Source organism: Winogradskyella tangerina (genome assembly GCF_003260205.1).
GTDB lineage: Bacteria > Bacteroidota > Bacteroidia > Flavobacteriales > Flavobacteriaceae > Winogradskyella > Winogradskyella tangerina.
On the sequence record NZ_QERF01000009.1, the window covers coordinates 1 to 57,671 of the forward strand.

Annotated in this window: 53 protein-coding genes (1 of these 53 running past the window's edge); 30 read left to right on the top strand and 23 right to left on the bottom strand. The window is 36.9% G+C overall.

Annotation, left to right across the window (positions count from 1 at the left end; all coding sequences use genetic code 11):
- The coding region (locus tag DDY94_RS12905) for a T9SS type B sorting domain-containing protein (protein ID WP_157957271.1) at nucleotides 1–260 on the top strand (260 nt) is incomplete at its 5' end.
- Here the strand turns inward: DDY94_RS12905 and DDY94_RS12910 are convergent.
- From DDY94_RS12910 to DDY94_RS12950, 9 genes are all read right to left on the bottom strand, one after another.
- Nucleotides 257–568 carry an antibiotic biosynthesis monooxygenase family protein gene (locus DDY94_RS12910; RefSeq protein ID WP_111684639.1) on the bottom strand — a complete coding sequence of 104 codons (312 nt, stop codon included), beginning with the start codon at nucleotides 566–568 and terminating at the stop codon, nucleotides 257–259. The two genes, DDY94_RS12905 and DDY94_RS12910, sit on opposite strands and share 4 nt — an antisense overlap.
- Nucleotides 568–1,425: an SH3 domain-containing protein gene (locus DDY94_RS12915; protein ID WP_111684641.1), complete on the bottom strand. Its 858-nt coding sequence runs from the start codon at nucleotides 1,423–1,425 to the stop codon at nucleotides 568–570. The genes DDY94_RS12910 and DDY94_RS12915 overlap by 1 nt, the downstream gene beginning before the upstream one ends.
- Nucleotides 1,426–1,505: 80 nt before the next feature.
- Nucleotides 1,506–7,094: an alpha-2-macroglobulin family protein gene (locus DDY94_RS12920; protein ID WP_111684643.1), complete on the bottom strand. Its 5,589-nt coding sequence runs from the start codon at nucleotides 7,092–7,094 to the stop codon at nucleotides 1,506–1,508.
- Nucleotides 7,095–7,288: 194 nt separating this feature from the next.
- Nucleotides 7,289–7,990 (bottom strand): DUF6090 family protein, encoded by a 702-nt coding sequence (locus DDY94_RS12925; protein ID WP_111684645.1) that lies wholly within the window; start codon nucleotides 7,988–7,990, stop codon nucleotides 7,289–7,291.
- The gene (locus DDY94_RS12930; RefSeq protein WP_111684648.1) at nucleotides 7,990–11,136 is read right to left on the bottom strand and encodes a VPS10 domain-containing protein; all 3,147 of its coding nucleotides are present in this window, start codon (nucleotides 11,134–11,136) and stop codon (nucleotides 7,990–7,992) included. The genes DDY94_RS12925 and DDY94_RS12930 overlap by 1 nt, the downstream gene beginning before the upstream one ends.
- Nucleotides 11,137–11,183: 47 nt before the next feature.
- Complete coding sequence (locus DDY94_RS12935) at nucleotides 11,184–11,873, bottom strand: DUF6090 family protein (RefSeq protein ID WP_157957326.1); 690 nt, start codon at nucleotides 11,871–11,873, stop codon at nucleotides 11,184–11,186.
- A 43-nt stretch (nucleotides 11,874–11,916) separates the two neighbouring features.
- Entirely contained in the window at nucleotides 11,917–12,651 is a 735-nt protein-coding gene (locus DDY94_RS12940) for a DUF6090 family protein (protein ID WP_157957327.1), read from the bottom strand.
- A gap of 168 nt (nucleotides 12,652–12,819) precedes the next feature.
- The gene (locus tag DDY94_RS12945) at nucleotides 12,820–13,629 is read right to left on the bottom strand and encodes a cyclase family protein (RefSeq protein ID WP_111684655.1); all 810 of its coding nucleotides are present in this window, start codon (nucleotides 13,627–13,629) and stop codon (nucleotides 12,820–12,822) included.
- A 137-nt stretch (nucleotides 13,630–13,766) separates the two neighbouring features.
- Entirely contained in the window at nucleotides 13,767–14,846 is a 1,080-nt protein-coding gene (locus DDY94_RS12950) for an isoaspartyl peptidase/L-asparaginase family protein (RefSeq protein ID WP_111684657.1), read from the bottom strand.
- A 121-nt stretch (nucleotides 14,847–14,967) separates the two neighbouring features.
- Here DDY94_RS12950 and amaB point away from each other — a divergent pair, with 121 nt between their 5' ends.
- From amaB to DDY94_RS12980, 5 genes are all read left to right on the top strand, one after another.
- On the top strand, nucleotides 14,968–16,521 hold the full coding sequence (gene amaB, locus DDY94_RS12955; RefSeq protein WP_111684659.1) for an L-piperidine-6-carboxylate dehydrogenase: 1,554 nt from the start codon (nucleotides 14,968–14,970) through the stop codon (nucleotides 16,519–16,521).
- A gap of 9 nt (nucleotides 16,522–16,530) precedes the next feature.
- Complete coding sequence (locus tag DDY94_RS12960; RefSeq protein ID WP_111684662.1) at nucleotides 16,531–17,049, top strand: hypothetical protein; 519 nt, start codon at nucleotides 16,531–16,533, stop codon at nucleotides 17,047–17,049.
- Between the two features lie 370 nt (nucleotides 17,050–17,419).
- Nucleotides 17,420–18,793, top strand: a complete 1,374-nt coding sequence (locus DDY94_RS12970) for a DUF1800 domain-containing protein (protein WP_111684667.1) — start codon at nucleotides 17,420–17,422, stop codon at nucleotides 18,791–18,793.
- A 2-nt stretch (nucleotides 18,794–18,795) separates the two neighbouring features.
- Nucleotides 18,796–19,983 (top strand): DUF1501 domain-containing protein, encoded by a 1,188-nt coding sequence (locus DDY94_RS12975; protein WP_111684669.1) that lies wholly within the window; start codon nucleotides 18,796–18,798, stop codon nucleotides 19,981–19,983.
- Nucleotides 19,984–20,031: 48 nt separating this feature from the next.
- Entirely contained in the window at nucleotides 20,032–20,403 is a 372-nt protein-coding gene (locus tag DDY94_RS12980) for a peptidase associated/transthyretin-like domain-containing protein (protein WP_111684671.1), read from the top strand.
- 215 nt (nucleotides 20,404–20,618) lie between these two features.
- Here the strand turns inward: DDY94_RS12980 and DDY94_RS12985 are convergent, their stop codons facing one another.
- Genes DDY94_RS12985 through DDY94_RS12995 form a run of 3 tightly spaced genes read right to left on the bottom strand, consistent with a single transcriptional unit; the run spans nucleotide 20,619 to nucleotide 23,403 of the window.
- On the bottom strand, nucleotides 20,619–21,752 hold the full coding sequence (locus DDY94_RS12985) for an ATP-binding protein (protein ID WP_111684673.1): 1,134 nt from the start codon (nucleotides 21,750–21,752) through the stop codon (nucleotides 20,619–20,621).
- Between the two features lie 22 nt (nucleotides 21,753–21,774).
- Nucleotides 21,775–22,530, bottom strand: a complete 756-nt coding sequence (locus DDY94_RS12990) for an SDR family NAD(P)-dependent oxidoreductase (RefSeq protein ID WP_111684675.1) — start codon at nucleotides 22,528–22,530, stop codon at nucleotides 21,775–21,777.
- 9 nt (nucleotides 22,531–22,539) lie between these two features.
- Nucleotides 22,540–23,403 (bottom strand): aldo/keto reductase, encoded by an 864-nt coding sequence (locus DDY94_RS12995; protein ID WP_111684677.1) that lies wholly within the window; start codon nucleotides 23,401–23,403, stop codon nucleotides 22,540–22,542.
- A gap of 104 nt (nucleotides 23,404–23,507) precedes the next feature.
- Here DDY94_RS12995 and DDY94_RS13000 point away from each other — a divergent pair, with 104 nt between their 5' ends.
- From DDY94_RS13000 to DDY94_RS13060, 13 genes are all read left to right on the top strand, one after another.
- Nucleotides 23,508–24,074: a DUF4382 domain-containing protein gene (locus DDY94_RS13000; RefSeq protein ID WP_111684679.1), complete on the top strand. Its 567-nt coding sequence runs from the start codon at nucleotides 23,508–23,510 to the stop codon at nucleotides 24,072–24,074.
- A 156-nt stretch (nucleotides 24,075–24,230) separates the two neighbouring features.
- Complete coding sequence (locus DDY94_RS13005; RefSeq protein ID WP_111684681.1) at nucleotides 24,231–25,232, top strand: AAA family ATPase; 1,002 nt, start codon at nucleotides 24,231–24,233, stop codon at nucleotides 25,230–25,232.
- Nucleotides 25,233–25,324: 92 nt separating this feature from the next.
- Nucleotides 25,325–26,191, top strand: coding sequence for a DUF58 domain-containing protein (locus DDY94_RS13010; RefSeq protein ID WP_111684683.1), 867 nt, complete (start codon nucleotides 25,325–25,327; stop codon nucleotides 26,189–26,191).
- Nucleotides 26,192–26,384: 193 nt separating this feature from the next.
- Complete coding sequence (locus DDY94_RS13015; protein ID WP_394347028.1) at nucleotides 26,385–28,031, top strand: hypothetical protein; 1,647 nt, start codon at nucleotides 26,385–26,387, stop codon at nucleotides 28,029–28,031.
- Nucleotides 28,031–29,035 carry a vWA domain-containing protein gene (locus DDY94_RS13020; protein ID WP_111684687.1) on the top strand — a complete coding sequence of 335 codons (1,005 nt, stop codon included), beginning with the start codon at nucleotides 28,031–28,033 and terminating at the stop codon, nucleotides 29,033–29,035. The genes DDY94_RS13015 and DDY94_RS13020 overlap by 1 nt, the downstream gene beginning before the upstream one ends.
- Nucleotides 29,028–30,065 carry a VWA domain-containing protein gene (locus DDY94_RS13025; protein WP_111684689.1) on the top strand — a complete coding sequence of 346 codons (1,038 nt, stop codon included), beginning with the start codon at nucleotides 29,028–29,030 and terminating at the stop codon, nucleotides 30,063–30,065. The genes DDY94_RS13020 and DDY94_RS13025 overlap by 8 nt, the downstream gene beginning before the upstream one ends.
- Before the next feature lie 60 nt (nucleotides 30,066–30,125).
- Nucleotides 30,126–30,956 carry a tetratricopeptide repeat protein gene (locus DDY94_RS13030; protein WP_111684691.1) on the top strand — a complete coding sequence of 277 codons (831 nt, stop codon included), beginning with the start codon at nucleotides 30,126–30,128 and terminating at the stop codon, nucleotides 30,954–30,956.
- 62 nt (nucleotides 30,957–31,018) lie between these two features.
- Complete coding sequence (locus tag DDY94_RS13035) at nucleotides 31,019–31,822, top strand: BatD family protein (protein ID WP_111684693.1); 804 nt, start codon at nucleotides 31,019–31,021, stop codon at nucleotides 31,820–31,822.
- A 1-nt stretch (nucleotide 31,823) separates the two neighbouring features.
- On the top strand, nucleotides 31,824–33,599 hold the full coding sequence (locus DDY94_RS13040) for a BatD family protein (protein WP_111684695.1): 1,776 nt from the start codon (nucleotides 31,824–31,826) through the stop codon (nucleotides 33,597–33,599).
- Nucleotide 33,600: 1 nt separating this feature from the next.
- Nucleotides 33,601–34,359: a tetratricopeptide repeat protein gene (locus DDY94_RS13045; protein ID WP_111684697.1), complete on the top strand. Its 759-nt coding sequence runs from the start codon at nucleotides 33,601–33,603 to the stop codon at nucleotides 34,357–34,359.
- 55 nt (nucleotides 34,360–34,414) lie between these two features.
- Nucleotides 34,415–34,708, top strand: coding sequence for a hypothetical protein (locus DDY94_RS13050; RefSeq protein WP_232817871.1), 294 nt, complete (start codon nucleotides 34,415–34,417; stop codon nucleotides 34,706–34,708).
- Nucleotides 34,709–34,792: 84 nt separating this feature from the next.
- Complete coding sequence (locus tag DDY94_RS13055; protein WP_111684701.1) at nucleotides 34,793–36,379, top strand: SulP family inorganic anion transporter; 1,587 nt, start codon at nucleotides 34,793–34,795, stop codon at nucleotides 36,377–36,379.
- Between the two features lie 34 nt (nucleotides 36,380–36,413).
- Nucleotides 36,414–37,043 carry a carbonic anhydrase family protein gene (locus DDY94_RS13060; RefSeq protein ID WP_111684703.1) on the top strand — a complete coding sequence of 210 codons (630 nt, stop codon included), beginning with the start codon at nucleotides 36,414–36,416 and terminating at the stop codon, nucleotides 37,041–37,043.
- Between the two features lie 43 nt (nucleotides 37,044–37,086).
- Here the strand turns inward: DDY94_RS13060 and DDY94_RS13065 are convergent, their stop codons facing one another.
- Entirely contained in the window at nucleotides 37,087–37,605 is a 519-nt protein-coding gene (locus DDY94_RS13065) for a CvpA family protein (RefSeq protein ID WP_111684705.1), read from the bottom strand.
- A gap of 123 nt (nucleotides 37,606–37,728) precedes the next feature.
- Between DDY94_RS13065 and DDY94_RS13070 the strand changes: the two genes are divergently transcribed.
- Genes DDY94_RS13070 through DDY94_RS13080 form a run of 3 tightly spaced genes read left to right on the top strand, consistent with a single transcriptional unit; the run spans nucleotide 37,729 to nucleotide 39,591 of the window.
- Entirely contained in the window at nucleotides 37,729–38,085 is a 357-nt protein-coding gene (locus tag DDY94_RS13070; protein WP_111684707.1) for a hypothetical protein, read from the top strand.
- Between the two features lie 34 nt (nucleotides 38,086–38,119).
- Complete coding sequence (gene pheS / locus DDY94_RS13075) at nucleotides 38,120–39,139, top strand: phenylalanine--tRNA ligase subunit alpha (RefSeq protein WP_111684709.1); 1,020 nt, start codon at nucleotides 38,120–38,122, stop codon at nucleotides 39,137–39,139.
- A gap of 56 nt (nucleotides 39,140–39,195) precedes the next feature.
- On the top strand, nucleotides 39,196–39,591 hold the full coding sequence (locus DDY94_RS13080; RefSeq protein ID WP_111684711.1) for a hypothetical protein: 396 nt from the start codon (nucleotides 39,196–39,198) through the stop codon (nucleotides 39,589–39,591).
- Between the two features lie 25 nt (nucleotides 39,592–39,616).
- Here the strand turns inward: DDY94_RS13080 and DDY94_RS13085 are convergent, their stop codons facing one another.
- On the bottom strand, nucleotides 39,617–40,618 hold the full coding sequence (locus DDY94_RS13085; protein ID WP_111684713.1) for an NAD(P)H-dependent glycerol-3-phosphate dehydrogenase: 1,002 nt from the start codon (nucleotides 40,616–40,618) through the stop codon (nucleotides 39,617–39,619).
- A gap of 134 nt (nucleotides 40,619–40,752) precedes the next feature.
- On the opposite strand from DDY94_RS13085, the gene DDY94_RS13090 reads away from it, so the two are divergent.
- Nucleotides 40,753–41,700, top strand: a complete 948-nt coding sequence (locus DDY94_RS13090; RefSeq protein ID WP_111684715.1) for a nicotinic acid mononucleotide adenyltransferase — start codon at nucleotides 40,753–40,755, stop codon at nucleotides 41,698–41,700.
- Nucleotides 41,701–41,768: 68 nt separating this feature from the next.
- On the opposite strand, the gene DDY94_RS13095 is transcribed toward DDY94_RS13090, so the two are convergent.
- From DDY94_RS13095 to DDY94_RS13120, 6 genes are all read right to left on the bottom strand, one after another.
- A complete protein-coding gene (locus DDY94_RS13095; protein WP_111684717.1) occupies nucleotides 41,769–43,067 on the bottom strand; it encodes a TlpA family protein disulfide reductase in 1,299 nt (432 codons plus the stop codon).
- Nucleotides 43,068–43,110: 43 nt separating this feature from the next.
- Entirely contained in the window at nucleotides 43,111–43,974 is an 864-nt protein-coding gene (locus DDY94_RS13100) for a DMT family transporter (protein ID WP_111684719.1), read from the bottom strand.
- Complete coding sequence (gene mfd, locus DDY94_RS13105) at nucleotides 43,967–47,302, bottom strand: transcription-repair coupling factor (protein WP_111684721.1); 3,336 nt, start codon at nucleotides 47,300–47,302, stop codon at nucleotides 43,967–43,969. Before mfd ends, DDY94_RS13100 begins: the two co-directional genes overlap by 8 nt.
- Nucleotides 47,303–47,371: 69 nt before the next feature.
- Nucleotides 47,372–48,010: a transglutaminase-like domain-containing protein gene (locus DDY94_RS13110; RefSeq protein WP_111684723.1), complete on the bottom strand. Its 639-nt coding sequence runs from the start codon at nucleotides 48,008–48,010 to the stop codon at nucleotides 47,372–47,374.
- Between the two features lie 64 nt (nucleotides 48,011–48,074).
- Complete coding sequence (locus tag DDY94_RS13115; RefSeq protein WP_111684725.1) at nucleotides 48,075–48,611, bottom strand: peroxiredoxin-like family protein; 537 nt, start codon at nucleotides 48,609–48,611, stop codon at nucleotides 48,075–48,077.
- A gap of 3 nt (nucleotides 48,612–48,614) precedes the next feature.
- Complete coding sequence (locus DDY94_RS13120; protein WP_111684726.1) at nucleotides 48,615–49,208, bottom strand: NAD(P)H-dependent oxidoreductase; 594 nt, start codon at nucleotides 49,206–49,208, stop codon at nucleotides 48,615–48,617.
- Nucleotides 49,209–49,306: 98 nt separating this feature from the next.
- Here DDY94_RS13120 and DDY94_RS13125 point away from each other — a divergent pair, with 98 nt between their 5' ends.
- Nucleotides 49,307–49,666 (top strand): winged helix-turn-helix transcriptional regulator, encoded by a 360-nt coding sequence (locus tag DDY94_RS13125; protein WP_111684728.1) that lies wholly within the window; start codon nucleotides 49,307–49,309, stop codon nucleotides 49,664–49,666.
- Between the two features lie 4 nt (nucleotides 49,667–49,670).
- Here the strand turns inward: DDY94_RS13125 and DDY94_RS13130 are convergent, their stop codons facing one another.
- Nucleotides 49,671–50,438: an MBL fold metallo-hydrolase gene (locus DDY94_RS13130; RefSeq protein ID WP_111684730.1), complete on the bottom strand. Its 768-nt coding sequence runs from the start codon at nucleotides 50,436–50,438 to the stop codon at nucleotides 49,671–49,673.
- A 150-nt stretch (nucleotides 50,439–50,588) separates the two neighbouring features.
- Between DDY94_RS13130 and DDY94_RS13135 the strand changes: the two genes are divergently transcribed.
- Together DDY94_RS13135 and DDY94_RS13140 are read left to right on the top strand one after the other, a co-directional pair.
- A complete protein-coding gene (locus tag DDY94_RS13135; protein WP_111684732.1) occupies nucleotides 50,589–51,029 on the top strand; it encodes a lipocalin family protein in 441 nt (146 codons plus the stop codon).
- Between the two features lie 55 nt (nucleotides 51,030–51,084).
- On the top strand, nucleotides 51,085–51,516 hold the full coding sequence (locus tag DDY94_RS13140; RefSeq protein ID WP_111684734.1) for a tellurite resistance TerB family protein: 432 nt from the start codon (nucleotides 51,085–51,087) through the stop codon (nucleotides 51,514–51,516).
- 47 nt (nucleotides 51,517–51,563) lie between these two features.
- Here DDY94_RS13140 and fbp read toward each other — a convergent pair whose 3' ends face one another.
- Nucleotides 51,564–52,571: a class 1 fructose-bisphosphatase gene (fbp, locus tag DDY94_RS13145; RefSeq protein ID WP_111684736.1), complete on the bottom strand. Its 1,008-nt coding sequence runs from the start codon at nucleotides 52,569–52,571 to the stop codon at nucleotides 51,564–51,566.
- 130 nt (nucleotides 52,572–52,701) lie between these two features.
- On the opposite strand from fbp, the gene DDY94_RS13150 reads away from it, so the two are divergent.
- The 4 genes from DDY94_RS13150 to DDY94_RS13165 are packed head-to-tail and all read left to right on the top strand — an operon-like array spanning nucleotide 52,702 to nucleotide 57,269.
- The gene (locus DDY94_RS13150; protein WP_111684738.1) at nucleotides 52,702–53,178 is read left to right on the top strand and encodes a GNAT family N-acetyltransferase; all 477 of its coding nucleotides are present in this window, start codon (nucleotides 52,702–52,704) and stop codon (nucleotides 53,176–53,178) included.
- A complete protein-coding gene (locus DDY94_RS13155; protein ID WP_111684740.1) occupies nucleotides 53,178–54,428 on the top strand; it encodes an aspartate kinase in 1,251 nt (416 codons plus the stop codon). Before DDY94_RS13150 ends, DDY94_RS13155 begins: the two co-directional genes overlap by 1 nt.
- Before the next feature lie 20 nt (nucleotides 54,429–54,448).
- Entirely contained in the window at nucleotides 54,449–56,278 is a 1,830-nt protein-coding gene (locus DDY94_RS13160) for a GNAT family N-acyltransferase (protein WP_111684742.1), read from the top strand.
- A complete protein-coding gene (locus DDY94_RS13165) occupies nucleotides 56,268–57,269 on the top strand; it encodes a carboxypeptidase-like regulatory domain-containing protein (RefSeq protein ID WP_111684744.1) in 1,002 nt (333 codons plus the stop codon). Before DDY94_RS13160 ends, DDY94_RS13165 begins: the two co-directional genes overlap by 11 nt.
- Nucleotides 57,270–57,304: 35 nt before the next feature.
- Here the strand turns inward: DDY94_RS13165 and DDY94_RS13170 are convergent, their stop codons facing one another.
- A protein-coding gene (locus DDY94_RS13170) for a YtxH domain-containing protein (RefSeq protein ID WP_111684746.1) crosses the window boundary here: on the bottom strand, nucleotides 57,305–57,671 show its 3' portion. 113 nt of this gene lie beyond the right edge of the window; only the last 367 of its 480 coding nucleotides appear in the window; its start codon lies beyond the right edge, outside the window; the stop codon is at nucleotides 57,305–57,307.

A 57,671-nucleotide genomic window follows, 5' to 3' on the forward strand; every position in this document is an offset into this window, starting at 1 on the left:
ACCCGAGGTACTTTACACCTAATGGTGATGGCAACCACGACACATGGAATATAGCAGGCATTGGAAACAGCGCCAAAATTTATATATTTGACCGCTATGGTAAGTTGCTCAAGCAGTTGAGTCCTGGTGGCCCGGGATGGAACGGTACCTATAATGGCAATAGAATGCCAACGGGCGGTTACTGGTTTGTTGTAGAGTACGACGAACCTACCACAGGTCAACGTAAAGAACTAAGAGCCCATTTTACGCTTAAGCGCTAGTCTAGTTTAAATTCATATTCTTTTTCAACCTTACAAATACGAACGTTATACCAATTGTACCATTGTTCGCGTCCTTTTTGTTGTACTAAGAGATGTTCAGAATTGGCTTTCCAGTTTTTAATATCCTCTAAACTTTCCCAATAACTCACTGTAATACCTACATCATTCTTTGCACTATCAATACCTAAGTAGCCATGCTGAAGTTTGGCCAATTCTTCCATTTTTATAGCCATTTCAGAATAACCATCTGTATTTTTAGTATGAGTTGATGTAAATATTACAGCAAAGTATGGTTTGAAGTTTTTCATTATTTAGATGCTTCTTGAATTTTAAATTCAATTATTTTTTCAGTGATATTATCTTCAAAATCTGTAAGGATAAATTTAATAAAAACGCTGTTTGTTGATACGCTTACCGGAAAATCTTTAATGTTATCAATAGTCTTCACATAAGCTAACCAGTCTTCACCACATTTGTCTACAACATCATCTTTAAGATCTTTAGTAGCAGTTTCAATAAAAGTCATCCAATTCTTTTCTGAATAAGTCAATGTTTTAAATGTGTTCGACTTTACTTGCTTTAAGGGTTTCCATTCAGTGTCGAATTGTGTCCATTCGTTAGTACTGCAATTTGAATCTGAACTCATAAATGAAAAACTGTTTTCATATCGTTGAAACATACTTACTTGTTTGTAGTCATTCTCATTAAGCACAATTTCTTTACCTTCAGGCGTATCGCTAAAATCTACATTTACAATAGCCTTGTCTTCATACTTAAGATCATGAGATCTTTTATAATCACTTGTGGCAACATTTTTAATTTCAACTTTCAACTGATCTAGATCAACACGAATTGTTCTGGCAATCTTATTTGGAGATAAATAACCATCAAAAACATAACCGATATGTGTTCTGGTTTCAACCTTAACCCATTCGCCGCTGACTTTTTTGCCTCCGTCAAGAATAACAAGTTTCTTGTCAGTTTTTTCAAGAATACCAATGGCTTCACCATAGGCTAGTTTACTTAACATTTTTGCACTGATGTCGGGTTGCTCTCTAAGCGATAAGCCACTTTCTGCAGCGACATAAACTTCATTTTCTTGGGCAGTTGCTACTGCCAGATTGCATGTAAATACAAACGCTAAAATCATTTTTAAATAATTCATAATAATTGTTTTTTGAGTTAAACATTTTAGCGGTTTGTTTTCTCATATTTAGTTTATGTAGTCATCAATTTAGATGAAAATTATTTTTCTACGGTGACCCATTCGCCTTTATTTCGAACTAAATAATCATCGTTATCGTACATAGCTTCGGCCTGTGCGCCAGGTAAATAATACGTTCCTAAGTAAGATGCATTAAGCATTACTGAAAAGGTCTTTGTGCCATATTTTCCTTTTCTGTTCATGTCGAAATAAAAATTAACACGGTCGTCTCTTATATCAGTGAACCTTGCCTTACTTACCGTTGTATCTCCAAAATCTGTGAAACGGGTATTGACAATTTCCCATCCTGAAGGAAAGATCTGTGTTAAGGCCACATCTTTTACATAATCGCTTGTTAAGTTTGAAATGCTCACTGTCGCTACAAAATCTTGCCCTTGTTGAAGTTTCGATACATCGATCGTGTTTCCTTGAAGGTCTTTGTAAACGGTTGAAATTGACAACCCGCGCTGAACGGCCAATTCTTCACCAAGTTTTAATTTACCTGAATTAAGAATTCTGATATAAACTAGATTTCCTCTTTCGTTAGAAACCTTTAATTGATTAGCACCATCTACAATTGGAATATTTCGTTGAGCCATTCCGTTTTTGGTTTCTACAGTTTCTGACTTACCATTAATGGTATATGTAAGTTTTAAATCTTTACCGCCATTTTGAGTAATTAATTTACCCATGGCAAGTAGACTATAAGCTGTAGTTTGGGTACTCATCCATCGACTGCTAGATAAGGATTTTGCGATAGATTTTGCTAATTCTACCTTTTTTGGATGCTCTGTGAGTATCATAGTCTCTAAGGCCATGGCTCTATTTCGATGTAAAGACCCGTAAGTATAATTATCGGCTTTTGGTGGCTGAAAGTCAATGTTTGCCGATCTTGAAATAGCTTCACTAGCTTCTTTCTGACCTGCCAATGCATAGGCTGCTGCAAGTCGCCATTTAGCATCATTTGAAATCTCATCGAATTCGCGGAGTCTGTTCATACTTGCTAAATCTGGGCTACCTGCTAAGGCAAGTGTGTACAATCTGTAAGCCTGTGCTAAATCACCGTGATAGGTTCTATAGCTTGGTCTCCAGTTACGGGCTGCTTGTCGTTGATAATCAATCCAATTACTTTTAAATGTTAATGGTAAAACGAATCCTTTTTTCTCGGCTTCGATCATAAAATGACCTGCATAGCTCGTTCCCCAATCGCTCGCTGTACTTTCGCCCATCCAGTAACCAAGACCACCATCAGGGTTTTGAAAATTCCCCAATCTTCGAATTCCATTTTCAATATTGCGCTGTACTTGTTTTTTCTTTTGATCTGTGAGGTCAAAGATATCTGCCAAGTATAACTGTGGAAAAACACTAGAAGTAGTTTGTTCAACGCAGCCATGTGGGTATCGAATGAGGTACGACATACGTCTGGTGAAATCCATTGGAGGTAAGGTTGAAAATTCAACAGTTCCTGAATTTGTACCTGGGACACCAAAGGTTGAAAAGTCTATGGTGCTTGAGCTGTTTGCTTGCAGTTCATTATCGATTATTTTCGAAGTTACGGGATTAGGATTTTCGACATCTATTTCAACCTTGTAGGTTGATTTTTCACCATGCCCACTTGCAACAACTTCAATTGTATTAATGCCTTTTGCTTTGGTGACATCTAATTCGAAATAAACCATTTTTTCGTCAGGTTTATTGAATTGAAGGGTTTGAGTTTGATTTCCTTTTACAGTAATTCCGTCGCTTAGTTTAAGAGAAAGATTTACATTCTTAATCTTATTTTCCATGGCGAAAACTGTAACAGGTAAGGTTACCTTTTCTCCTGGACTTAGTTTTCTAGGTAGAGATGCCAACACCATCAAAGGTTTTTTAACCTGAACAGATTTTTCAACACTACCATACGCTTCTGTGGAATTGTTACCCGCTACAACCATAGTCCGAACGGCACCTATATAATTAGGCATTCTGAGTTGGTGTGTTTTGGTCTGTCCTTCCCTGAGCAAGAAGGGGCCGAGGTAAGTGACAACAGGCTTAAATCGATTGGCTTTTTTGTTCTTGCCTTTAGCTGCCGCACCGTCACCACCAATAGCATAAACCTGATCTATACTCCCAGAGTAAGCACCGATGACGTCATCAAAAATATCCCAGGTTCTTACACCGAGAGCTTCGCGAGCATAAAACTTGTTCCAAGCATTTGGTGTTTTGAATCGGGTAAGATCTAGTAGGCCTTCCTCAACAACCGCAATAGTGTAGGTCATTGATTTGTTGTTTTTTTCTGAAACTTTGATCTCATAGGATTGTTCTGGTCGAATAACATCGGGCATATTGATCTGAGGCTCTAATTTGGTTTCAGGGTTTTCGACCATCATTGGGATAACCCCATACAAGCGAATCGGTAGATCGTTAGAGGTGATGGCATGTGGTTGTAACAATGAAATATTGATAAAAACATTAGGCGCCATTTCTGAGGTAACAGGAATATCTACTGTGGTTTCACCAGGTTTTGTTTTAATCCATTGATGTGAAATCACCTCTGTACCATTTTCAATACTTACCAAGGCTCTACCTTCTGAACCTGATGGGAATGTTAGTTTAGCAACTTCACCAACATTGTAGTTGTCTTTGTCTGTTGAAAAGACCAACATTTTGGCGGCATCTTTATTTTTATTTGTGGAATTTGACCACCAATTCTTATAGAAATAGGCAACACGACCTGTAGCATGACCACTAACAGGGTCGACAATTCTTATTAAGTAACGTCCACGATCATCATCTGGGATGTTTATTTTAAAACTCGCCTTTCCTTGTGCATTAGAATTAACCGAATATTGTTGCACGGGTCTATGATAACTGCTTGAAACATAAGTTGATAAATTATCGTAGGACGAATTCCACCACCAGCGCCATTCGATTTTATAGACTTTAACTTCCAGGTTATTTCGCTGTATTGGTTTCCCGTTTGCATCAACTGTTGCAATATCAAAAGTGTGATTTTCACCTGTGTAAAAGGAACCATAACGGCGCGCATTAGGTGATCTTAAACCCACAAAACTTTCATAAGGAGCATAAGGCATGGTGAAGGCATCGAGAGAAAAATCACCACCATTTTCGAAAGCGCGAACTAAGAACTGCGCATTCAGCATTCCAGGGGCATTTTTGCCAATATTCAATTCTGAATTTACTATCGCATTTCCATCGGCATCTAAATTACCTTCAAAAACATTTATTTCTTCAGTACTGAAATTCTTCGTTGGGTCACTAAATATGTAGTTTTTAAACCCTTCAAACGTTGTGGTTTTATTAGAGAATTTGGCCTTGATCTCTGCCTTTAGGTTTTTTGCCGGCGCTCCATGCAACCAAGCAACATTCAAATCACCTTTTAATGGTTTGTTATTGGTAAGCACGTTATCTTCAAAATCAATTTTGATCTTTAAGCGATTCGGCTTTACAGTTTCAATCTTTAAGACTTTTGAAAAATTAGCACCTCCTACCGAAACTTTTGCATTATAATTTCCAGTTTTATAATCTGAAGATGTCGGTACTTTGAAGTCGAAGAAATTATTGATATTATCTATTGATACTTTACGGTAAACCAGTTTTCCTACAGGATCGGTGATTTCTAGCTTAACCGGGTGACGCTTTGGTAGTTTATTGGCTTTATCGTTAAGCACGAAAGTTAAAAAGAGACTATCGCCAGGTCGCCAAACTCCTCGTTCTCCATAGAGATAACCTTTAAGACCTCGCTGTAATCTATTACCTGACACATCAAATTTACTCAGTGAAAGCGCGTTACCATCAAACAGTCTAACGTAAGTCACGCTTTTATTTTTTGAAATAATAGCGAAAGCTGCTCGTTTCTTAGTGTCAATATCTAGTATGCCTTCTGAATTCGTAGACCCATTTGCCAACTCTTGTTGTTGGTAATTATAGAGTGTAACTTTCGTACCACTTTCAGGTTTTGTGGTTAGAATATTAGTTACTGCAAATAAATATCTGTTATCGTTGCCCTGCTTGGCAATAACGCCCAAATTTGAACCAATAAGATTAGCTGCAACTGTTCTTCCGGTATAATTATAGTAAGAATCAGTGCATGGATTATCTCTATCTCTCCATCGGTAGTTCGTTTTTTTGTAGCTGTAACTTATGTTATCCCAATAGCGTTCCTCTCTTATTTCTTGTTCTTCTTCGCTGATATCATCGGGCGCATAAAAATCATCTTCATAGTAATCGTCGTAGTAATCATCGTAATAATTGTCGTTATCGATCTCGGTAGTTTCTGCGTTTGAAGAACAATCGTAAAGTGAATATTGTTTTTTGTATGTTAGCTCTACACGGTAAATGGCACCAGGGTCTGTTGTTAAATATTTAGACAGATCGATGCTGTAAGCCTTCCATTTTCCGGTGTTCTGACTTTCGTAATCAATTAGCGTTATGGTTTCTTTGGCTATTCTGCGCCCTACATTTTTAATATCGTATTCGTTACCACTTTTTAAAGAATTAGATTGTAAAAACTGAAGGATATTGTCTTCAAACAGTTTAATGATTCTTACATCGACTTTGCTGAGGTTTACTGCTTCAAAATTGAATTTAAGGTCTTGAGAGTTTGGTAAAATAGATCCATTGCTGATGAGTCTCACCTGAGGTTTTAACTCTTCAAAAGTTAAGGTTTGTGTGAAGGCCTCTTTAAGTTTAAAACCATCAGTATTTTTTATTCCGGTGAAAACATCTACCCGAATATCGCCAACCAGTTTAGAATCTGGATAAACCTTAAGAACATTTCCATCGACAATATATTTAGGGTCTTTTACATTCTGAATTGTGACTAAGCCTGCAAAATTCTGTTGCTTTTTCAGTGGGTCTGAAAAATTGATCGATAAATATTGTTCTGGATTTTGAATAACATTAGTTTCAATAATAGTAAAGTTATTTTTACCCGGAATAGTGATGTAGTTTTCCCCTTTATTTTCGGCTTTGATTGCTTTACCATTCCAAGATACATTGATCTTGCTATCTTCTATTTCGCGCTTAATACTATCAATTCTAAATTCAAAATATTTCGAAGGTTCAGTAACATCTAGCCATACAATATTTAAGTTTTTGTTATTCTGTGATGCTTCTACCAATTGCTTGGCATCTTCGAGTTTAATGACATCCGCGGAACGCAGCACACCGAGCACATACTGCCACTCTTTACTGTAGGATTGCAAATCATTTGTATAAATATTAAAGCTTGGTTTTATGGTCTTAAACTGAAAGGTGTAATATTCAAAATCACTAGGGATGTCTTTGTAAATATCATTGAGATTTACGGTAACTGTATATTCCGTATTAGATTCCATAGGTTCATCTGGGGTGAAAAGCAAGGTATGCTTGTTTAGCGCTTGAAGTTTACCTTCAATATAAGGATGTGTTTTCACCAACTGTGCATCAATGGTTTGCTCAGCTTCCCAACCCTCAACATCTTGAGCTAAGTTTATTCTAATCGGATCGGCTACAGAAACACGCCCCGATGTTGTGTAGCTTATATAATCGCGATACTTAAAAATATTATCAGTTTCAACGGGCTTTTTTTTGCATGAAATTGCAAATGCGATGATGATGAGGAAGGCGAGGTACTTTCTGAATTGCATAGTGTTGATGGATTTAGATGAACTTCAATTTAAAATTAACGGTAGGGACTTTCTTGTTAAATAATTACGCCAGTTTATAAATGCTTAGACTTTGGCGTGTTGTTAAATTGTTCTTAAAGTTACAAAATACCTCTTGTCATGGGCGGTAGACATGTAATATCTGCCCATAAATTTTTAACTGTCGGTAATGAAAATTATTGATTGAGGCGTTGAGAAATTAGAGAATCGACTTTACGTGTTTGTTTAATAGTTCTGAGATATTGGTAGGTAATTTCACTTTCAACACTCTGAATAATGATAATATTATTGCGAAATTTTAGAGAGCTCAGCGTGTCGTAGGAAACAATTTCTAAGGAGTTAAAATCAACATCATTTTTTAAGGCGTCGAAGAAGTTTTCAATTTTAATATCTATACCTTTTTCTGAAATACTCTGAAGATCATTTTGAAATGCCTGAAGTGTTGCTAACTCTTTATTGAGTTCAGAGAATTCAGAATTATAGACATTCACATAATTAATAAGGTTACTCTGTGTGAAGGTATAAGAGGTGGATCTGAAAATCTCAGAAATATAATATTGTAAAGAATCATTCTGTTCTTCTAGATTTGCATTGGCCAGAAACAGATTAAATTCAGTAAGTATTTCAGGAATTTCTGTTCTATACTCGGTGTCTCCTTCAATAGATTCAAGATTAATGATGTTTTCTTCCTGCAGTTTTTTTATAAGTACGCTTTCGTTTTTTTGCGACTTTTTACCTTCATTCCAATTGTTGATTCCTAGTGCAATTAGAATTCCTACAACTACCAGTAGAATTTCACCAAAAGCATACTTAAAATATTTTGAGGTGTTGTTTTCACTCATAAGTTTAAATCGTATTTGTCGAAAGAACTTAATCATTAATCTTTTTTGTCGAGAATAAGCGCCGGAATATTTAAAGACTTATACAAATCATTATAAGCTTTCATTTCAGAATTGATAATTGCATCACGCTCATTTTTATACACTTGCCAATCATCCATAAGGTCTTTAAATCGGTCTTTTGCACCCTGAGTAACTTTTGGGTCTGCCTGATCAATGTAGCTCATTAATTGAATCAATTGTGCGTTGAGTTTGTTATTGAAATTAATAACATCTTGAAACGTTTTTTGCTTTTCCTGAATAAGATTTTCCTCCCAGCTATTAATGCGTTTCAAAAGGGCTTCTCCTTTTTCTACAAGCGATTTAGCATCTTCATGATCTTCTAGAAGTTTGGCAAAATGCTTGAGTTGCTCCTTCGCTGATCGCATTTGGTTAACAGACTCGTGCATGTCTCTAATGGTACTTTCTATGGTCTTTAGCATTTGTTGTTGTTCAGCAAAGTCTTGCGAACTCGCATTGATTGCTGGATTGGGTAAAATCGTTGCGATTGTTTCAACCGTTTCCCCGTCTAAAGTTAGTCGTAAAGTGTATTTGCCCGGAGCTACGCTCGACCCAGAAAGGCCACCAAAAACGAATACTTTATTTATGGCTGGTAGGGCGTCTCTGTTGAAATTCCAAGTAAATCTATTATACCCTTTTTTTGAAGGTAGGACTTGCGGAGGCGCAGGTCCACCTGGCCATGAACTGAATCCTTTTGGCTTTTTATTTGAATACGTTCGAATGACTTCAGAGCCGTCTAAAATGGTAAGTTCTAAATCTAAAGTATCGGCATCTTTATCTAAATAATAATCGAATGTGACACCAGATCTAGGATTCTCACCCTGCCCAACAGCCCTCGAAACACCACCGAATATGCGATAGCTTGGTTTAGGTTGAAATATTTCTACTGTTTTTGAATTGCCATTCATATTCTGAAGAACTCCTAAGTCATCCAAAATCCAGAATCCGCGACCAGAAGTAGCAGCAACCAAATCATTATCTTGAATAGTGAGGTCGTTAATGGCTACTGCTGGTAAATTCAGTTTTAATCGTTGCCAATGTGTGCCATCATCATTAGAAACGTAAAGTCCAGTTTCAGTACCAGCATATAACAGACCTTTTCGTTTTTTATCTGCTCTAGCCACGCGTACAAAACTATTTGGGTCGTCGAGACCATTTACAATTTTAGTCCAGGTTTTTCCATAATCGGTTGTTTTGAAAACATAGGAATTAAGATCTAAAGATTTGTAGCGCATAACTACAACATAGGCTGTGGCAGGATCGTGTTCTGAAATATCGATACTATTTACAATACCATCTTTGATACCTTCAGGTGTAATAGTGTCCCAATTAGCACCACCATTTCTAGTAATATGCAATAATCCGTCGTCTGTACCGGCATATAAAACGCCTTCTTGATGCTGTGATTCTACCAAAGAAGTAATGGTATTATAGTTCTCTCCACCGGCAGCTTCATTAGTAAATGGCGCACCACCAGGGCCATGTTTTTCTGTTTCATTTTTTGTTAGATCAGGGCTAACCTCAGTCCAAGTGATACCGCCGTCAGTAGTTTTAAAAACCACATTACCCGCATGGTAGATGGTAGATCTGTTATTCGGTGAAGAAATGATAGGTGCATTCCAGTTGTAACGATATTTTGAATCTTTTGGAGCGATACTTAGACCTAACTCTGGATATTCCTTAATGGATTTCTGTTCGCGCGATGATTTAGTCCATTTGCTAATATTTCCTTGATAGGTGCCACCATAAACAGTTTCAGGATTATCTGGATCAAAAGCGATGAAAGCACTTTCGCCACCTGCAACAGAGTACCAGTCTTTCCAGTCGATTCCGCCATCATTTGTGCGGCTGGCAATAGCAATAGCTGAATTATCTTGTTGGCCACCATAGACGTGATAAGGTACTAAATTGTCTGTTATCACACGATAAAACTGAGCAGTCGATTGATTTTGTTGCGTACTCCAGCTTTTACCACTATTGAATGAAATATTAGCACCACCATCATTAGAATTGATAAGATTAGAATTATCGTGTGGGTTAATCCAAAGATGGTGATTGTCTCCGTGAGGTACAGGAATGTTAGTAAAGCTTTTACCACCATCAATTGACTTCATCACTGGTGCATTCAAACAATAAACGATATTTTCATTTTGAGGATCGGCGAATATTTCCATATAGTACCAAGATCTAGCGATATTAACACGGTTTCCGTTCACTTGTTTCCAACTTTTTCCAGCGTCATCAGACCGATAAATACCACCTTTCTTTCCTTCGGCTTCAATTACCGCAAACACACGTTCAGAATTAGCTCTAGACACTGAAATACCCGACTTTCCGAAGGTATCTGGCAGGCCATCTTCGAGTTTATTCCAAGTGTCACCGCCGTCTGTGGATTTATAGATACCAGAGTCCTCGCCGCCAGATTCTATAAGCCATGGAAAACGTCTGTGTTGCCACATGGACGCATATAAAATTCGGGGATTATTCATATCCATAGATAAAGACGATGCCCCTGTAATGTTGTTTACAAACAGAACTTTTTCCCAAGTTTTACCACCATCTTGAGTTCTGTAAATACCGCGGTCTTTGGTTGGGGCATACTGAGCACCTTGGGCGCTGACATACATAATATCTGGATTTGTAGGGTGAATAATTACATCTGATATATGATAGGTTTTATCAAGTCCGATATGTTCCCAAGTTTTACCGGCATCTAAAGATTTGTATACACCATCACCCATAGAGGTCATTACGCCCCGCGCAGCATGCTCACCCATGCCTACAACTACGATATTTGTATCACTTTCTGAAACGGCAATTGCACCTACCGAGCCCATTTTGAAGAACTTATCTGAAATGTTGTTCCAGGTTATTCCGGCGTCGGTAGTTTTGTAAACACCACCACCAGTAGACCCCATGTAATAGGTTTGCGGTTGGCCTATTACTCCTGTAGACGCTACACTTCGACCACCTCTAAACGGACCAATATTTCGCCATTTTAATCCATGAAACATAGAATCTACAAGCTTTATTTCTGGTTCTGTAGTTTTCTTTTTGCGCTTTTGAGCATATTGGTTCAGTGGGACTAATAGTAAGCAAATAATTAGGAGTTTGAACGTTTTCATAGTGTTAGGTTTGGTGTATTAGTTTGAACAATAAAAATACTAAGAGTTTATTGAAGTTGCTGGTCTATCAATTTAATTAATTCTCTGATCTCATGTTGAGTTTCTATTAAAATTTCGGATTGAGATTGTGTAGTCATTAGCATACTGAATAAGTAGGCATACACTTTTGGGTCTTCGTGTAAAGTGACCTCAGATATATCCTTAAGGTTGGAGTTATGATTAATTAGTTCTTTTACTGATTGATTGTTAAAGCCTGCAACTGCTACATAGTCGCCGAGCTGTCTTGCACGTTGTTTTACACTTTCTTGAGTGGTGGTATTAAATTCTTTTTTGTAGTATTTAGATAATTCTGTTCTTAGATTTCTATCCGAAATAAGATCTATATTTTCTGCGCCCACCATATTATCGAAGGCAATTCTATTTGGTTCAAAAACGTCGTAAAAGGTTAGGGTATACATATATTTTAGAATACTTGGCATGTAAATTTCGGGATCGGTGTTATGCTCTAAAGTGTAAAACATAGAATCGGTTAATATTGATTTTGTTTCGTTGAATTCAACCACGTCATCAATGGATTCTATATCGTCGGTAAGATTTACTTTTATGTCCTTGAGGTAACTCAATTCTTTGTTGGAACGCACGCGTCTGTCATTCCAACTATTAACCTGAAAGGCCAAAAGGATTCCGATCATGACAAGGAGGATTTCTCCAATGGCGTATTTAAAATATTTTCCCATTTGATTTTGTTCAATTAGGGATTTGCGTATATGTCTGAAGATTTTAATCATACTTTTTCAGTTCAAATTCAATAAGATTAATAATAGAATCGTTAAACTTCTCCACATAATTAAGCGTTCTCTTGGCAGAATTAGAAACCCATAAACGGTCTACAGTTATATTTTGAAATTCTCTATTTCGTAATAATCCTAGAGAATCTACTTCAAAATGTTCCTGAGGATATTTATCAGATTCTTGAACAATTAAAGGCACATACTGTTGATGTATTTTTCGCTGCTGAATAACTAAGTCTGTCATTCCAGATTCATGGGTGTGATATAATTTAAAGACAATCGGCAACTGCTTAATGGTTTGTACTAATGAACTGTTTGATAGCAGATCGAAATTTAAGCCAGATTGAGTTTCGTCTGTCGAATAAAGTAATTCAACTCGAGGGGTATATAAGTTCTGAATTGAATCGAAGACTTTGACTGAAGGAACTGCAACTTTTGGTCCGGTATGTCTCAAAATAACATCGAGATACGAAGTATTGATTTTATATTGTTCTTTATACGACGTTAGTGCTAATTGATTCTTTTTAAAATCGTTATGCAATTGATTTAAAAACAAGCGTTCTTTAGCACGATTTTTCCGATTTTCGTTACTATTATTAACCTGTAGCGCAATCAAGATCCCAATTACAACTAGAATTATTTCACCTAATGCATACAGCAAGTACTTCGAAAATTTATTTTCGGAGAGGAGTCGTTGACGTATTTTTCGAAAGAATTTAATCATAGTTTTATCTGTCATTCCGCACATGTTGCGGAATCCATTTTAGAGTTTGTAACGTCATGCAGATTCCTGCCTTGTTCCTCCGCAAAAGCTTCAGCGACACGAGGGCGCAGAAATGACAAAACGTTCGATTTATTAATGAGCGACGGATATGTCTAAAGAATTTAATCATTATTCCACATTTACTTTTGCTATAATCCGCAATGGTGCGCCACTTCCATCCTTAATTTTCATCGGCAGTGCAATCACTTCAAAATCTTTTGGCGGTAGTTGATCAAGATTAGTAATATTTTCAAATGCCGGAATATTTTCAGACAGTAAGATTACATGACTTTTAAAATACTCAGACTGCCCATAATCTATACTTGGTGTATCAATTCCAATAGCATTTATACTTCTGTTTTCTACAAGCCATTTAGCCGCTTCAGGTGAAAGGCCAGGGAAATGTAAAAGTTTAATGGCCTCTGGCCCGCGTTGATCGGTTCCTAGATATTTTAGTTTATCAGGGTAGTGTTTTGAATGTCCGGTGTCTAAGAGAATAATAATGCCTTCCGGAATTTCACCATAGGTGTTTTCCCAATTTTTGAAATCGTCAACACTCACTAAATAATCTGGATTACCATCAGCATTTTTGGAAACATCAATTTTTATTGCCGGACCAACAAGTCGTTCTAATGGAATTTCTTCCACAGACTGCTTACCCTCCGAAAAATGAATGGGTGCATCGATGTGCGTTCCGCCATGTTCAGCGGTTTCAAAGTTGTTTGCCGCGTAGAAAAAGCCTTTATCCGTATGACCTTTCGCAACTACATCTAACTTAAATTCTTTGGCAGTAACCCAATACACCGTTTCTTCGGAAAACGTATGACTAAGATCTATGATCTTGGTTTCAATTGAATTATATTCAGGTTGTTCGGCTGCTTTTTCACAAGAAAAAATTAGGCAATACAAAGCAGTGAAACATAAAATATTGAATTTCATATTCTGAAAAATTTCGGGTTAATAAATGGGTATAAAAGATGTGGTCACTTGTTAGGGTAAACAAGCAGATACAGTTGATGGTGTCCTTGAGGTTGGTTAACTATTTGTACTTAAAGATATTAAAATGTTACAAACAATTAGTTTTCATAGATCCCAATTGTTATTTCGCCCTTGTCATTCATGGTGGCTCTGTACATGCCGGCTGTGTTAAATTCTGCCACCATGTTCCCATTTTTATCAACGGCAACAATACCACCGTCACCGCCTAGATCAGCAACCTTATCAAGAACAATTTTTGCAGCTTCTTTTAGGCTTAATCCTTTGTAATCCATAAGAGCAGAAATATCGTGTGCTACTTGAGCTCTGATGAAGTATTCTCCCCATCCTGTACTAGATACAGCACAAGTTTCATTGTTAGCATAAGTGCCACTTCCAATGATTGGTGCATCACCAATTCTTCCGTAGCGCTTGTTAGTCATGCCACCAGTGCTAGTTCCAGCTGCGAGGTTGCCATTTTTGTCGAGTGCAGCGCAACCAACAGTTCCGAACTTAGCATTTTTAATATCCGCATCGTAAAAGTCCAAGTAAGCCGATTCGGTATCTACTTTGCCAGCTTTCTCTGCTTCACGAACTTTTACACGCTTTAAGGATTCTAAACGTCGGTCTGTATGAAAATAGGAAGGGTCGACTAAAGTTAATCCCTGTTCTTCGGCAAAGATCTCAGCGCCTTCACCTGAAAGCATCACATGTTTTGAATTTTCCATCACTGCTCTTGCCAAATTAATTGGATTTCTCACTGTGGTGGTACCTGCAGAAGCGCCCGCATTTAAAGTTTCTCCATCCATAATAGATGCATCTAACTCATTGGTTTCGGCATTAGTAAATACAGCGCCTTTACCTGCGTTAAACAAAGGTGAATCTTCCATCACATTAATGGTCTTTTCAACAGCATCTAGACTGCTTCCGCCATTTTTTAAAATTTCATAACCAACTCTTATGGCTTCCTCCAATTTGGCTTTATAAGCCGCTTCTTTTTCAGGCGTCATATTTTTTCTCAATATGGTACCAGCACCTCCATGAATAATAATTGCGAATTCAGGTTTCTCTGATGAGACTTCAACATTATTTCCCGAAGCTGCAAGGTCCTTTGAGTTACTTTCATTTTTACACGAAAAGTAGAAACACATAACAAGAACAAATGGAATAATTTTCTTCATAACAGTTGTGAATTTTAAAGTGCTCTAAAGTTACATTTTTACTGGTCAAGCTTCAAGTAAAACTGAGTTTTTATTAGTAATTTTATGCCATAATTTAATAATTCATAAAAAACATACATATATGCAAGCAGTTGCTACGGATTTCGGAATAAAAGAGGCTTTAGCTCAATTGGGGATTAAAGAAATTAATGAGGGTACTTCAACAGGCTCTAATAATTTTTCAAATGGTGAATTAATTGCATCGTATTCTCCAGTTGATGGTCAGTTGATCGCTAAAGTAAAATCATCAACTAAAGAGGATTATGAAAAGGCGATGTCTGCTGCAACTGAGGCTTTTAAAACTTGGCGAGTGATGCCCGCTCCACAACGCGGAGAAATTGTGCGTCAGTTTGGCGAAAAACTTAGAGAAAAGAAAGAGGCATTGGGGAAATTGGTATCCTATGAAATGGGTAAATCTTACCAAGAGGGATTAGGTGAAGTTCAGGAAATGATAGATATCTGCGATTTTGCAGTCGGGTTATCACGCCAGCTTCATGGTTTAACGATGCATTCAGAACGACCAGGTCATCGCATGTACGAACAGTATCACCCACTTGGTGTAGTCGGGATCATTTCAGCCTTTAACTTTCCGGTAGCTGTTTGGTCTTGGAATACTGCTCTGGCTTGGATTTGCGGTGATACATGTATCTGGAAACCTTCAGAAAAAACCCCGGTTTGCGGCGTAGCTTGCCAGAATATCATTGCTGAAGTTCTTGCAGAAAACAACTTACCTGAAGGCATCTCTTGTCTCATCAACGGCGATTATCGTGTCGGCGAAATGATGACCAAAGATACCCGCGTTCCTCTAGTTTCTGCTACAGGATCAACACGAATGGGTAAAATTGTAGCTAAGGAAGTTGCGGGTCGTTTAGGTAAATCTTTATTAGAATTAGGAGGTAATAATGCCATCATTGTTACGCCAGATGCCGATATCAAAATGACGGTTATTGGAGCTGTTTTTGGTGCTGTTGGTACAGCTGGTCAGCGTTGTACAAGTACGCGTCGTTTAATTGTTCACGAATCGATTTACGATCAGGTAAAAAACGCCGTTGTCGATGCCTACAAGCAATTGCGAATTGGAAATCCTTTAGATGAGAATAATCATGTTGGTCCATTGATTGATACCGATGCCGTAAAGATGTACGAAGCTGCATTACAAAAAGTAGTCGAAGAAGGCGGAAATGTTGTTGTTGAAGGTGGTGTGCTTTCAGGCGAAGGATTTGAAAGTGGATGTTATGTAAAACCTGCCATTGCTGAGGCTGATAATACATTTGAAATTGTTCAGCATGAAACCTTTGCACCAGTATTATATCTTTTGAAATACTCTGGAGATGTAACCAATGCTATCGACATTCAAAATGGGGTTGCGCAAGGATTGTCTTCGGCAATTATGACCAATAATTTGCGTGAAGCTGAACGTTTCTTATCACATGCAGGTTCAGATTGTGGTATTGCTAATGTTAATATCGGAACTTCAGGAGCAGAGATTGGTGGTGCCTTTGGTGGTGAAAAAGAGACTGGTGGCGGTCGTGAATCTGGTTCTGATGCCTGGAAGATCTACATGCGTCGCCAGACAAATACCATTAATTACACCACTGAATTGCCATTAGCGCAGGGTATTAAGTTTGATTTGTAATTCGTCTGAATGAAAATTCTATTCTCATTCGTTAGTTTAATCATTGGGCTCCATGTATTTGGACAATCTGAGGTTAATTATAAACAGATCGATTCATTAGGTCAATTGTTTACCGCTCAGCTTAAAAAAGGTGAGCTCGACCAATTTAAGAATACAACACCTCCAGAAAATACCTGGACCTACGATAGACTTCTCGATTACAAGAATGCACTTAATGATGAGGATATAACGATTTATATGGGTGATTTTGTTGAGCCATCAACAGTAGAAAATCTTTATGCTTATAATTTATTTGCTTTCACAAAATCGCAGGAGTCAGATAGTTACTCCTATTATTTTGCTGCCGTGGTGAGCGTAGATGTTAGTGGTGACCAACCGAGAATTGTAGGGTGTTATCTTTTTACAGAGCGGGAAGCTCTTAAGAGTTGGTGGAAACATGTGTTTGGGTTTTATTACAATGAGACCAATAAAGACATACCTGAGGCTTATGGCCACCCTACTTGTCCGCCTCCGCCATTTAAAGACTAACAGAATAAAAGTATGAGAAAAGCCGTTTCTATATTTGAAACGGCTTTTTTATGTTAAGAAAACAACTTCTTTGTTTAATCGTTATCAGCTTTATTATTACAAATATTGTAGCCTTTTTAGACGAAGGTATCCGCACGTTTGATTATCTTACACGTATTGGTGATTGGATTGCACTGCTCATTTATACGGTACTTTTTCTTATTCTGCCGATGATAATATTTTTCATGATAAAAGATGAAAATAGACGATTTTATGGGGCTTTAATTGGATTTGTTCCAACGGTATTTTTAATACTTCCAAATCTATAATTTACTTTAGGAATGGTTTTTGGTATCATTAAACCATTAGGAAAGGATATAGTCTAAGCAATATGACAACTACAGAAATTCAACATTTATATTGGCGTGCAGGTTTTGGAATTGATCCGAAATCAATGAAGAAATTGCCTTTAGATAGAGAAGAGGTAGTTGATGAGCTTTTCAAAAACTCTAAATCCGTAACTCCATTATATATTGATCTGTCTTATTTAGACGGCGTCACGCCATTAGACCTAAAAAAGTTTCCTTCACTAGCGAGTGAACTCCTTGAGAAAAGTAAGGTTAAGAACATAGATCTGTCCATTGCATGGATTAAACACATGATCAATCCTAAAGAAGTACTTCGAGAACGAATGACCCTTTTCTGGGCAACACATTTTGTGTGTAGAGACAATAACCCAAAGCATATGCTTCATTATAACAACACGCTTAGAACCTATGCCTTAGGAGATTTTAGGGCATTTGTTAAAGCAGTTTCAAAAGAAGCCAGTATGCTCAAATATCTCAATGGAAAGCAGAATAAGAAGAAAAAGCCTAATGAAAACTTCGCTCGAGAGCTAATGGAGCTGTTCACACTGGGCGAAGGTCATTACACTGAAAAAGACATTAGAGAGAGTGCTAGAGCATTCACCGGATATGATCATGATTTTCAGGGAGAATTTAAATTTAGGAAGTTACAACACGATTATGGATACAAAACGTTTTTCAATAGAAGAGGTCGGTTTGATGGAGACGACATCATCGATATTATTCTAAGAGACAAGCGTTGTGCATTTTTCATTTCTGAAAAGGTATACCGTTACTTCGTTAATCCTAAACCTAATAAGGCACATATTGCAGCTATGGCTAAAGTGTTCTATAAGGATTACAGCATTGAAGACCTCATGCGATTTGTGTTTACGTCGGATTGGTTTTATCATTCGGAAAATATAGGCTCAAAAATAAAATCACCAATAGATCTTGTTGTTGGTATGGCGAGTACGGTGCCCGTGAAGTTTGAAAGGAAAAGAGATCTAATCTTCATTCAAAGAGTATTGGGGCAGGTCTTATTAAACCCTCCTAATGTAGCTGGTTGGAAAGGTGATAAAGCTTGGATCGATGCCAATACTATCATGGTACGCTTAAAACTTCCTTCACTTTTGTTGAATAATGCGCTAATATCCTTGAAGGAATATGGAGACTTCAACGATCGTTTCAGGGAGCGGTATTTCAAAAAAAGTAAAAACAAATTACCATTTAAAACCTCTCCTGATTGGAATCAGTTTGTAATAAAATATGAAGCTGTAGATACAGATCAACTTTCAGAATATATCATACAAGGAACTATTAATAACGGTACTGCCGATTATTTAAAATCACTAAGTAAATCGTCTAAACGCGATTATTGCGTTCAATTAATGTCAATCCCTGAATATCAAATGTGCTAGTTATGGATAGAAGAAAATTTATAAAAGATACAGCCCTTGCTAGCAGCCTGTTATTTGTGCCAAGTTTTGTTAGAGCATTTGAGGAGATTCCTTCTGTAAATCTTGGATACAGACGTTTGGTGATTGTTCAATTATCAGGTGGTAATGACGGTCTTAATACAATTATACCTTACAGAAACGACCTGTATTATAATGCAAGACCACGACTTGCCATCACAAAGAATATCATAAAGGTAAATGAGCAATATGGTTTCCATCCAAGTTTAAAAGCATTAAGACCTTTGTTTGATAATGGCGAACTTTCAATTATAAATAATGTTGGTTACCCAAATCCGGTAAGATCACATTTTAGGTCAATGGATATTTGGCAATCTGGCAGTAATGCCGATCAATATTTACAAACCGGATGGTTAGGGCGCTACATGGACACCGCTGGATCAAAACCATATAATGCCATCGAAACCTCTACACAATTAAGTTTGGCCATGAAGGGCGAGCATTTTAATGGAATTGCAACAAACAATTATAAGGTACTTCACAATACCTCTAAAGATCCATATTTTAGAAGTGTTCTGAAACATTATAACGATAAGCACTTAAGTGAACATAATTTGGGATATCTCTATAAATCGATGATCGAAGCAAAGTCCTCAGCAAAATATATTTATGAAAATACGAAGGTAAAATTATCGCAGCAGGAGTATCCTCAAAACAACTTTGCAAAACAACTTAAAAGTGTAGCGCAGTTTATAAATTCGAGATTAGAGACTAAAGTGTTTTATACGTCATTAGATGGATTTGACACACATGCTAATCAGCCCAATAGGCAGAAAAATTTATTATCTCAGTATGCCGAAAGCATGTCGGCGTTCGTAAAAGATTTAAAACAAAACGGCACTTTTGATGATACGTTGATCTTAACCTTTTCTGAATTTGGACGCCGTGTAAAACAAAATGCTGCAAACGGCACTGATCATGGTGCTGCCAATAATGTTTTTGTTATTGGGAAGCATCTGAAAAAAGCAGGATTTTATAATAAACTAGCCAGCCTGAGTGATCTCGATAATAATGGTGATTTGAAATATGAGATCGATTTCAGAGCAGTTTATGCTACTATTTTAAGTCATTGGTTAGATGCTGACGATGATATAGTTCTCCTTAAAAACTATAAAAAGCTTCAATTTATTTAATGGTGTCTTAGTCTTTTTTTATGTAGCTTTGAGAAAAGCAATGCAAAAATGAAAAAGATATTTCTACTCTGCCTATTTTTGGGGCAGTTGTCATGTTCTTCAGATGATTCTACCCAGCAATTGTGCACTACAGTATATGTTTATGGCCTTAATATTACGGTAAAAGATGCGGTTACCGATGCTGTTCTAACAGATAATATTAATGTTATTGCCAGAGATGGTGATTACGAAGAAACTTTAATGACTATTGAAGGCTCAGATGGGTTTTTTGGAGCTGGTGAACGAGAAGGGAATTATACTATTGAAATAACCTCGCCAAATTATCAAACATTTACTTCAAATGTAATTACGGTTGAATCGACTAGAGATGGCTGTCATGTTGAAACTGAAGTTTTAGAGTTTCGGGTAACACCTAACTAAATAAAAAAACCTTGTTCCATTTTTTCTACTATTAGCAGAAATCTGAAACAAGGCTGTGTAATTGATTAATAGCATATCAAAGATGCGTATAAAATCGGTTGCGTTTTCAAATTTTTGATGAATGGCAGAAAAAAATGTATCATCTGCAATTCTACAATTTGGATTTCGACAAGATGCAAAAAACTGGGTTAAAACCTAGATAAAATCCGACTAAACTAATTGTATTTCACTTTGCGCAAAATTCTAATTGTTTCTTTATAAGACTGATATAACTCAGAATCGTACTTTTTAATGTATGGTTTTGCATAATCTAGTTTGGGTAAAGCATCCTCAAATCCGTTGAGGTAACAAATCAAATAACTCGCTGCTAAATTATTGAGATCTGGTATTTCGTGATTAGAAATGGTCATCCCTTTTTCAAGTTTTTCTAAAAGCGCATTATTGGTATTATAAATATGATGCAGCACCTTTTTATCGTACTGAGGTGGTTCAAAAATCAGATCGGCCTCAATCGTATAATTTGCATTATTATCGAACCGGATCGTTTTCTCTTCAAGCTTATAATATTTAAATGACTTCTGAAGACCAAGTCTCACATATTCTACAATTCTGAAAGAATCATCATCATAAAAAATAGCGACCTCATCTAGTGCAGAGTAAAATAGACGCACTTGTTCATTGATAAGTTCAATATCTACTCGCGAATAAAATACTTCATCTTTCACGTGTTTTTTTTGTCCAGACCAACACAAAACAAAGTACTCCTTGAAAACCTTATATAAAGGATTGAAATCCTTGCGCTTGTTCATAAAATCAAAGACACCATCGAGTGTAAGCTCAATATTATTTTGCGCATGGTTTTCAATAGAGGCTACAATTTTTGAATTTACATCTTTAATTTCAATATCGAAAACCTTTGGCATACTCATACTACCGTCTCTAAAAAATACGGAGCCACCATAGTATTTCCAGATGTTTTTTCTTAGTGAGGTTATACTATTGATGGGTCTAATGGTAACCAAACCTACAACCTTATCATCAGGCAGATGTGGAAATGGAATGTTTTCATACTGAACAATAGGTGGATTGGTTAAATAGGCATTAATAAGATTCTGAATTTTACTATCATCGAAAAAATCAGTGCCAATAATTTTATTGTCTTCATCTTCAACCCCAATAACGATATAAGAATTATTTTTAGGGTTACTATTAGATAAGGCGCAAATATGTTTCAGGAATTTAGCCTTGCCTTCTTTATGACTAATATCGACCTTCCGTTTTTTATCGTAAAAACTATTCTCATCATTGTGAGCCAGTAGATTTTTAATAAGTAGGCGTTTGTTAATCATGCTGTTTTGAAGGCATTAGATTCTAAATGAGTTCTTTTTTCACAATTGTAGAATTGGCCTGAGCTGTGCAAAACATTAGTACATCAGCAATATTCACATGGGCGGGTCTCGAAACCGCAAAGTAGATAACCTCGGCTACATCTTCAGCTTGCAAAGCTTTATAACCTTTATACACGGAGTCGGCTTGTTTACCACCCTTAAATCTAACTTCCGAAAATTCGGTCTCAACCAATCCCGGATTGATTGCAGTTACCTTAATACCGAAAGGATTGAGGTCGATACGCATACCTTCAGTAATGGCCAAAACTGCATGCTTGCTTCCGCAGTAAACATTGCCTTTAGGATACACTTCTTTACCTGCAGATGACCCTATATTGATGATATGACCAGATTGGCGCTCGGTCATTCCTGGGATAACCGCCTTACTCACATAGAGCAAGCCTTTCACATTAATGTCCATCATAGCATCCCAATCATCTAAACTACCTGTCTGTATTGGGTCTAAGCCATGAGCATTTCCAGCATTGTTTATTAAGATATCAATATTCTGAAATGCTTCAGGGAGCGACCCAATAACCTCTAAAGTTTTGGCTCTGTCACGAACATCAAAATTTAGTGTGATGACTTCTGTTGATTTTGAAAGTTCATTCTGAAGTTGATCTAAGCGATCTTGTCGACGACCACATAATATGAGCTTTATTTCGTGTTTGGCAAATTCGTATGCCGTGGCTCTACCAATACCACTTGTGGCTCCTGTTATTAAAGCAGTTTTTTTCATAGTATATTTTTAAGGGACTTTGTGACCTTGACTAGCTACTAATATTAAGAACCAGTCTTCTAATTCTAAATTAATTTTTGAAGCCTCTATAGCTTGCTTTAAGCGATCTTTGTTGGTGGTGCCAACCACAGGATGAATCCCAGAAGGATGTTTCAAAATCCATGCTAACAATAGTTGGTCTTCTGTAGCCTTATATTTTTCCATCAGTTCGCCAAGTTGCTTATGAATACGTCTGGTTTGTTCGGTATCCTCCCTAAAAACTGAACCCAACGGTGACCATGCCATAGGCTTAATTCCACAGGTAGTCATGTAATCTAACGTACCGTCATGCATTGCGGAATGCTGTGTTAGAGAAAATTCAATTTGATTAACATCAATATCCATCTTAAGACCAATCATCTCCATTTGTGTGGGCGTAAAATTTGAAACTCCAAACTCTTTTATTTTCCCATCTTTTTTCAAAATAGTGATGGCTTCGGCAATTTCTTCTGCAACCATTAACGGGCTTGGTCTGTGTAGTAACAACAAATCTAAGTATTCAGTTTCGAGATGGGTTAAGGATTGTTCTACCGACCAGATGATATATTCCTTATTGTAGTTATAGTGCTTTACTTTATTATCACGGTTTTCACTTAAATATTGAATACCACATTTAGAGATAAGCTGTATCTCTTCACGCTTTATCCCAGATTCTAAAAAAGCCTTTCCAAAATCGGCTTCAGTGGTATAAGCGCCATAAATATCAGCATGGTCAAAGGTGGTGATTTGATGTTCGAGACAATGATTCATAAGGGCAGCCATGTCTTTTTTTGAAAGCTGCTTGCCCCAACTTCCCCAGGTCATTGTGCCTGCAATTAATCGAGAATATTTCACTTTTTTTTCAGGTTATATGGATTTTTCTGCAATTGATGTATAAAAATACTTAAAACCTAAGGATTACAGTATTCTTGTTTCGTAATTATTCGAGACCCCAAATCATGAAATATTGCCAACCACTATTAAACCTACTCATAGTTGTAATACTATCCACTTGCTTTATAAATTGTTCAAAGGATGAAATTAATCCTAATGAAAATGTTGCCCACATTACGGTTAAGTTAAAGAGTACCTCTCAATCACTTGATAAAGTTTATCTCGATATTCAAGATGTTCAGCTGAACATACTTGAAGTTGATGGATCTAGCAATTGGTTAAGTCTTAATGCCATTAATACTGGTGTACATAATGCAACTGATTTAAATGATGATAATACCTTATTACTTGTGGATGACACTAAAATAGAAGCTAATTATATCGAAAAGATAAGATTGGTTCTTGGTGATGATAATTTTATAAATATCAATAATGTATTACATTATCTTGATGTTTCAGACTTAGGTGAAGCAACACCGTCTAACTTGATTAAAATTCAGTTAATTTCTGAACGTCGATATGACATGGTCATAGATCTCGACATTGATGCCTCAGTAAGTCTGAATGAAAATGAAAATACTATGGTTTTAAACCCAAAATTATACACTGCTATTAGACTGATTGAATATTAATTATACTAATCCATAATTAATGAAGATATAAAGAGCCGCAAGCTATTGTGGCTCTTTATTTTTTAACCAATTGTTAACAGCAACTCCCGATTTATTTTAACATTTTGCAACTTCGAAAAATGACTAAATTTTAGTCCGTTCATAAACCCTTAGAACATGGAAGAAACGAGTACAATTGATATTAAATCAATTAATGAAAAGATAGAAAAAGAGAGTGCATTTGTAGACCTTTTAACTTTAGAAATGAATAAGGTTATAGTCGGTCAGAAGCACATGGTAGAACGCTTGCTTATTGGCTTGCTTGGGCAAGGACATATTCTGCTTGAAGGTGTACCTGGACTGGCAAAAACACTGGCAATCAACACCTTATCTAAAGCTATTGATGCAAGCTTCAGTAGAATTCAGTTTACGCCAGACCTATTACCAGCCGATGTTATTGGTACACTCATTTACAACATTAAAGAGAATGATTTCTCCATTAAAAAGGGGCCGATATTCGCCAACTTTGTACTAGCAGATGAGATCAATAGAGCGCCCGCAAAAGTGCAATCTGCATTATTAGAGGCGATGCAAGAAAAACAGGTAACAATTGGTGATGAAACCTTCGTTTTAGATCGTCCGTTCCTCGTAATGGCTACTCAAAACCCGGTTGAACAAGAAGGAACATACCCTTTACCAGAAGCGCAAGTTGACCGTTTCATGCTAAAAGCAGTAATTGATTACCCTAAACTTGATGAAGAACAGCTCATCGTAAGAGCTAACTTAAAAGGGTCTTTTGATAAAGTAAACCCGGTGGTATCTATTAAACAAATTCTAAGCGCTCAAGAAGCGGTAAGAGAAGTTTATATGGACGAAAAAATCGAAAAATACATTTTAGATATTGTTTTCGCCACACGATACCCAGAAAAATATAGACTTGGTGATCTCAAAGCACTTATCTCTTTTGGAGCTTCACCACGTGGTAGTATCAATTTGGCTACTGCAGCAAAATGCTATGCCTTCATTAAACGAAGAGGCTATGTTATTCCTGAAGATGTGCGCGCAGTTGTGCATGATGTTCTGCGTCATAGAATCGGAATTACTTACGAGGCTGAAGCCGAAAATGTTACTTCCGAAGACATCATCAATAAAATTGTAAACGAAATCGAAGTACCATAGACGAGTAAACAGTATTCAGTCGCAGTACCCATACTATGGTGTACACGATGCTGAATGAGTAACTACTGAAAACTGAGACTGTAAACTGAAACATGGATACCAAAGAACTTCTTAAAAAAGTACGAAAGATTGAGATCAAGACACGACGTTTGTCTGATCACATTTTTGGTGGGGAATACCATTCCACTTTCAAAGGTCGTGGAATGACATTTTCTGAAGTTCGCCAATACCAATTTGGTGACGATGTTAGAAATATAGACTGGAATGTCACGGCACGTTACAATGAACCTTTCGTAAAAGTATTCGAAGAAGAGCGCGAACTCACCATGATGCTAATGGCGGATGTTTCTGGCTCGAAGTTATTTGGTACTAAAAATCAATTCAAGGACGAAATTGTAACCGAGATCGCTGCAACTTTAGCCTTTTCAGCAACACAAAATAATGATAAAATTGGCTTGATTTTATTTTCAGATGAGATCGAACTTTATATACCTCCAAAAAAAGGACGTTCACACGTTTTAAGAATTATTAGAGAACTGTTAGAGTTTCAACCAAAAAGTAAAAACACCAATGTAGCCGAAGCCTTTAAGTTCTTATCTAATGTGATGAAAAAGAAAGCTATTGTTTTTGTTTTGTCTGATTTTATCGCGGATGACTACAAGCAAAATCTGAAAATCGCCGCAGGAAGACACGATATTACAGGCATTAGAATTTATGATAAACATGAAGAAACCATCCCTAATATTGGCATGGTTCAGATGGAAGATGAAGAAACAGGAGAATTCATGTTGGTGAATACCGCTTCAAAAAAAGTGAGAATGAACTATGGGCAATTTTACCAGGACAAGGTGGCCTATTTTAAAGATAGTTTTACCAAATCCGGTGCAGGTACCATTGATTGTAGAGTGGACGAAAGTTATGTGAAAAAGCTTTTAGGCTATTTTAAGCGCAGAGGATAGTTTTTTGAAGTTATGAGTTATAAGTTGAAAGTGATAAGTATAAAGTAAGAAGTGTAAAGTGAAAGGGATTAGTGAAATTCGTGTCAAATAGAATGGGGAGATGCCCAAGATGAAAAGTCTTTAAAGTAAGAGTTAAAAAGTAGAAGTGAATAACAGAAAGTTACATATTAGATTATCAAAGGCAAAACGTAAATTGGTCTTAGGATTGGTGTTTGGTCTCTTCAATCTATTGGCTTTTGCACAGGTAACTTCTGAAGTCGATACGACTAAGATCAAAATTGGTCAACAGATCAGTTACAAGATCAAGGTCGAAGCCGATTCTTCTGCACTTGTTGTTTTTCCTGAAGGACAAACCTTCATGCCGTTAGAGTCGGTGGAAGCACTAGATATAGATACCACCAAAAAAGAGGCGAAGTACTATTTATCTCGAATTTATAAACTCACACAATTCGATTCTGGGGCATATACCATCCCAAGACAGAAAATAATTATTGGCGATAAACCATTTTATACAGATTCTCTCAGCGTTGAGGTGAATACTATTGAAGTCGATACCACCAAACAAAAACTGTTCGATATCAAACCAATCATTGAAGTTGAAAGATCAGGAGGTAATTGGTGGATTTGGTTACTAGTTGCATTGGCTGCCATAGCATTAGTCGCATTCTTGTTATACTGGTTCATTTGGAGACCAAAACCACTAACTGAGGAAGAAGAAATAGCCTTGTTGCCACCATACGATCGGGCAAAGCTTGCACTAAAAAAGTTAGATGAGAGCCAATACTTAATCCGTTCAGAGGTAAAAACCTATTATTCTGAATTGACCTTGGTAATTCGAAAATATTTAGATGAAAAGGTTTACGAGCGTTCTTTAGAAAGTACTACAGACGAATTAATTGCGAGGCTTCAACTATTGAAGGAAGGCAATCAATTCGCATTTACAAAAGATACCATTCATAATCTTGAAACCATTTTAAAACGTGCCGATTTGGTGAAGTTTGCTAAATCAGCTCCAGATGCAGCTCTTATTGAAATGGATAGGGCAACCATTGAAAAGGAAGTAGATAATGTGAAGGCCTGTTTACCAGAACCAACGGAAGAAGAAAAACTTCTAGATCAGCAATATAAGGAGGCACAAGAGCGCAAAAAGAAACGTAAAAAAATCATTTTAACCACCGCAATTTCCGTGTTGTTGATTATCGCAACCTTTGTTGGTTTTGGTCTTAAATATGGGTTTAGAAACGTTGTAGATACAATTTTAGGTAACGACAGCAAAGAATTATTAGAGAGCGAGTGGGTAGAAAGTGCTTATGGTTATCCTCCAGTTTATATCGAAACACCAGAGGTGTTAATGCGTATGCCAGACACCATCCCTGAAGCGCTTAAGGACAAAGTTGAACTCAGCCTTTTTGCCTTTGGAGGAGTGGAAGAAAATATTACTGTCACAGTATCCACCTTAAGAACACTCGTTGAAGGCGATGAACAAGGTCAGGAGGATGCGCAGAAGAATGTAACCCAGGCCATTGACCAAATCTTAAATCGTTGGGAAGCTACCAATGTTCAGAATATTATCACCAAAGGAGAGCAGTACATAACACCGAATGCTGTAGAAGGTGTTAAAACATTTGGTAATGCTGATTTTCCAATTCCAGATACCGAGGATAGTAGAAAAATGGAGTATTCAATATTCAGTTTTGCTACGACCGACGCTATTATGCAAATAATTTTGGTTTGGTCTAAAGATGATATTTATGTTGAAGAGATCGTAGATAGAATTATTGATTCAATCGAATTAAAATCAGATGAACAGGCAGAAGCCGAACAACAAACGCAGAATTGATGTTTGAAAATATAGAATTTCTAAATAAAGAATTATTCTGGTTTCTATTGTTAATACCAATAGCCATAGTTTGGTATGTCTTCAAACATAATAAGCAAACAGCCGAGCTAAAGATCTCCAGTATTAAGGGGTTCAAAAATAGCTCATCTTTTTGGTCTAAATTGAGACACTTACTTTTTGTATTTAGGTTACTCGCTCTAGGATTATTAATTACGGCCTTGGCAAGACCAAGAACAGTAGATGTTTCTACTAAGACCAAAACCACCAGAGGTATAGATATTGTGATGTCTATTGACGTGTCTGCAAGTATGCTCGCTAAAGATCTAAGACCAAATCGATTAGAGGCTTTAAAAAATGTAGCGGCCGATTTTATAGATGGTCGTCCTAATGACAGAATTGGCCTTGTAGAATACGCAGGTGAAGCCTACACTAAAACACCAATTACCAGCGATAAATCCATAGTTCAACGATCTTTGAGAGATATCAAGTACAATACGATCATTGAAGGTGGTACAGCAATTGGTATGGGATTGGCAACCTCTGTAAACAGGCTTAAAGACAGTAGAGCAAAAAGTAAAGTGATAATTCTGTTGACGGATGGTGTAAACAATTCAGGATTTATAGATCCAAAGATCGCTAGTGAACTTGCTGTAGAGTATGGTATTAAGGTGTACACAATTGGTTTAGGAACCAACGGTATGGCATTATCACCTATTGCTATTAACCCAAATGGGACCTTCAGGTATGGACGTCAGCAAGTTGAAATTGATGAAGAGTTACTTGAAGAAATCGCCGAGGCAACTGGCGGAAAATATTTTCGAGCTACCAACAATAAGAAATTAGCTGAGATCTACAAAGAGATCAATAAGCTCGAAAAAACTGAAATAGAAGAAAAGAAATATTACAATTACGAAGAAAAGTACAGACCCTTAGTGCTTCTGGCAGGATTTCTACTTTTAATCGAAATATTATTAAGACAAACACTATTTAAAAGCTTTGTTTAGACTCGACGAGAAAATATGGTTTTGGACATTGCTGGTTATTCCGGTGATTATTCTGTTGTTTATACTGCTTCAGATATGGAGACGTTCTGCGCAGAAAAAATTTGCAGACAGTAGCTTATTGAGACGATTGAGTCCAAATCAATCGATTTTCAAAAGTATTTTAAAAGTGTTAGTACTCTGTGGTGCATTTGGATGCCTATCATTAGCACTAGTTAACCCAAAAATTGGGACGAAACTAGAAACTGTTCGAAGTCAAGGTGTAGATATTGTTTTTGCAGTTGATGTTTCTAAGAGTATGTTGGCAGAAGATATTGCGCCAAACCGTCTTGAAAAATCGAAGCAACTTGTGCGTGAGATCATCAATAGTTTGGCGAGTGATCGCGTTGGAATAATTGCCTACGCCGGTAAGGCTTTCCCACAATTACCAATTACAACAGACTACGCCTCAGCGAAAATGTTTTTGCAGAATATGAATACAGATATGCTTTCTTCACAAGGAACAGCGATTCATGAAGCCATTCAACTAGCAAAGACCTACTACGATGATGAAGAGCAAACAAATCGCATACTGATAATTATTTCTGATGGTGAAGATCACGAAGGTGATGCCGTAGATGTTGCCGAAGAAGCTCAGGAAGAAGGAATTCGTATCCTAACCATAGGTGTCGGAGATGAAAAAGGTGGGCCAATACCCATTAAACGAAACGGAATTATTCTTAACTATAAGAAAGATAGAAATGGTGAAACAGTCATAACAAGATTGAATGAAACCACTTTGAAGGAGATTGCTGAAGAGACCGACGGGCTTTATGTTAATGGCAGCAATACCTCAGAGGTTGTAGACACCATTAAGGATGTACTCGATAAGATGGACAAGAAAGAATTTGAATCTAAACAGATAGCTGATTTTAAAGATCAGTTCCAGTGGTTTTTAGGTTTAGGAATCTTGTTACTATTTATCGATATATTCTTTTTAGAACGAAAAACAGAATGGTTAAAGAAACTTAATTTGTTTAATGAAAACTTTTAAACTTTCTTTAACGCTAACAAAACAAAGGGTTTGTTACTTTTAAATTAAAGTATAAACGATATGAAAGGTTACATATTAATACTTGTTGCATTAATTGGATTTTCAGGTTTTTCTCAAGACGCTGACAAGGAGCGTGCAAAAGCTGAAAAGAAAGCCACTAATTTGGTGTACGATGCAAATGAATTATTAGAAGAAAAAAACTTTGTTGAGGCTGAGATGGAATATAGAAAAGCGATTTCTAAAGCCCCTAGCAAAGCCGTTGGATCTTATAATTTAGCCCATTCGTATTACAAAAAGGGCAGTTTTGATGAGGCCTTATTTAGAAGCCAGGAAGCCGCAAAGAATGCAAAGACCAAAGACGAAAAACATAGAGCTTATCATAACATAGGCAATATATTAATGAAGGACGAATTGTGTAAGGAAGCCATGGAGGCCTTCAAAAGTGCACTCAGAAATAACCCGAATGACGAAGAAACTCGCTACAATTTTGCCTTAGCTAAAGAATGTGCTGAAAGTCAAAAAGATGGTGGTGGCGAAGATGAGAAGAAGGACGATAATAAAGAGGAAGAAAAAGACAAAGAAGAAGAGCAAAAGAAAGAAGACGAGAACAAAGACGATAAAGAAAAGAAGGAAGGCGACAAGGATAAAAAAGAAGGCGATAAGGAGGAAGATGAAAACGGAAAGCCAAAAGACGATAAAAAAGACGACGGTAAAGGGGAGAAGGATGATAAAAACAAAAATCAAAAACCAAAACCTAAACCCGGACAAATGTCTCCTCAACAAATAAAGAATATTTTGGATGCCATGCAGAATCAAGAACAAAAAGTTCAACAAAAGATTAATGCTGAAAAACAAAAAGGTGCCAAAGTAAAAACAGAGAAAGACTGGTAAAAAGATCAAAGTTGTAACAACTGTGATTCTACACTATATGCTGCAGGAACGTTTTTGAACAAATGGACTTAACTAAATACATATTATTCAACCTCATTATTTTATTCTCAGGAATTGGTTCTGCTCAGGTCGTTTTCAAGGCAGAAGCCAGCAAGTCAGAGATTGGCCTCAATGAATTGGTAGAGGTCACCTTTAAAATGAGTGAGGATAATGATAGTTTTTCACCACCAAAATTTGAAAACTTCGAAATCTTTAGTGGGCCCACGACTTCAATAAAAAACACTTTTATCGAAGGTGAGCGTAGCTATGAAAAAAGTATCACCTTCAGACTAAAACCTAAAAAAACAGGCAATTTTGTTATTGCAAGTGCACGATTTGAAGTTGCGGGTAAAATTTACAGATCGAATACGATCAACATTGATGTTGTTAAAAGTAAAAAAGTAGACCGTGAAGCCCTAGACGCTCTAGAGAAGGAGGTTTTCTTAAAAGTTGAGTACCTAGAAAAGCCTATTACTCAGCAAGATTCTGTTATTGTTACTTATAGATTGTACGTGAGCGCAGATGTTGGAGTTACTAATTGGCGAAAAACTAATGACGGCAAGATCAGTAATGCCACGTCCGATGACATTACACCTGAGATGTATAAAATTGAAAATACCGAAATTGAAGGCAAAAAATTTCGCTCTGTTATAATTAAGAAGTTAAAACTTAAACCAACTAAAAAAGGGAAAATCAAAATCTCACCAATGATCATGGAGGTAACAGCAAATGTACCTACCGGGAAAAAGGACATTTTTTCTAGAAATGTATTAGAAGATAAAATAATAGAATTAAACTCAGATAAAGCCGTCATCGAAGTTGATTAATATGAGATTTGTTAAGCACATATCTATTTTAGTAATGCTGTTTGCCATAACAAGTGTTTCTGCCCAGGTGAAGTTTGAAGCGAAGGTCAGTAAAAAAAAGTTAGGCATCAACGAACGGTTGCGTATTGATTTCGAAATGAACAAGGATGGCGACAATTTTGTTCCTCCAAGTTTTGAAGGTTTTACTGTGGTTGGAGGGCCAAACACATCTCTGATGAATTCTTACGCCAATGGCGTTAAGACCTATCAGAAGACCTACAGTTATTTTTTAGCACCTAAAAAGCGAGGGAAATTTACCATTAAGCAAGCCATTATTGAGATCGATGGAGAGATCTATAAGACATTTCCAATCACAATTACTGTAACTGCAGCAGTTGACAAACCAAACGGACCGCCAGATGCTTCAGACGTGGCATCAGAGAATATTCACTTGGTGGCTGAGGTTTCAAAAACGGACCCATTCTTAAATGAGGGTTTCACAGTAGTTTATAAACTCTATGTTTCGCCAGAAACAGGTGTGAGCAACTGGAGAGAAAAAGATAATCCACGGTATAATGACTTCTGGAGTCAGAACATTGAAATTAAAGGTCTAAATATTCAAAAGGGGTTGTATAAAGGTGAAGAATATCGCTATGTTACCCTTCGGAAAACGGTGCTTTATCCTCAAAAAACAGGAAAGCTAAAATTAGAACCTTTGGTATTAGATGTTACGGTTGAAGTCCCTTCTGGTCGGGCAGATATTTTTGGGCGCCAAATAATGACGAAAGTACCAAAGACCATCACCGCTGGAAGCCGAACAATTAATGTAAAACCGCTTCCTGAGCAAGGTAGACCTGCAGATTTTAAAGGTGCTGTTGGCGATTTTAAACTGAACGTCACCACAAGTAAAAATCAGCTGAATGCTACAGAATCCCTTCAGGCGAAAATTGAAGTTTCAGGTAAAGGAAATTTGAAGCTTTTCGAACTTCCAAAATTAACAACACCTAGTTCGCTTGAAGTATATGAGCCCGAACACAAAGAAAATGTACGTACTAACTTAAATGGCATGCAAGGGCGTATTTCAGACACCTATACAATTGTTCCGCAGTATAGAGGTAAATATCCTATCCCCGCGATTTCTTTTTCTTATTTCGACCTTAAGACCGAAAGCTATAAGCGCATAACTTCCGATGAATTGGTGATCGATGTTTTAGAAGGTCCTACAGCAGCGATAAGTAATTCTGAAGATGCTACAGCTATATCTAATACAAAACAAACTGTAAGGCCAACTACTAACACCTTTGCATTTATTAAAACGCAATCTACTTGGTCTTCAATGGTTAGCGCATCATTCTTTCAATCCACAACATTTTGGTCCATGTTGCTCTTGCCGTTTTTGGCAATCCCAGTTGCAATTGTTATTAGAAGAACGAAGGACAAACGCGATGCTGATGTACAAGGAAATCGAATCCGAAAGGCAGACCGTTTAGCTAGAAAGTATTTAAGTGAAGCCAAGAAAAATTTAGGTCAGAAAGAAGCGTTCTACGAAGCTTTAGAGCGCGCACTACATAATTATTTGAAGGCAAAACTTAATATCGAAACCAGCGATTTCAATAAGGAAAAGATCGAGAATCTTTTGTCTAATCGTAAGGTTCAAGATGAGGTGATCTCTGATTTCATTTCTATTTTAGAAAATTGCGAACTGGCGCGTTATACACCGATAACCAATGTAACCATGCAAAATGATTACGACAGATCGGCAAAAACAATTTCACTAATAGATAAACAGATAAGATAAATTGAGGAAGGTAATTGTCATATTAGTTTTTTGCTTAGGGCTGGTGTCTTTTTCACAAAATGACCAGCGTTTCGACCAGGCCAATGCCATGTATAATGATGGTAAATATGCCGAAGCTATTGAACAATACGAGGCAATATTAGAATCTGGGGTGCATTCTGCAGAGCTTTATTTTAATCTTGGAAATGCTAATTACAAGCTTAATAATATTGCTCCAAGTGTGTATTATTATGAGAAGGCACTATTACTAAATCCGAATGATGACGATATAAAGAACAATTTAGCCTATGCGCAAAACATGACTATAGACGCCATTGATAATGTTCCTCAAGTTGGCTTTGCTCGGATAATTAATAATGTTGTAAATACATTTGCAGCAGATACTTGGGCGAAAATGGCCATCGCTGGTATTATCGTTTTTGTATTGTTATTTTTAATGTATCATTTCGCTCAGGCCACTTCGAGAAAACGATTAGCATTTATTATCAGTGTTGTAAGCTTATTCTTTGGATGCTTTGCTGTGGCTATGGCATTTCAAAAGGAAAGTTTAGATAAAAAAGACAATCCTGCAATTGTTTTTGCTCAAGAATCTAGAGTAAAATCTGAAGCCAATAAGATCTCAGAAGAAGTCTTCAGACTTCATGAAGGCACTAAAGTCCAAGTATTAGAGTCCTATGAAGACTGGAAAAAAATTCAACTTTCCGATAAATCAACAGGCTGGATTCCCGCTGAAGACATAAAAATCATAAAGTCCTTTTAGATTTACTTAACAAAATCATATATTGTAAGTGTTATATTTGTTTATAGCACAACCTATGACTTTGAAAAAAAACCTAGCACTTTTTTTCATGATCTTTTTCATGTTAATTAATAGTGCGCCGACCATTATCATATCATTAGATAACTCTATTGATACCTCTATACTTATGGGTTTAGGTGAAGAAGAAGAAAAGGAAGACATGAAACTTCTTATTGAACTTACTTCTGAAGAGGCAGAGGATACCTCCATAGAACATTTCAATCTAGTAGATGTAGACTATACATCTAAAACATACATTAAGCCACATTTAAATCTAATATTTCCGCCTCCAGAACAACGCTTGGCTTAATCTCCATCAATCAAAAGAAATCATCAGACTTTACATTAACTAAATCAAAACCTTAGATTTTCTGAGGTGCTAACAATATAAAATATGTTTAAAAATTTAAAAAGCGATTTACCAGCTAGTATAGTTGTATTCTTCGTAGCCCTACCACTTTGTTTAGGTATTGCTTTAGCCAGTGGCGCACCTTTATTCTCTGGATTAATTGCCGGAATTATAGGTGGTATTATCGTTGGTTTTTTAAGTGGATCACAAATTGGTGTTAGTGGTCCAGCTGCCGGATTAGCCGCTATCGTGTTAACGGCAATAACAGCCCTTGGGGGTTGGGAAAATTTCCTCGTTGCTGTAGTATTAGGTGGTGCTATTCAAATTATTTTCGGCCTACTTAGGCTAGGAATTATCGGATATTACTTTCCTTCTTCAGTGATCAAGGGAATGCTTACAGGTATCGGAATTATTATTATTCTGAAACAAATTCCTTATTTCTTCGGAATTGATAAAAACCCAGAAGGCGATTTTGCATTTCTTCAAATTGATGGAGAAAACACGTTTACCGAATTGCTTAAAACCCTCAATGCATTATTGAGTGGAAACTTTGATAAGGGTGCGACAATAATTGCCTTAATAGCTATGGGAATTTTACTTTTATGGAGCAATGTATTAAGTAATAAAGGCAGAATCTTTCAACTTGTACAAGGACCACTTGTTGCGGTTGTAGCCGGAATAATATTTTTCTTTTTGACTAGAGATTCTGAAATGGCTCTAAGTGCAGAACACTTGGTTTCAGTTCCGGTACCAGAGAGTTTATCTGATCTAACATCGCTGTTAGCGTTTCCAAATTTTGAAGTAATAACCCGAGGCGATGTCATCGTTACTGGCTTCACCATCGCACTTGTAGCTTCCTTAGAAACACTTCTTTGTGTTGAAGCAACCGACAAGCTAGATCCGCACAAACGCGTAACTCCAACCAACCGAGAATTATTAGCTCAGGGAACAGGAAATATGGTTTCTGGTTTTATTGGTGGACTCCCGATTACCCAGGTAATTGTGCGTAGTTCGGCGAATATTCAGTCGGGTGGACAAACTAAAGCGAGTGCTATCATTCATGGATTTTTCCTATTGATCTCTGTAGTTACTATTCCGCAAATACTAAACTATATCCCATTATCTGTCTTGGCAGCTGTGTTATTTATTGTGGGTTATAAGTTAGCTAAGCCATCGACCTTTAAAGCCATGTATAATGGTGGTTGGATGCAATTTGTACCGTTTATTGTTACTGTATTAGGAATTGTATTCTTAGACCTTCTTAAAGGAATTGGTCTAGGTTTGGCCGTTGGTATTTTCATTGTACTTTACAGAAGTTATAAAAACTCACATTTCTTACATAAAGAAGGCGAAGATATCGATGACGGCAAAATAAAAATGACACTTGCCGAAGAGGTGACCTTCTTCAATAAAGGTGCAATTTTGAAAGAATTAGATCGTGTACCTTCAGATTCAACCTTAGAATTAGACGTTAGGAATACCAGATTTTTAGATAACGATATTATTGAAATTCTTGAAGACTTTGCTTTTAAGGCCAAAGAAAGGAATATCAATATCAAACTGTTTTCTGAACGCGGAATCGTTGAAAACCCAGATAGCTTTGTGACGTTTTTTAAAGCTAAAAAACTATAGAAAATAACATTCAAAAAATCATAAAATATAACTAATGAAAAATATAGCAATCACAAAAGATTTACAAAGCAAAATGACACCTCAGGGTGTTCTCAAAGATTTGCTTGAAGGAAACGATAGATTTGTAAATGGAAATCCTGAGGGTGCAGACAATGCAGCCTTAGTAAACCAAACTACAGCTGGGCAATACCCAAAAGCTGTGGTGTTGTCTTGTATCGATTCGCGCGTGCCTGTTGAGACTGTTTTAGACCAGGCTATTGGTGACATTTTTGTTGCCAGAGTTGCCGGTAATTTTGAAAATACAGACATTCTCGGAAGCTTAGAATATTCATGCAACGTAGCAGGTAGTAAGCTGATCTTGGTTTTGGGTCATGAAAGTTGCGGCGCTGTAAAAGCGGCCTGTGATGGTGTGGAGCTCGGAAATATTACAGCGATGCTAAGCAATATTTTACCCGCAGTAAAGAAGTCTGCCGATGAGGTTGATGGTGAAACAAATTCTTCAAATAAAGAATTCGTTGCCAAAACCGTTGAGAACAACGTTCGTCTTACCATTGAGCGCATTAGAGAGAAAAGCCCAATTCTAGCAGAAATGGAAGAGCATGGCGAGATCGCTATCGTTGGTGGCGTTTATAGCCTCCATTCTGGTAAAGTAGAAATGCTTTAAAATAAATTTATTTAAAGAAGAAGTCGCTGCAAAGCGACTTTTTTTATGCTTCGTCGTCAGTGGTAGTTTCTTCTTCAGCACCACTTTTTATCAAAGTTGGAAAGATCATCGGTGCTAAAGATTTCACGGGTTCATAAAGCGCACTTTTCTCCAGATCTTCCTTCTCCATAAATGGAAGCGTATTATTCATTTTACTAAAAACGATTAATAATACACTTAAGATTAATCCAATTTTAAGAGCACCAAAAGCACCTCCAAGAAGTTTATTTAACATGCCTAAGGCTGCAAAATCTGCCAGTTTAGTTAGTGCCTTTCCAGCTAAACTAATGGCCAAAACAATAAGAATAAATGTTATGGCAAAGGCTACGATATTAATGGTTTTTTCAGTCCAGTCCACTCGCGTGTCTAAAAATTCGGCAGCATAAAAGCTAAAGTGAATGGCCCCATAAATACCAAGTACCAAGGCCAGTAGCGAGGCAATTTCAACGAAAAGTCCTTTAAAAAGACCTCTTACAAAGCCAAATAGAATGAGGGCAGCCAGTACAATGTCGATAATACTCATAGAAATAGTGGTTTGGACAAATGTAATTAATTATGTCATTTTAAGTCTATAACGTAAATCGAGAACATTTAGTTTATTAACTTTGACCCTCGAAAGAATTAGCGGCGCATATTCAAGAAAAATATGGCAAGAGATGAACAGTTAAAAGAGCGATGGGAATTAGTTGTAGAGAAGCTATCTAAGCAATTTGCAGATGGCGATCCTCTAGACCTAGATTCTATTATTTACCTAATTGGTGTACAAGAACTTGGGCAAATTCATCGTGAATATAAAAAGGATCACAAGCTCGATTTGATGCATATTGCCATTTGCAAGCTTTTAGAACCTTATGGCTTCTATGAATTCGATTATGTTGACGACGACGGATGGCCGCATTATAAGGTAAAAGAGCAGCTCCCTTTTTTAAAAGCTGGTGAACAAAGTGTCCTTATGAAAGAGGCCATCGTGAACTACTTCGTAGAAATTGAATATATCGACTGAGATTTTTTAAATTTGCCACCTGAATATTGAAAACATGATAGATAAGTTAAAAGAATTAATTGCTGAAGCTGAAGCGTTTACTGCCGAAACTAAGGAAGAGGTTGAAGCGTTCCGTATACAATATTTAGGGTCTAAAGGATTACTAAAGCAATATTTCGCTGAGTTTAAAAATGTGGCGAACGAGCAAAAGAAGGAATTCGGGCAGACCATCAACCAACTTAAGAAAACGGCGGAAGACAAGGTTAATGCACTAAAAGAAGCTCTAGAAAGTAAGGATGAGGAGAAAGGTATTTATGGAGATTTGTCTCGTCCTGGAGAACCTATTGCTTTGGGTGCACGTCATCCTATCTCAATTGTAAAAAATCAGATTATTGATATCTTTTCACGTATCGGATTTAATGTTAGTGAAGGCCCGGAAATTGAAGATGACTGGCACAATTTCACGGCGTTGAATTTACCAGAATATCATCCGGCGCGAGACATGCAGGATACCTTCTTTATTCAAACCAATCCAGATATTTTATTACGAACGCATACAAGTTCGGTTCAGGTACGCTATATGGAAAGCAATAAGCCGCCAATTCGTACAATATCACCTGGACGTGTGTATAGAAATGAAGCAATTTCGGCGCGTTCGCATTGCTTCTTCCATCAGGTTGAAGGTTTGTATATTGATAAAGATGTGAGTTTTGCCGACCTCAAACAAACACTTCAATATTTTACCACAGAGATGTTTGGGAAATCTAAGATTAGATTACGTCCGTCGTATTTCCCTTTTACAGAACCAAGTGCTGAGGTAGATGTATATTGGGGCTTAGAAACTGAAACTGACTACAGAATTACCAAAGGAACAGGTTGGTTAGAAATTATGGGTTGTGGTATGGTAGATCCTAATGTTTTAGAAAACTGCGGAATCGATTCAAAAGAATACACCGGTTTTGCCTTCGGAATGGGTATAGACCGTATTGCAATGCTGCTCAATCAGATTAGTGATATTCGTTTATTGAGTGAAAACGATGTACGTTTCTTAGAACAATTTAAGTCTGCATTATAATTGACGTTTCAAATTAATTGAATGGTTTTTTAAACGTTCAATCTGTCTAAATCGACATGAAAAAAGACATCTCCATCCCAGAAGTTAAAGACGTTTATATAGCCGTGGTTCAGGAAGAACATTTGGAGTACAAAACCCTCGACTGGAATGCCTATATCATAAACAATAGTGATGCAGATTTAGACACTGTACTAATAGTATCTCAGGGCACTTCCGAAGACAAAATGACGCCACCAATGCGTCATACCATATCTAAATTGCCAGCGCGCTCTTATGCGAAGATCGAATATATGCAAGAGCAGGTTTTAGCACTGAATAATTCGTTCAAGGTTACCTATTTTGAAGGCAACCAGATGTTCGATAAAACCTATTTATTCAGAAAGAACACTATTAATGACAGAGCTTTACAGCCTATTCCTTTAATGCAGCTAAAGGGTGTCTTGGTGAAGTAACTATTAGCTGATAGCAAATGGCTTTTTAATCCAACTTCTCCGTCAATTTTTTAAAGACTTTCTTCGGATTTTTATTCTCATAAAGAATTGCGTAGACCGCATCTATAATTGGTAAACGGGTTTTTTTTAGGTTCTTTTCATTTAGAAGTTTAGCACTTTTAGTAGCATAGTAACCCTCAGCAATCATATTCATCTCAAGCTGGGCCGATTTTACGGTGTATCCTTTGCCAATCATATTCCCAAACATCCTATTTCTTGAGAATACAGAGTAACCCGTAACTAGTAAATCCCCCAAATAAGCCGAGTTATTTATGTTACGTTTCATTTTGTGCATTTTTTTGATAAAACGCTTCATTTCTCGGATGGCATTACTCATCAAAACACTTTGAAAATTGTCTCCATAACCTAATCCATGTGCAATTCCTGCGGCAATGGCGTAAATGTTTTTCAACATCACGGCATATTCCACTCCAATGATGTCATCACTGATTTTAGTCTTAATATAGGAACTCGATAGTTTATCGGCAATGTCATTAGCATTATTTGGGTCTGCGCATGAAATGGTCAAATACGACAAGCGTTCTAAGGCTACTTCCTCGGCATGACAAGGGCCTGCGATAACCGCAATATTTTCGAAAGGAATTTGGTAAATATCATGAAAGTGCTCACCTACTAATAAACCCGATTCTGGTATAATACCCTTCACAGCAGACACTACTATTTTATTGCCAATATCAATGCTTAATTTATTCAATTCAGACTGCATAAACGCAGAAGGAATTGCAAAAATGAGAACGTCTGCCCATTCGGCAATTTCGTTGATATCGTTACTTATTTTGAGCTGTTCAATATGAAATTCAACAGAACTTAAATAGCTTGGATTGTGTTGTTCCTTTAATAAATGTTCTTTGGTGTAAACGCTGCGCATGTACCATCCGACTTCATCTAAGTTTTCGCAAAGCATTTTTACAATGGCAGTTGCCCAACTTCCTGCGCCAAACACAGCATACTTTTTGGAGTCACTCATAGAATACGTTTCGGTTTTCAGTTTCAAAAATACATAAAATATAAATGCCCTGTTTATAGGCGTTGAGAGCCGTTTTTTGAATTTGGCATAGGTTTTGAATTTCTTAAAGTATAAACCCTTAAAACCGTTGAATTATGAAGACATTAAAATTACTTTTCGGATTTGCACTCAGTGCAACCTTGCTTACATCGTGCTACACGGAGCAGATCAATATTAATGATAACGGACCAGCGATTACATTGAATCAATTATTGCAATCTTATGATCTGTGGTATGTTGATATTAACGCTACCCAAGGGTTTGGTGAGACACCATTTATGGAAATTGCCTTCACCTTAACTTTTGATAATGGCCGTTTGTTGGCAAACAATAACCTTGTTGGTATTGGAAGTCAGGGTAATGGCTACGGTGTACAAATAGGAACCTACGCCGCCTATGATATGATCCTGGATATAAACCATGTGATCGATGGGTTTAATAGTTTTGATGTGTACCAAATTGATAATAATACGATTGAATTATACAACCCATTTAATGATACCTCTTATTTTCTTGATGGTTATCAAAGATCAACCTTCAACTACGATTTTGTATTCTATGATAACATTCATTATTTCTTACAAGAATATGAGGCTTGGGAGAAAGTGTATACGAGCGATTTTGGTGCCCTGAATGAATTTGATAATGAAAACTATTTACAGTTTTTATCGGGAGGAAACGACTCAACGTTCAGAAGTTCTCAGGATATAAATGTGAATAATCCGAATAACATTTTTTGGGATTACACAGGAGTCTATGGCGTTGGAAATGTTCCTGGTAATATGTATCTGAAAACTTTAACGTTAGATTATGATTTCTTCGACAATGAATTCTTCGAACTCAGCGTTATTGATGATGGAACTATAGAATTATTCCACGCCGACTCAGGTACAGTTTACGAATTTGAAGGTCGAGGTTATATAGCATATTACAGAACTTCAGATACGTCAGGAAAGATTACAGAACAAAAGGATGCGCCAAAAAAGCGTAAGCGAAAAGCGCCGAAGGTGGACAATCCTAGAGAGAATAAAAGAAACCTATGAGACTAAATTTTTGGTTGGTTATTTAGTTTCAAAGCGCTCAGTCGATACTCGTTGACTGGGCGTTTTTCTTATAAACTTTTCAGAACAGATTCGAGATCTGCATACTCATAAGGTTTAGCAATAATCGTTTTAGAGCTATCTAATAAGAAATACATCGGTGTAGCTGCAACGCCGTAGGTTTTTACAACGGGGTTATTCCATTTTCCCAAACCAAGATTGTGAATGAAATCGGGATACTTTTTGATTTCTTCAGACCATTGCGTCGGTTCGTCCTCTAATCCAAAAGCTACAACTTTGAGGTTATTCATACCAGATACCATTTCCTTTACTTTAGGTAGTTCGTTAAGACAATGACTGCAACCGCTACTCCAAAAAACGAGAAGATAATATTCCGATCCTTCGAGGTTGTGCAAGCTCGTTGTATTTTCGGTTGAGGAAATTTCAAAATTAGGGGCTTTAGTCCCAATCGAAGTATTCTTAAAGGTCGTTAGCATTTCTGCTAGCACTTTGTTGTTGGTCTTTTCAGCGAGCTCAAATAAATGTTCGTCTGAAATAAAATTAGCAACTTCATGATTTTGTATAGTCACGAATCGTTGCCATAAAACTTCGAGTAAGTATATCTTTATGGTATCGTCATTTTTAATGGCTGCCGCAACGTCATTAATCAGTGATTTATAAGTTTCATTGGTTGGATTTTCAACCATTTGAAATACATAAGCCGAAACACGATCTACTAAAAATGAAGAACTCTGAAGTACATAATTACTAAAATCGATCTGACTGAAATAGTGCTTCTTTAAATTTTCGGTATAGGTTTTTACATCTTCATAGGCTTTAGGAATATAAGGCCTATTGGCTTTAATAAATGCTGAAACTAATTTCCCTTCAGAAGACGCTTCATAGGCGGCTTGGCGTTCTTCGAGAACCTTGAATACAGATTGAAAACCGTCTTTATTTTTACCATCTTTAGCATAGTAGTTACCAATCGTCTGATTAACCATATCCATGCTATGGAGATAAGAATTCCAAAGTTTATTTTCTTCAGACTCGGTAAATTCCACACCTTTTTCTGCACTGAAATTGAATGCTACAGACTCTTTACCATCGTAAATAAAATCGAAATGATTTTCCTCAGGAGGAATGGCGTAGATTATTTTATAAATGCCAGGCGCAGCAGCCGAATCGATCGGAATTTCAACTTTGCCAGAATCATCCAATTTACCATAGTTTATGTAATTGGCACCTTGAGGTGTTGATTGATACAAAAATGCGTGTGTATAGCCGTCGTCTAGTGAAAATGTCCCTTTTACACTTTGGGCATTGACCATAAACGGTAAAATAAAAATCAGAAGAAATAGTTGTCTCATTAATTATAAGATTAGCAAAATTATGGCCTCAATAATTACGCCATTATTTAAATTTAGATCGAATACTTTCAATGACCACGGTCAGTAAAATTAAACCACCACCAACAAATGTATGTATTGTTGGGATTTCATTCAAGAAAAAATAGGCAATTATAATTCCGAAGATCGGCTGGCTACTACCTATAATACTTGCTGTACTGGCCTTGAAATATTTCAAGCTATTCACAAATAGCGTATGCCCAATAGCTGTGGTTAACAATGCTAGCAGAATTACATAAGGATATTGAGTGCTTATGTTTGAAGTCCCCATAATGAAAATAAAAGGAATCAATAGCACCGCCAAAACGGCAACCTGATAAAACATTAACATGGTCCCGTTATATTTTACGACATGGCCTTTCAATATTAATATGCGGAGCGAATAGCAAAGTGCCGATAATAATCCTAATAGAATCCCCTGCAACTGACTACTTTTTAAGTCGAATTCAGGGGCCAAAATATAAATGCCAACTAACACTAATAGTCCTAAAAGAATGTGTATGGCGTCAAATTTCACCTTAGTAAATAGCGGTTCTAAAAACGCTGTAATTACCGGAAAGGTGAACAAAGACAACATCCCTATGGCCACATTAGATAATTTGAGGGCATAGAAATAAGTAATCCAATGTGCACCCATAAAGACAGATGCTAAAATGAAGGTCCAGCGATCTTTTCGATTGTCGATTTTAAGATTGATGCCTTTGTATAAACAAAAAATAAGCAAGAACACAGCCGCCAAGACTGAGCGCCACCAAATAATAACTGGCGTTGGCATACTGATGTATTTCCCTAAAGCTCCAGAGGTACTTATAAAAATCGTACCCACGGTAAGCCAAAGCAAATGGTTTAAATGATTTTTATCACTCATTTATTTTTGAAAGTGCCGCTAGGGCATCTTTTGTAGATTTTATTTGTGGGAAGGTAATCAGTAAACGCAATCCGTTTCTGGTTTGTTTTTCTTTCATTTTACAAGCCCTTGGATGTTGTTGCACAAATTGCAACACTCTGGTAAACGAATCACTTTGATAAAATTTGCTCTGCTGATCTTGAATGAAATAACCAATCAGTTTACCTTGTTTCATAATGATCTTTTCGAGTCCCATTTTTACCGCAATCCATTTCAAACGTACGCTATCAAAAAGGTCAATAACTTGTGTTGGTAATTCCCCAAAGCGATCAATGATCTCAGCTTCAAACTGCTCGAGTTCTTCTTCGGTCTTAAGACCATTAAGCTTGGTATATAGATTGAGTCGTTCTGTGATGTTATTTACATAATCATCAGGGAATAACAATTCAAAATCTGTGTCAATGGTAATGTCTTTAACGAATTGCTTAGGTTTACCATCATCCTTATATAAATCTGCAAATTCAGATTCTTTGAGTTCCTCGATGGCTTCGTTTAGTATCTTCTGATAGGTATCGAAACCAATGTCATTGATAAATCCGCTTTGTTCACCTCCGAGGAGGTCACCCGCACCACGAATTTCAAGATCTTTCATGGCAATATTGAAGCCACTTCCTAGTTCGGTAAATTGCTCTAGCGCCTGAATACGCTTTCTTGCATCCGTGGTCATTGCAGAGTATTCCGGAGTTATGAAAAAGCAGAAGGCCTTCTTATTACTTCGACCTACACGACCACGCATTTGATGCAGATCACTCAGACCAAAATTGTTGGCATTATTGATAAAGATGGTATTGGCATTAGGGACATCTAATCCACTTTCAATAATTGTGGTGCTCACTAAAACATCAAACTCGGCATTCATAAAGGCCAACATGAGCTGTTCTAGTTTTTTACCATCGAGTTGTCCATGGCCAACCGCAATTTTTGCGTCTGGTACTAAGCGCTGGATCATGCCTGCGACTTCCTTGATATTTTCAATCCGGTTGTGAACAAAAAACACCTGACCTCCACGCTGAATTTCATAACTAATTGCATCGCGAATAGTAGCTTCATTAAATCGAATAACACGACTCTCAATAGGGTAGCGGTTTGGTGGCGGCGTATTTATTACCGAAAGATCCCTTGCTGCCATTAAACTAAATTGAAGGGTTCTCGGAATAGGTGTGGCAGTTAATGTTAATACATCAACATTCTCCTTGATGGTCTTTAATTTTTCTTTAACGGCAACGCCAAATTTCTGTTCCTCATCTACAATTAGTAGTCCAAGATCTTTAAACTTCACATTCTTATTGGCCAGCTGATGTGTGCCGATAATAATATCGATCTCACCTTTTTCAAGACCTTCTAGGGTTAGCCGTTTCTCTTTAGCAGTTCTAAAGCGATTCACATAGTCTACAGTAACTGGAAAGTCTTTCAGTCGTTTTGTAAACGTTCTGAAATGTTGATAGGCCAAAATCGTTGTAGGCACTAAAACAGCTACCTGTTTACCATTATCTACAGCTTTGAAAGCCGCTCTAATTGCGACTTCTGTCTTTCCGAAGCCAACGTCACCACATACCAAACGATCCATCGGGCGCTCACTTTCCATATCGGCTTTTATATCGGCAGTAGAACTGGTTTGATCGGGGGTGTCTTCATAGACAAACGATGCTTCAAGCTCGTGTTGCATGTAACTGTCTGGCGCATATTGGTAGCCTTTTTTCAGCTTACGTTTGGCATATAGTTTAATAAGGTTGAAAGCAATTTCCTTAACACGCGATTTTGTTTTTTGCTTAAGGTTTTTCCAAGCTTTACTGCCTAGTTTGTAAATCTTAGGAGGCTTTCCGTCTTTACCATTAAACTTAGTGATCTTGTGCAAAGAGTGAATGCTGAGGTAGAGCACATCGCGCTCACCATAAACTAATTTTATGGCCTCTTGCTTCTTGCCTTCAACATTTATTTTTTGTAATCCACCGAATTTACCAATACCATGATCAATATGAGTTACGTAATCTCCAATTTCGAGATTGGTTAATTCTTTAAGGGTAATGGCTTGCTTTTTTGCGTAGCCATTTTTCAGATGGAATTTATGATAACGATCAAATATTTGATGGTCTGTATAAACAGCAATTTGGTGTTCGGTATCTATAAACCCTTGATATAATGACAGAACAATGGTTTTGTAATGCACATTGGTTTCGTGGTCATCAAAGATGTCATGAAAACGCTTAGCCTGCTGCTCGCTAACACAAGCAATATAATTGGTAATGCCATTATCGTGGTTCTCATTGAGGTCTTCGATGAGAAGATTGAATTGCTTATTGAACGACGGCTGAGGTTTGGTGTTAAATGAAATGGCGTTATTACTGAAAATGGCATTCGTTCCAAATTCCACCAAACTGTATTCTAAAAACTGACGTTTAAGTAATTCTGAATTGCAAAACAACGCTTCAGGTTCTGCATGTTTTATGTCTGAAGACAAATGTTTGAAGGCCTCTTCTGCCTTTCCGAAGAACTCATCAATTCGTGAAAAAATGAAGGACGGATTTTTGGCAAAGACAACCGTTTTATTAGAGATGTATTTCAGAAAACTCTCTCGCTTCTCAGCAATTGTCTTATTCGCTACGTTTGGGATGATGCTTACCTTCTTTATGCGTTCAGTAGATAATTGTGTCTCGACGTCGAAGGTTCTAATACTGTCTACTTCATCGCCAAAAAATTCTATACGATACGGCTCATCATGCGAAAAAGAGAACACATCTAAAATTCCCCCACGAACCGAAAAATCACCAGGTTCGGTAACAAAATCCACACGTTTGAATTTGTATTCAAACAGCACCTCGTTTACAAAATCAATACTCAATTCGTTACCTACAGATATTTTCAAGGTATTGCGCTCTAATTCTCTCTTAGTAACTACCTTTTCAAAGAGTGCATCAGTATAGGTAACAATAATAGCAGGTTTTTTACGCGAATTAATTCGGTTTAAAACTTCAGCTCTGAGTAATACATTTGCGTTGTTCGTTTCCTCGATCTGATAGGGTCTTCTGTAGCTTCCCGGATAGAATAAAACATCTTTATCATTTATGAGCTGTTCGAGATCATTCAAATAATAGGCAGCTTCTTCCTTATCGTCAAATACCAGAAGAAAAGGCTTTTCAGAAGTCTTAAATACTTCAGAAATAACAAAAGAAAGTGACGAGCCAACAAGACCTTTGAGATGTGTTTTACTTTCAGAATGGGCAATAGACGTCTGCAGATTTTGCAGTTGCAAAGTCCGTAAAAAGGTCTGCGAGATATGGGTTTTGCTCACTAGCTTACACCATTAGTAATAAGTTGGCAAAGATAATATGTTTTAGGTGATAATGCCGAATTGAGCCGATCAAAATTTAATATCCTTCGCTTCTTTATAGGTTTCATAAAGCTCAGGATAATGATCCTTGAAGATCTGTTTGATATAATTAAGCGGAACGTCTTCGAAATGACCGTAATCATCCAAATAGGTCATGAACTTATGATCATCTCTATTGAATTCTTGCAGAATTGAATCTTCAGTGCCGTCAAAATCTAGAACCTCTACATTGTACATGTCGCAAAGCGATTTATTGAAGGCAGGTGAACATTTTTTCCAGGCACCGTTATAAAACACGTCTACTAGGCCGTGAGGTGCGAGTTCATTAGTACCTAATTTGGCCTCAAGGCGTTCAGCAGCAATGTGATTAGAGACTTTAGCCAGGCGCAATCTGGCAGGAATATGGAGCGCTCGAAGTCCTGCGATGTACAGAATTGCCTTGTCTATGCAATGCGCTTCAGTTTTTGAAATTATTGTACTTGCCTTATAGTGCGCTTCAGTGAGTCCAATATTGTAGGCGTTATAACGCCAACCATCTCGTACCTTAAGATATAGCTTTTCTATTTTTTCTTTTTCTGAAGACAGATCTCGAAATTCAGCAATGAGATCTTGAATTTCCGGACTGTTATAATCGAAATAAAAAGAGTCTTGAAGATAGGTTGAAGTCATGCCCACAAGTTACTTATTTAAGTATAAAAACGGAGTCTAAAATTAGATCGAATTTGTGTTAAATCTACAAGGTTTTTATTTCTCCTCTCGCAGGATACCCACTAGAGTTAATAAAATCTATTACTTTAACAAAGGATGCTAAATGTGGTCTTCCCCAAGGAGTTGAATTTAAGGTTACGAAATATATGGTATTATCTGGTTTAATTAAGAATAATCCTGGTTCGTTAAATACATCTGGTTCGTAGTCTTTAATGGCCTTACTGAGATATAAACCCCAAGTGTTAGCTGTTGAAGCCTCTAGGCCATATCCAATCATCAAACGATCAGATAATTCCCATTTCATTCTTGATTTTCTTGCTCTTGCTTCACTATCCATGCTTATGGCAATAACATCAACGCCTTTTTCTGCATAGGTATCCAAGAGGCCATCAAGTGTTTTGAGATAATTTTCGCAGACAGGACAATGCAAGCCTCTGTAAAAAACCAACATGCTGAAGTTTTGTGGATTTTGATCTTTGAGATTCCAAGTGTCTTCTCCTAATAGCTTTACAGTAAGCTCAGGCGCCAGGGTTTGTGGTGTGATTTTCTGTTGTGTTGTCATAGCTTAAGCGTTTAAAATATAATCTTTGATATGTTGATCAAAGCGTATAAAATCATTTTCTATATCTGGATTTTTTAGGACGTCATAACAAACGAAGGTTGGTAGTGCCTTCATTCCGAAGAATTTAAAATTCAAGTGAGTAGGCCAGAAGAGATCATCTACACTTTTACCTTCAAAGAACCATTGGTCGTTATCATTAAAGGCGGCTTTTGGAGCATTAAAAGTTAGGGACAACATATATTTCTTCCCAACAAGGGTACCGCCTGTGCCGTATTGTTTAGAATTATCTTTACGGGTACGACCATCGCCATCGCATAAGCGACCGTCCATGCCAAAACTGTACACATAATCTTGATACTTTTTAAAGCTCCAAGGCGTCGCCATCCAGTTTACTGGCATTTGAACTACAATAAGATCTGCCCATTGGTGTTTGGCAATCTCCTCATCAATATTGTATTCGTCTTGCATGGTAGTGGTTTTTATTTCAAAATCTTTATCCTGAAGTAGGCTTTTTAGGCGATTCACCAAACTACTATTTAGCTTACCTTTTGAGAATTCATAAGGTTCATGACCGTTAATTAAAAATATATTTTTCATTGAATTGTTTTAATTGTATCACAAAGTTACTATTAATAGTTTATTTTAGATACTAATAATAAAATTTTCACTAAATTTGTGGTAACTAATTGGTAACTATGCCTCGTAAAGTCATTGAAAATCCGAATAGCTGTACACTTGTTCATGCCATGAATATGATTGGTGGTAAATGGAAACCCATCATTATTTATCTATTGGCCAATGGTGCTTTGCGCTTTGGGAAATTATTGATATTTATTCCAAATATTTCAAAAAAAGTACTCACGCAGCAGCTAAGAGAATTGGAGGAGGATGGGATAATTATTCGTCAGCGTTTTGCAGAAACACCACCGCGAGTAGAATATTCTTTATCTGAACGAGGAAAAGGACTACTGCCTGTATTAAAGCAACTCAGTATGTGGACTGAGGACAACTTTAAATCGATTGAATTTGAAGCCTGCAGAATTGTAACCCTTTAGAATTTCAAAACGTCATTGACTCACCATCTTCAGGAATAAGTGTCTTCTCCGAAAGGCCTTCTTGTTCAAAACGCACTTTAAGATCTGAACGTTTGGTCGGACAATGATTAACCGCTTCTAAATGATTAGCAATAACTTTTCCAGGAGCTGTTTTTGTAAATCTTATAATGTCATCTACACGCATTAATAATGGCTGAAAGAAATCGAGTTGTGCAGTTCCTGAGGCTACCACTGAGATATCAGGTTTGTATTCTTTTAAAACCTTTTCAACATCAGTAGTATATATGGTGTCACTACTTAAGTATACACTTGGTTCCTTTGGAAATTCTAGGTAAAATCCCATCACATTACCCATGGGTTTTGCTACATAACCATAACCATGTCTGGCTGGGATACCTTCAATTTTTCCACCTAAAAAAACTTCAGGTGTCCAATAGTCAAGTGTTTGAACCACATTTAATCCTTTTTGTTTGAAAAGCGCTTCATCTAAACGACTACAGGTAACAGGAATATGTTTTGCCTTCAGAAATTCTTCAGCAGCGTTATCAATATGATCGGGATGTTTATGAGTGATCAAACAATGGGTCACTTTATCTAAAAGTGGTTGACAATTATCGGGCAAGTCAACAATAGGATTTCGCTTAGGTTTAAACCTAAAAATGGTAAATGGTGGCGCAGCGGTTCCTTTCTTACCTAACATAGGATCAACGAGAATAACATGATCGCCAGTTTCAATGATCATGGTAGCATTTCGGATATGATGAATTTTCATGAAGAACAAATAAAAGATGACTACTAAGTTACAATTTGGAGTGAAATAATTTTAAACCTTTCAATTATTAAAACTATAATTATTTACTATCTAATCGATGACATTTTTAAACTTCAACGATTGCATTGTAGAAGCTAAAATATTTTTGACATGAAAAGATTAAAATTTATCCTTCTATTGTTTGTTGTAATCGGTCTATCAAATTGCAGCAATAGCGACGATAGTGATGACGACCAAAATACCGATAATTTCGCCGAACTTATTTTAGGTAGCTGGCAACCTACGTCGGTTTTATTGAATGGCGCACCTGAAGAAGGGCCTTGTGTTCTAGACTGGCGATTTACGTATAACAATGATGGCACTTACGGTTCAGGCCGAGGTGGTATGGGAATTTGTGGAGGATTAGGCGGAACAGGCCTATACGAAGTTACTGGCAATAGAGTATTATTAAACTCAGCAATGGGTGATGTGAATTTTGAATATATTATTCAAACATTAAATGAAGATACCTTCATATATGAGGAGCGAATTTTAACAGAAGGCTTCCCAGATAATGTTCGATTATTTACCTGCGAAAAAATAGAAGAATGACGGCATTTTTATTTTAGGTTTAGACTATATTTGCACCTAGATAAAAATATAACATATGTCAATTTCAGATTTATTCGAAAGTGGATTTAAAAAACGAAATGAAGACCATTTTGCAGCTATTGTTAGAGTAGCCATGAGCGATGGAATTATTAATGATGCTGAAAGAGCGTTTTTAGATCGTTTAGCCGTTCGATTAGATATAACAGAACACGATTACAAGGCTATCTTGAAAGATTACAAAAGCCACCCTGTCAATGCACCGCATTCGTACGATAAGCGTTTAGAGCGCTTGTACGACCTAGCACGAATGGTTTGGGCAGATCATATTGAAGGTGAAAATCAAGTAGCACTTTTAGAAAAATTATGTGTTGGTCTTGGCTTTAACCCTGAGAATGTGAAGTACATTGCTGATAAAGCGTTAAGTCTGGTTTATTATGAGGTAGATCTTTACGAATTTACCGAGAAGATGAAAAAAATGAACCAATAAGGAGCAACAAAAATCTAAGAGAAAAGTGAACAGAAATGTTCACTTTTTTATTGCGAATTACGCATAAATTCTTCTGCCTTTTCAACCATATTTTTACTTCCGCAAATAAAAGGTACGCGCTGATGTAGTTCAGTAGGTTCAATCTCTAGGATTCGATTAAATCCATCACTCGCTTTTCCATTGGCTTGCTCAGCCAAAAATGCCATAGGATTACATTCGTAAAGCAACCTTAATTTTCCATTACTTGCTTTCGAACTTTTAGGATACATGTAGATGCCACCTTTAATCATATTTCTATGGAAATCTGAAACTAAAGATCCAATATATCTTGAAGTATACGGTCGGTCTCCTTCCTCTTTTTGGCAATACTTTATATAATCCTTGATGCCTTGAGGAAAGTGAATATAGTTCCCCTCATTAACCGAATATATACGCCCATCTTCAGGGAATTGCATATTAGGATGAGATAAGTAATACGATCCTATAGCCGGATTTAAAGTGAAACCATTTACACCATCACCAGTGGTATAAACCAACATGGTTGAGGTACCATAAATAATATACCCAGCAGCAACCTGATTAATACCTTTTTGAAGAAAATCTTCCATTTGTACAGGTGAACCCACAGGTGTAACTCTTCGAAATACTGAAAAGATAGTTCCAACGGAAACATTTACGTCGATATTAGAAGATCCATCGAGTGGATCAATTAATACCACATATTTGTTTTGGTGATTTTCATCCTGACTATTAATGGTGATAAAATCATCTTCCTCCTCACTAGCAATTCCGCAAACAATGTTTCTATTCGTCATTGTTTGAATAAATTTCTCATTGGCATAGACATCGAGTTTTTGCTGATCCTCACCTTGAATATTGGTGTCGCCAGCAGCACCAAGAATATCTACTAAACCTGCTTTGTTTACTTCGTGATTAACAACCTTTGCGGCTAATCGAATAGAATTTATAAGTCTTGAAAGTTCGCCAGAAGTATATTTGAAAGAAGCTTGGTTTTCAATAATAAACTCACCGAGAGTTTGATTGCGTTGAGACATGAACTGCTGTATTGATTATTTGGCACAAATATCGCATTTTTTAACAAACTATAACGTTTTCGTAGTTTAAATAAATTGTTATCTAAAGTCAGTTTGAATTATATTTGAGTTCTTTTTTAAAAAAAGAAAAATGAACCAACCAAGACTTGCCACAAAAGACGACATGCCTAGAGTTCTAGAACTCATCAATGAATTGGCTGTCTTCGAAAAAGAACCCGATGCCGTTGAGGTGACATTAGAGATGTTAGAATCGGATGGTTTTGGAGAACATCCGAAGTTTACCTGCTTTGTTGTTGAAGTAGATAACAAGGTCGAAGGTATGGCTTTGGTTTACATGAGATATTCAACTTGGAAGGGAGAAGCCTTACACCTCGAAGATCTTATTGTTAGCCAATCGCAAAGAGGTAAGAACATTGGCACTATGTTGTTAGATGAAGTTGTGAAATACGGTAAATCTCTAGGTGTAAAACGCATCAGTTGGGAAGTTCTGGATTGGAATGAACCAGCTATTAAGTTTTATGAAAACAAAGGCGCAAAAGTGATGCGAGATTGGGATGTGGTTCAGTTAAATGAAAAAGAAATTGACAATTATCTAAAGGAGATCTAATGCGTGTTTATAAATTTGGTGGTGCTTCGGTAAAGGATGCAAAAGGTGTAAAAAATTTAGCCTCTGTTTTAAAAACAACAGGCTATGACAATACATTGGTAGTGGTTTCTGCAATGGGAAAAACAACCAATGCCATGGAAGTAGTGATTAAGAATTACTTTGAAAATAAGGGCGAATTGCAAAGCTCTATTCACGAAGTCATAAAATATCACAATGAAATTCTTCTCGATCTGTTCGATAACGAAAGACATCAGGTTTTTGCTGCAGTGAAGGCACTGTTTGACGAGTTAGCTCAGTTTTTTAAGAGTAATAAATCGCCAGACTACAACTATGTCTATGATCAAACTATTGGTTTTGGTGAATTAATATCAACCACAATTATCAGTCATTATCTCAATGAAATCGGACTTAAAAATAATTGGTTAGATGTCCGTGAGTATATCAAAACAGATAATTATTACAGACGGGCCAACGTCAATTGGGAACAGACTCAAGAGAATATTTCTTCAAAATTAAATAAGGCTGTACTTAATATAACTCAAGGTTTTTTAGGTAGTGATGCCAATAATTTTACAACAACACTCGGTAGAGAAGGTAGTGATTATACAGCGGCCATATTTGCCTATTGCATCAATGCCGAAAGTGTAACCATTTGGAAAGACGTTCCAGGTGTACTTAATGCCGATCCGCGCTATTTTGAAAATGCCCAGCTACTGCACCAAATTTCGTACAGAGAGGCAATAGAGTTGGCGTTTTACGGAGCTTCCGTGATCCACCCGAAAACCCTTCAACCGTTACAACAAAAGGAAATACCACTATTTGTAAAGTCGTTTTTAAATCCCAAGGCCAGCGGTACCTGCGTGAGTAAAGGGAAAGCTATAGAACCAGAAGTCCCTTGCTTTATTGTAAAGAAAAACCAGATTCTAATTTCCTTGTCCTCTCTCGATTTTTCGTACATCGTAGAAGAAAATATAAGCGAAATCTTTAGCCTCTTGCACCTATATAAAATGAAGGTCGATGTTATTCAGAATTCTGCCATTAGTTTTTCGGTGTGTATAGACAATATTTACGACAATCGGAATAAATTGCTTCAGCATTTAAAAGCCAAGTTTAATGTAACATGCCACGATAATGTGAGTCTATATACCATTAGGCACTACAATCAGGCGGCCATTAAGGAGCTCGAAAAAGATAAAACCGTCTTATTGAAGCAATTAACACAAGAAACCGTTCAAATCGTAACTAAATAACATTTTACTACATTTGTTTTATGGGGAAACCGTCTGATACAGGATTAGTCACAGCTAAGGAAGTTGCCAAAGCTATTCATGCAGACAAGTATGGTTTCTTAGGAACTTTTTTCGGGTGGCTTTTAATGAAGGTTCTCAAGATTTCGTCTATTAATAAAATTTACAAACGAAATAAACACCTTTCAGATCTAGATTTTCTCAATGCCTTATTAGACGATTTTCAAATTAAATTTGAAATTCCTGAAGAAGACTTGAAGCGCCTGCCTAAAGACGGAGCTTATATTACAATTTCTAACCATCCGCTTGGCGGAATAGACGGCATACTACTCTTGAAATTGATGTTAGAGCAACGTGAAGATTTCAAAATTATCGCGAATTTCTTACTCCATCGCATTGAACCTTTGAAGCCGTATATCATGCCTGTTAATCCATTTGAGGATCGTAAAGATGTGAAAAGCAGTATAACAGGTTTTAAAAATGCAATTATGCATTTGAAGGATGGTCATCCTTTAGGCGTTTTTCCGGCTGGTGAAGTTTCAACCTATAAAGATGGAAAATTGGTGGTTGATAAGCCTTGGGAAGAAGCGGCGATGAAATTGATTAAAAAGGCTGAAGTACCAGTAGTGCCGATTTATTTTCATGCTAAAAACAGCCGATTATTTTATAGGCTTTCAAAAATCAGCGATACCTTAAGAACAGCAAAATTACCTTCAGAATTATTAACACAAAAGCGAAGAACTATTAACGTCAGAATTGGGCGTCCAATTTCGGTTAAGGATCAAAAGGAGCACAGTGAGTTACCTGATTTTTCAGATTTTTTAAGGCGCAAAACCTATATGCTTTCAAAGAGTTTTGAGGATAAGCCAAAGATCTTAGATAACATTAAATCTACGGTAAAGGTCCCAAAGCCAGCAAAACGAATCGTTACGCCAATAGACCCAGAGGTGATGATGAACGAGGTAGAGGTTTTAAGACAAAAGGATTGTCGTTTGTTAGTCAGTAAAAACTACGAAGTTTTCTTGGCATCGGCTAAGGATATGCCCAATGTGTTGAGAGAAATCGGAAGACTTAGAGAAATCACTTTTAGAGAAGTAGGTGAGGGGACCAATGAAGCCATTGATCTCGATACTTTTGACACGTACTACCACCATATGTTTTTATGGGATACGGATCAAACTCTTGTGGCTGGAGCTTATAGAATGGGACTGGGTTCGCAAATCTTTGAGCGCTTTGGGATTAACGGTTTTTATCTTCAGGATCTTTTCCGTTTTGAGCCAGAACTTTACAAAATGATGAGCCAGTCTATAGAGATGGGGCGCGCCTTTATAGTGAAAGAATATCAGCAGAAACCCATGCCGTTATTTTTACTTTGGAAGGGCATTGTGCACACTACCTTGCGTTATCCGGAACATCAGTATTTAATAGGTGGCGTAAGTATTAGTAATCAATTTTCGAATTTTTCAAAAAGTTTGATGATTGAGTTTATGAAATCGCATTATTACGATCCTTATGTGGCGCAATATGTACATCCTAAGAAAGAATTTAAGGTGAAATTAAAAGACGCTGATAAAGATTTTGTTTTTGATGCTACGGAAGCTGATCTGAATAAATTTGATAAAATTATTGATGAGGTAGAACCAGGGGCATTACGACTTCCTGTTCTACTAAAAAAATACATTAAGCAGAATGCTAAACTTGTTGCATTTAATGTTGATCCGCTATTTAATAATGCTGTAGATGGCTTGATGTATATTAAGATTGCCGACCTTCCTGAAAGCACAGTGCGACCAGTTATGGAAGAATTCCAAGCTGAGTTAGAGCGTAAATTCATGGACAACCATGATAAATAGACTTTGGATTTTTCTTCTTTGTCCGGTGTTCTGTTTTGCTCAGACCATAACCGGTACTGTAATCGATGCTAATACTAACAAACCTTTAGAAACTGTTTCTGTTTATTTTGACAATACTACAGTAGGAACAACAACAAATGAGAATGGTGAGTTCTCCATTGAAATCACTGATGCTATTCAGTCGAGTTTAGTGATTTCCTATTTAGGTTATGAAAAAGTGATCATTAACAATTATAGAGATCAAAGTGTTTTAAAAATTGCATTAAAACCAAGTTCTGTTGCATTAGATGAGGTGAATCTAGATTATGACGATGGCCTCACTCGTAAACAAAAACTTAAATTATTTAAAAAGGAATTCTTAGGGTCTTCAAATTTTGCAAGGTCGTGCAAGATCTTAAATGAAGATGATCTTATTCTAAGATATGATAAGGATGATTGGACACTTTCAGCTAGTTCAATAGCACCTATCAGAATTGAAAATAAAGCCTTGCAGTATGAAATTGAATACGATCTCATCGACTTTGAAGTAAGTTACAAATATGTCAACTTAGCGAGCAATACCTTCAACAAAAATAGTGTCACCTATTACGGAACTACCTTCTACAAGGATATGGAAAAAGCCACTAAAAAAAGCACTGTGAAGAATAGAGAACGTGCTTATAAGGGTTCCATTCAACATTTTATGAGAGCTTTATTCAACGAAAATTTAAGAGACGAAGGCTACTGGATCTTTTATGATAAGTTAAGAGTTAATGAATGGTCTTATTTTAAAGTTGAGGATTTAGAAGATTCTAGCTTTAAACAGGTAACGCTAAGTAAAAAGGTGGTTATAGTTTTTGATAAAGACATTCAGTCTAAAATAGATGTCAAAACCGATAAGTTCTACATTGACGAATATGGTAATTATGCCCCAATAGTTGGTGTTTTTTTCAGTGGCTCAATGGGAGACCAGCGCGTTGGTGATTCATTGCCCTCTGATTATGGACTATAAAAAAACCCAGAAACAAAGCTCTGGGTTTGGATATCTTAAAGGCCTTTAAACCAATCTTGGAATTGATTACCAAGCAAGAATACAGGTTTCTTCTCACCACTTAATGAACCAATTAAACTCATAACCCACATAGCTACTGGAAGAATCCAAGCCACAAGATTGATTACAGGTATTATACCACAGACAAAGCCAACGATAATAATACCTAAAACTTGTCGGATATAAAAAGAGCCTAATTCGGTTCTATTGCTACCATTCATTACAATGGCAACTATCCACCCAATTAAGGTTATATGGGCGATAATAGCAACGTTTTTCCCATCGCTTAAAACTTCCTTAGCTTCATCGGCAAATTCAGAAGCCTTTTCCTTTGCGTCTTCTGCAAACTCTTTAGCATCTTCT

What these genes read in the sequence shown, in the direction of transcription:
- DDY94_RS12910 (WP_111684639.1), bottom strand. Translation starts at nt 568, where the DNA reads ATGAAAAACTTCAAACCATACTTTGCTGTAATATTTACATCAACTCAT.
- DDY94_RS12915 (WP_111684641.1), bottom strand. Translation starts at nt 1,425, where the DNA reads ATGAATTATTTAAAAATGATTTTAGCGTTTGTATTTACATGCAATCTG.
- DDY94_RS12920 (WP_111684643.1), bottom strand. Translation starts at nt 7,094, where the DNA reads ATGCAATTCAGAAAGTACCTCGCCTTCCTCATCATCATCGCATTTGCA.
- DDY94_RS12925 (WP_111684645.1), bottom strand. Translation starts at nt 7,990, where the DNA reads ATGATTAAGTTCTTTCGACAAATACGATTTAAACTTATGAGTGAAAAC.
- DDY94_RS12930 (WP_111684648.1), bottom strand. Translation starts at nt 11,136, where the DNA reads ATGAAAACGTTCAAACTCCTAATTATTTGCTTACTATTAGTCCCACTG.
- DDY94_RS12935 (WP_157957326.1), bottom strand. Translation starts at nt 11,873, where the DNA reads ATGGGAAAATATTTTAAATACGCCATTGGAGAAATCCTCCTTGTCATG.
- DDY94_RS12940 (WP_157957327.1), bottom strand. Translation starts at nt 12,651, where the DNA reads ATGATTAAATTCTTTCGAAAAATACGTCAACGACTCCTCTCCGAAAAT.
- DDY94_RS12945 (WP_111684655.1), bottom strand. Translation starts at nt 13,629, where the DNA reads ATGAAATTCAATATTTTATGTTTCACTGCTTTGTATTGCCTAATTTTT.
- DDY94_RS12950 (WP_111684657.1), bottom strand. Translation starts at nt 14,846, where the DNA reads ATGAAGAAAATTATTCCATTTGTTCTTGTTATGTGTTTCTACTTTTCG.
- amaB (WP_111684659.1), top strand. Translation starts at nt 14,968, where the DNA reads ATGCAAGCAGTTGCTACGGATTTCGGAATAAAAGAGGCTTTAGCTCAA.
- DDY94_RS12960 (WP_111684662.1), top strand. Translation starts at nt 16,531, where the DNA reads ATGAAAATTCTATTCTCATTCGTTAGTTTAATCATTGGGCTCCATGTA.
- DDY94_RS12970 (WP_111684667.1), top strand. Translation starts at nt 17,420, where the DNA reads ATGACAACTACAGAAATTCAACATTTATATTGGCGTGCAGGTTTTGGA.
- DDY94_RS12975 (WP_111684669.1), top strand. Translation starts at nt 18,796, where the DNA reads ATGGATAGAAGAAAATTTATAAAAGATACAGCCCTTGCTAGCAGCCTG.
- DDY94_RS12980 (WP_111684671.1), top strand. Translation starts at nt 20,032, where the DNA reads ATGAAAAAGATATTTCTACTCTGCCTATTTTTGGGGCAGTTGTCATGT.
- DDY94_RS12985 (WP_111684673.1), bottom strand. Translation starts at nt 21,752, where the DNA reads ATGATTAACAAACGCCTACTTATTAAAAATCTACTGGCTCACAATGAT.
- DDY94_RS12990 (WP_111684675.1), bottom strand. Translation starts at nt 22,530, where the DNA reads ATGAAAAAAACTGCTTTAATAACAGGAGCCACAAGTGGTATTGGTAGA.
- DDY94_RS13000 (WP_111684679.1), top strand. Translation starts at nt 23,508, where the DNA reads ATGAAATATTGCCAACCACTATTAAACCTACTCATAGTTGTAATACTA.
- DDY94_RS13005 (WP_111684681.1), top strand. Translation starts at nt 24,231, where the DNA reads ATGGAAGAAACGAGTACAATTGATATTAAATCAATTAATGAAAAGATA.
- DDY94_RS13010 (WP_111684683.1), top strand. Translation starts at nt 25,325, where the DNA reads ATGGATACCAAAGAACTTCTTAAAAAAGTACGAAAGATTGAGATCAAG.
- DDY94_RS13020 (WP_111684687.1), top strand. Translation starts at nt 28,031, where the DNA reads ATGTTTGAAAATATAGAATTTCTAAATAAAGAATTATTCTGGTTTCTA.
- DDY94_RS13030 (WP_111684691.1), top strand. Translation starts at nt 30,126, where the DNA reads ATGAAAGGTTACATATTAATACTTGTTGCATTAATTGGATTTTCAGGT.
- DDY94_RS13035 (WP_111684693.1), top strand. Translation starts at nt 31,019, where the DNA reads ATGGACTTAACTAAATACATATTATTCAACCTCATTATTTTATTCTCA.
- DDY94_RS13040 (WP_111684695.1), top strand. Translation starts at nt 31,824, where the DNA reads ATGAGATTTGTTAAGCACATATCTATTTTAGTAATGCTGTTTGCCATA.
- DDY94_RS13050 (WP_232817871.1), top strand. Translation starts at nt 34,415, where the DNA reads ATGACTTTGAAAAAAAACCTAGCACTTTTTTTCATGATCTTTTTCATG.
- DDY94_RS13055 (WP_111684701.1), top strand. Translation starts at nt 34,793, where the DNA reads ATGTTTAAAAATTTAAAAAGCGATTTACCAGCTAGTATAGTTGTATTC.
- DDY94_RS13060 (WP_111684703.1), top strand. Translation starts at nt 36,414, where the DNA reads ATGAAAAATATAGCAATCACAAAAGATTTACAAAGCAAAATGACACCT.
- DDY94_RS13065 (WP_111684705.1), bottom strand. Translation starts at nt 37,605, where the DNA reads ATGAGTATTATCGACATTGTACTGGCTGCCCTCATTCTATTTGGCTTT.
- DDY94_RS13070 (WP_111684707.1), top strand. Translation starts at nt 37,729, where the DNA reads ATGGCAAGAGATGAACAGTTAAAAGAGCGATGGGAATTAGTTGTAGAG.
- pheS (WP_111684709.1), top strand. Translation starts at nt 38,120, where the DNA reads ATGATAGATAAGTTAAAAGAATTAATTGCTGAAGCTGAAGCGTTTACT.
- DDY94_RS13080 (WP_111684711.1), top strand. Translation starts at nt 39,196, where the DNA reads ATGAAAAAAGACATCTCCATCCCAGAAGTTAAAGACGTTTATATAGCC.
- DDY94_RS13085 (WP_111684713.1), bottom strand. Translation starts at nt 40,618, where the DNA reads ATGAGTGACTCCAAAAAGTATGCTGTGTTTGGCGCAGGAAGTTGGGCA.
- DDY94_RS13090 (WP_111684715.1), top strand. Translation starts at nt 40,753, where the DNA reads ATGAAGACATTAAAATTACTTTTCGGATTTGCACTCAGTGCAACCTTG.
- DDY94_RS13095 (WP_111684717.1), bottom strand. Translation starts at nt 43,067, where the DNA reads ATGAGACAACTATTTCTTCTGATTTTTATTTTACCGTTTATGGTCAAT.
- DDY94_RS13100 (WP_111684719.1), bottom strand. Translation starts at nt 43,974, where the DNA reads ATGAGTGATAAAAATCATTTAAACCATTTGCTTTGGCTTACCGTGGGT.
- DDY94_RS13110 (WP_111684723.1), bottom strand. Translation starts at nt 48,010, where the DNA reads ATGACTTCAACCTATCTTCAAGACTCTTTTTATTTCGATTATAACAGT.
- DDY94_RS13115 (WP_111684725.1), bottom strand. Translation starts at nt 48,611, where the DNA reads ATGACAACACAACAGAAAATCACACCACAAACCCTGGCGCCTGAGCTT.
- DDY94_RS13120 (WP_111684726.1), bottom strand. Translation starts at nt 49,208, where the DNA reads ATGAAAAATATATTTTTAATTAACGGTCATGAACCTTATGAATTCTCA.
- DDY94_RS13125 (WP_111684728.1), top strand. Translation starts at nt 49,307, where the DNA reads ATGCCTCGTAAAGTCATTGAAAATCCGAATAGCTGTACACTTGTTCAT.
- DDY94_RS13130 (WP_111684730.1), bottom strand. Translation starts at nt 50,438, where the DNA reads ATGAAAATTCATCATATCCGAAATGCTACCATGATCATTGAAACTGGC.
- DDY94_RS13135 (WP_111684732.1), top strand. Translation starts at nt 50,589, where the DNA reads ATGAAAAGATTAAAATTTATCCTTCTATTGTTTGTTGTAATCGGTCTA.
- DDY94_RS13140 (WP_111684734.1), top strand. Translation starts at nt 51,085, where the DNA reads ATGTCAATTTCAGATTTATTCGAAAGTGGATTTAAAAAACGAAATGAA.
- fbp (WP_111684736.1), bottom strand. Translation starts at nt 52,571, where the DNA reads ATGTCTCAACGCAATCAAACTCTCGGTGAGTTTATTATTGAAAACCAA.
- DDY94_RS13150 (WP_111684738.1), top strand. Translation starts at nt 52,702, where the DNA reads ATGAACCAACCAAGACTTGCCACAAAAGACGACATGCCTAGAGTTCTA.
- DDY94_RS13155 (WP_111684740.1), top strand. Translation starts at nt 53,178, where the DNA reads ATGCGTGTTTATAAATTTGGTGGTGCTTCGGTAAAGGATGCAAAAGGT.
- DDY94_RS13160 (WP_111684742.1), top strand. Translation starts at nt 54,449, where the DNA reads ATGGGGAAACCGTCTGATACAGGATTAGTCACAGCTAAGGAAGTTGCC.
- DDY94_RS13165 (WP_111684744.1), top strand. Translation starts at nt 56,268, where the DNA reads ATGATAAATAGACTTTGGATTTTTCTTCTTTGTCCGGTGTTCTGTTTT.